Origin of the sequence: Neobacillus soli NBRC 102451 (genome assembly GCF_001591665.1) — a bacterium.
Lineage (GTDB): Bacteria > Bacillota > Bacilli > Bacillales > Cytobacillaceae > Neobacillus > Neobacillus soli.
Map to the genome: position 1 here is coordinate 1 of NZ_BCVI01000017.1, position 57,671 is coordinate 57,671.

At 39.4% G+C, this 57,671-nt stretch carries 58 protein-coding genes, 2 pseudogenes and 1 other annotated feature (1 of these 61 running past the window's edge); of the genes and pseudogenes, 49 read left to right on the forward strand and 11 right to left on the reverse strand.

Features of this window, described 5'->3' with window-relative positions; all coding sequences use genetic code 11:
- Positions 1 to 865: 865 nt before the first annotated feature.
- Positions 866 to 1,807: a Na/Pi symporter gene (locus BSO02S_RS06275; RefSeq protein ID WP_066064104.1), complete on the reverse strand. Its 942-nt coding sequence runs from the start codon at positions 1,805 to 1,807 to the stop codon at positions 866 to 868.
- Positions 1,808 to 2,264: 457 nt separating this feature from the next.
- On the opposite strand from BSO02S_RS06275, the gene rpsU reads away from it, so the two are divergent.
- From rpsU to BSO02S_RS06300, 5 genes are all read left to right on the forward strand, one after another.
- Positions 2,265 to 2,438, forward strand: coding sequence for a 30S ribosomal protein S21 (gene rpsU, locus BSO02S_RS06280; protein ID WP_015595024.1), 174 nt, complete (start codon positions 2,265 to 2,267; stop codon positions 2,436 to 2,438).
- A 15-nt stretch (positions 2,439 to 2,453) separates the two neighbouring features.
- Positions 2,454 to 2,900, forward strand: coding sequence for a GatB/YqeY domain-containing protein (locus BSO02S_RS06285; protein ID WP_066064106.1), 447 nt, complete (start codon positions 2,454 to 2,456; stop codon positions 2,898 to 2,900).
- A gap of 176 nt (positions 2,901 to 3,076) precedes the next feature.
- Positions 3,077 to 3,715, forward strand: a complete 639-nt coding sequence (locus BSO02S_RS06290) for an NfeD family protein (protein WP_066064109.1) — start codon at positions 3,077 to 3,079, stop codon at positions 3,713 to 3,715.
- A 14-nt stretch (positions 3,716 to 3,729) separates the two neighbouring features.
- Positions 3,730 to 4,722 (forward strand): flotillin-like protein FloA, encoded by a 993-nt coding sequence (floA, locus tag BSO02S_RS06295; protein WP_066064112.1) that lies wholly within the window; start codon positions 3,730 to 3,732, stop codon positions 4,720 to 4,722.
- A 35-nt stretch (positions 4,723 to 4,757) separates the two neighbouring features.
- Positions 4,758 to 5,216, forward strand: coding sequence for a YqfB family membrane protein (locus tag BSO02S_RS06300; RefSeq protein WP_066064115.1), 459 nt, complete (start codon positions 4,758 to 4,760; stop codon positions 5,214 to 5,216).
- Between the two features lie 233 nt (positions 5,217 to 5,449).
- Here the strand turns inward: BSO02S_RS06300 and BSO02S_RS27740 are convergent, their stop codons facing one another.
- Positions 5,450 to 8,632 carry a M20/M25/M40 family metallo-hydrolase gene (locus BSO02S_RS27740; RefSeq protein ID WP_235846873.1) on the reverse strand — a complete coding sequence of 1,061 codons (3,183 nt, stop codon included), beginning with the start codon at positions 8,630 to 8,632 and terminating at the stop codon, positions 5,450 to 5,452.
- Between the two features lie 27 nt (positions 8,633 to 8,659).
- Positions 8,660 to 10,267: pseudogene (locus tag BSO02S_RS27880) on the reverse strand (M4 family metallopeptidase); the annotation flags it as partial.
- An 864-nt stretch (positions 10,268 to 11,131) separates the two neighbouring features.
- Here BSO02S_RS27880 and yqfC point away from each other — a divergent pair.
- The 20 genes and pseudogenes from yqfC to BSO02S_RS06395 all read left to right on the forward strand — a co-directional run bounded on the left by yqfC (position 11,132) and on the right by BSO02S_RS06395 (position 30,275).
- On the forward strand, positions 11,132 to 11,434 hold the full coding sequence (yqfC, locus tag BSO02S_RS06310) for a sporulation protein YqfC (protein ID WP_066064118.1): 303 nt from the start codon (positions 11,132 to 11,134) through the stop codon (positions 11,432 to 11,434).
- Positions 11,431 to 12,624 carry a sporulation protein YqfD gene (gene yqfD / locus BSO02S_RS06315; protein ID WP_066064121.1) on the forward strand — a complete coding sequence of 398 codons (1,194 nt, stop codon included), beginning with the start codon at positions 11,431 to 11,433 and terminating at the stop codon, positions 12,622 to 12,624. The genes yqfC and yqfD overlap by 4 nt, the downstream gene beginning before the upstream one ends.
- Entirely contained in the window at positions 12,621 to 13,589 is a 969-nt protein-coding gene (locus BSO02S_RS06320; RefSeq protein WP_066064124.1) for a PhoH family protein, read from the forward strand. Before yqfD ends, BSO02S_RS06320 begins: the two co-directional genes overlap by 4 nt.
- A 218-nt stretch (positions 13,590 to 13,807) precedes the next feature.
- Positions 13,808 to 15,970 (forward strand): HD family phosphohydrolase, encoded by a 2,163-nt coding sequence (locus tag BSO02S_RS06325; RefSeq protein WP_235846874.1) that lies wholly within the window; start codon positions 13,808 to 13,810, stop codon positions 15,968 to 15,970.
- Positions 15,967 to 16,437: an rRNA maturation RNase YbeY gene (gene ybeY / locus BSO02S_RS06330; protein WP_066064130.1), complete on the forward strand. Its 471-nt coding sequence runs from the start codon at positions 15,967 to 15,969 to the stop codon at positions 16,435 to 16,437. Before BSO02S_RS06325 ends, ybeY begins: the two co-directional genes overlap by 4 nt.
- The gene (locus BSO02S_RS06335) at positions 16,421 to 16,801 is read left to right on the forward strand and encodes a diacylglycerol kinase family protein (protein ID WP_066064135.1); all 381 of its coding nucleotides are present in this window, start codon (positions 16,421 to 16,423) and stop codon (positions 16,799 to 16,801) included. The genes ybeY and BSO02S_RS06335 overlap by 17 nt, the downstream gene beginning before the upstream one ends.
- Before the next feature lie 226 nt (positions 16,802 to 17,027).
- The gene (locus tag BSO02S_RS06340) at positions 17,028 to 17,429 is read left to right on the forward strand and encodes a cytidine deaminase (protein WP_066064138.1); all 402 of its coding nucleotides are present in this window, start codon (positions 17,028 to 17,030) and stop codon (positions 17,427 to 17,429) included.
- A complete protein-coding gene (gene era, locus BSO02S_RS06345; RefSeq protein ID WP_096190845.1) occupies positions 17,419 to 18,342 on the forward strand; it encodes a GTPase Era in 924 nt (307 codons plus the stop codon). Before BSO02S_RS06340 ends, era begins: the two co-directional genes overlap by 11 nt.
- A 159-nt stretch (positions 18,343 to 18,501) precedes the next feature.
- Complete coding sequence (locus BSO02S_RS26195) at positions 18,502 to 18,645, forward strand: YqzL family protein (protein ID WP_007087594.1); 144 nt, start codon at positions 18,502 to 18,504, stop codon at positions 18,643 to 18,645.
- A 36-nt stretch (positions 18,646 to 18,681) separates the two neighbouring features.
- The gene (gene recO / locus BSO02S_RS06350) at positions 18,682 to 19,434 is read left to right on the forward strand and encodes a DNA repair protein RecO (protein ID WP_066064141.1); all 753 of its coding nucleotides are present in this window, start codon (positions 18,682 to 18,684) and stop codon (positions 19,432 to 19,434) included.
- A gap of 50 nt (positions 19,435 to 19,484) precedes the next feature.
- Positions 19,485 to 19,671 (forward strand) — a binding site (T-box leader).
- Positions 19,672 to 19,734: 63 nt separating this feature from the next.
- Positions 19,735 to 21,117, forward strand: coding sequence for a glycine--tRNA ligase (locus tag BSO02S_RS06355; protein WP_066064288.1), 1,383 nt, complete (start codon positions 19,735 to 19,737; stop codon positions 21,115 to 21,117).
- Positions 21,118 to 21,231: 114 nt separating this feature from the next.
- Positions 21,232 to 21,894: a transcriptional regulator CcpN gene (ccpN, locus tag BSO02S_RS06360; protein WP_157081394.1), complete on the forward strand. Its 663-nt coding sequence runs from the start codon at positions 21,232 to 21,234 to the stop codon at positions 21,892 to 21,894.
- Positions 21,895 to 21,928: 34 nt separating this feature from the next.
- Complete coding sequence (locus BSO02S_RS06365) at positions 21,929 to 22,738, forward strand: pyruvate, water dikinase regulatory protein (protein WP_066064146.1); 810 nt, start codon at positions 21,929 to 21,931, stop codon at positions 22,736 to 22,738.
- A 253-nt stretch (positions 22,739 to 22,991) separates the two neighbouring features.
- Positions 22,992 to 23,111: pseudogene (locus tag BSO02S_RS28615) on the forward strand (hypothetical protein); the annotation flags it as partial.
- 257 nt (positions 23,112 to 23,368) lie between these two features.
- Positions 23,369 to 25,177, forward strand: coding sequence for a DNA primase (dnaG, locus tag BSO02S_RS06370; protein ID WP_066064149.1), 1,809 nt, complete (start codon positions 23,369 to 23,371; stop codon positions 25,175 to 25,177).
- Between the two features lie 43 nt (positions 25,178 to 25,220).
- Positions 25,221 to 26,351, forward strand: coding sequence for an RNA polymerase sigma factor RpoD (gene rpoD / locus BSO02S_RS06375; RefSeq protein ID WP_066064152.1), 1,131 nt, complete (start codon positions 25,221 to 25,223; stop codon positions 26,349 to 26,351).
- Positions 26,352 to 26,650: 299 nt separating this feature from the next.
- Complete coding sequence (locus BSO02S_RS06380; RefSeq protein ID WP_066064155.1) at positions 26,651 to 27,790, forward strand: acyl-CoA dehydrogenase family protein; 1,140 nt, start codon at positions 26,651 to 26,653, stop codon at positions 27,788 to 27,790.
- Between the two features lie 201 nt (positions 27,791 to 27,991).
- Positions 27,992 to 28,375, forward strand: a complete 384-nt coding sequence (gene cccA, locus BSO02S_RS06385) for a cytochrome c550 (protein WP_066064158.1) — start codon at positions 27,992 to 27,994, stop codon at positions 28,373 to 28,375.
- Positions 28,376 to 28,453: 78 nt separating this feature from the next.
- Positions 28,454 to 29,173, forward strand: a complete 720-nt coding sequence (locus BSO02S_RS06390) for a tRNA (adenine(22)-N(1))-methyltransferase (RefSeq protein WP_066064161.1) — start codon at positions 28,454 to 28,456, stop codon at positions 29,171 to 29,173.
- Positions 29,160 to 30,275, forward strand: coding sequence for a Nif3-like dinuclear metal center hexameric protein (locus tag BSO02S_RS06395; RefSeq protein WP_066064164.1), 1,116 nt, complete (start codon positions 29,160 to 29,162; stop codon positions 30,273 to 30,275). Before BSO02S_RS06390 ends, BSO02S_RS06395 begins: the two co-directional genes overlap by 14 nt.
- A gap of 293 nt (positions 30,276 to 30,568) precedes the next feature.
- On the opposite strand, the gene BSO02S_RS06400 is transcribed toward BSO02S_RS06395, so the two are convergent.
- Positions 30,569 to 31,516: a 4-hydroxy-3-methylbut-2-enyl diphosphate reductase gene (locus BSO02S_RS06400; protein ID WP_066064167.1), complete on the reverse strand. Its 948-nt coding sequence runs from the start codon at positions 31,514 to 31,516 to the stop codon at positions 30,569 to 30,571.
- A 136-nt stretch (positions 31,517 to 31,652) separates the two neighbouring features.
- Positions 31,653 to 32,342 carry a VrrA/YqfQ family protein gene (gene vrrA, locus BSO02S_RS06405; RefSeq protein WP_066064170.1) on the reverse strand — a complete coding sequence of 230 codons (690 nt, stop codon included), beginning with the start codon at positions 32,340 to 32,342 and terminating at the stop codon, positions 31,653 to 31,655.
- A 265-nt stretch (positions 32,343 to 32,607) separates the two neighbouring features.
- Between vrrA and BSO02S_RS06410 the strand changes: the two genes are divergently transcribed.
- A complete protein-coding gene (locus tag BSO02S_RS06410; protein ID WP_066064172.1) occupies positions 32,608 to 33,924 on the forward strand; it encodes a DEAD/DEAH box helicase in 1,317 nt (438 codons plus the stop codon).
- Between the two features lie 24 nt (positions 33,925 to 33,948).
- On the forward strand, positions 33,949 to 34,842 hold the full coding sequence (locus BSO02S_RS06415; protein ID WP_066064175.1) for a deoxyribonuclease IV: 894 nt from the start codon (positions 33,949 to 33,951) through the stop codon (positions 34,840 to 34,842).
- A gap of 44 nt (positions 34,843 to 34,886) precedes the next feature.
- On the opposite strand, the gene BSO02S_RS06420 is transcribed toward BSO02S_RS06415, so the two are convergent.
- Positions 34,887 to 35,144, reverse strand: coding sequence for a DUF2624 domain-containing protein (locus BSO02S_RS06420; RefSeq protein WP_066064291.1), 258 nt, complete (start codon positions 35,142 to 35,144; stop codon positions 34,887 to 34,889).
- A gap of 174 nt (positions 35,145 to 35,318) precedes the next feature.
- Between BSO02S_RS06420 and BSO02S_RS06425 the strand changes: the two genes are divergently transcribed.
- Genes BSO02S_RS06425 through zur form a run of 3 tightly spaced genes read left to right on the forward strand, consistent with a single transcriptional unit; the run spans position 35,319 to position 37,346 of the window.
- The gene (locus tag BSO02S_RS06425) at positions 35,319 to 36,092 is read left to right on the forward strand and encodes a metal ABC transporter ATP-binding protein (RefSeq protein ID WP_066064178.1); all 774 of its coding nucleotides are present in this window, start codon (positions 35,319 to 35,321) and stop codon (positions 36,090 to 36,092) included.
- Positions 36,089 to 36,949 (forward strand): metal ABC transporter permease, encoded by an 861-nt coding sequence (locus tag BSO02S_RS06430; RefSeq protein WP_066064181.1) that lies wholly within the window; start codon positions 36,089 to 36,091, stop codon positions 36,947 to 36,949. The genes BSO02S_RS06425 and BSO02S_RS06430 overlap by 4 nt, the downstream gene beginning before the upstream one ends.
- Positions 36,936 to 37,346 (forward strand): zinc uptake transcriptional repressor Zur, encoded by a 411-nt coding sequence (zur, locus tag BSO02S_RS06435; protein WP_066064184.1) that lies wholly within the window; start codon positions 36,936 to 36,938, stop codon positions 37,344 to 37,346. The genes BSO02S_RS06430 and zur overlap by 14 nt, the downstream gene beginning before the upstream one ends.
- Before the next feature lie 31 nt (positions 37,347 to 37,377).
- Here zur and BSO02S_RS06440 read toward each other — a convergent pair whose 3' ends face one another.
- Positions 37,378 to 37,980: a 5' nucleotidase, NT5C type gene (locus BSO02S_RS06440; protein WP_066064187.1), complete on the reverse strand. Its 603-nt coding sequence runs from the start codon at positions 37,978 to 37,980 to the stop codon at positions 37,378 to 37,380.
- A gap of 329 nt (positions 37,981 to 38,309) precedes the next feature.
- On the opposite strand from BSO02S_RS06440, the gene BSO02S_RS27885 reads away from it, so the two are divergent.
- Positions 38,310 to 38,654 carry a hypothetical protein gene (locus BSO02S_RS27885; RefSeq protein WP_425320394.1) on the forward strand — a complete coding sequence of 115 codons (345 nt, stop codon included), beginning with the start codon at positions 38,310 to 38,312 and terminating at the stop codon, positions 38,652 to 38,654.
- 57 nt (positions 38,655 to 38,711) lie between these two features.
- Here the strand turns inward: BSO02S_RS27885 and ispG are convergent, their stop codons facing one another.
- The 4 genes from ispG to BSO02S_RS06465 form a co-directional block, all read right to left on the reverse strand.
- Positions 38,712 to 39,815, reverse strand: a complete 1,104-nt coding sequence (gene ispG / locus BSO02S_RS06450) for a flavodoxin-dependent (E)-4-hydroxy-3-methylbut-2-enyl-diphosphate synthase (protein WP_180320828.1) — start codon at positions 39,813 to 39,815, stop codon at positions 38,712 to 38,714.
- Positions 39,816 to 39,931: 116 nt separating this feature from the next.
- Positions 39,932 to 40,270 (reverse strand): protein YqfZ, encoded by a 339-nt coding sequence (yqfZ, locus tag BSO02S_RS06455; RefSeq protein WP_066064193.1) that lies wholly within the window; start codon positions 40,268 to 40,270, stop codon positions 39,932 to 39,934.
- Between the two features lie 97 nt (positions 40,271 to 40,367).
- The gene (locus BSO02S_RS06460; RefSeq protein ID WP_066064196.1) at positions 40,368 to 41,141 is read right to left on the reverse strand and encodes a DUF1189 domain-containing protein; all 774 of its coding nucleotides are present in this window, start codon (positions 41,139 to 41,141) and stop codon (positions 40,368 to 40,370) included.
- A 124-nt stretch (positions 41,142 to 41,265) separates the two neighbouring features.
- Entirely contained in the window at positions 41,266 to 41,961 is a 696-nt protein-coding gene (locus BSO02S_RS06465) for a Crp/Fnr family transcriptional regulator (RefSeq protein ID WP_066064199.1), read from the reverse strand.
- 344 nt (positions 41,962 to 42,305) lie between these two features.
- Here BSO02S_RS06465 and BSO02S_RS06470 point away from each other — a divergent pair, with 344 nt between their 5' ends.
- The 18 genes from BSO02S_RS06470 to BSO02S_RS06555 form a co-directional block, all read left to right on the forward strand.
- Positions 42,306 to 42,914, forward strand: a complete 609-nt coding sequence (locus BSO02S_RS06470) for a superoxide dismutase (protein WP_066064203.1) — start codon at positions 42,306 to 42,308, stop codon at positions 42,912 to 42,914.
- A gap of 112 nt (positions 42,915 to 43,026) precedes the next feature.
- Positions 43,027 to 44,244 carry an MFS transporter gene (locus BSO02S_RS06475; protein WP_066064206.1) on the forward strand — a complete coding sequence of 406 codons (1,218 nt, stop codon included), beginning with the start codon at positions 43,027 to 43,029 and terminating at the stop codon, positions 44,242 to 44,244.
- 220 nt (positions 44,245 to 44,464) lie between these two features.
- The gene (locus tag BSO02S_RS06480) at positions 44,465 to 46,549 is read left to right on the forward strand and encodes a peptidoglycan D,D-transpeptidase FtsI family protein (RefSeq protein WP_084374925.1); all 2,085 of its coding nucleotides are present in this window, start codon (positions 44,465 to 44,467) and stop codon (positions 46,547 to 46,549) included.
- A 254-nt stretch (positions 46,550 to 46,803) separates the two neighbouring features.
- Positions 46,804 to 47,730, forward strand: a complete 927-nt coding sequence (locus BSO02S_RS06485; RefSeq protein ID WP_066064213.1) for a phosphate ABC transporter substrate-binding protein — start codon at positions 46,804 to 46,806, stop codon at positions 47,728 to 47,730.
- A 140-nt stretch (positions 47,731 to 47,870) separates the two neighbouring features.
- Entirely contained in the window at positions 47,871 to 48,737 is an 867-nt protein-coding gene (gene pstC, locus BSO02S_RS06490; RefSeq protein ID WP_425320395.1) for a phosphate ABC transporter permease subunit PstC, read from the forward strand.
- Positions 48,737 to 49,624 (forward strand): phosphate ABC transporter permease PstA, encoded by an 888-nt coding sequence (gene pstA, locus BSO02S_RS06495; protein ID WP_066064219.1) that lies wholly within the window; start codon positions 48,737 to 48,739, stop codon positions 49,622 to 49,624. Before pstC ends, pstA begins: the two co-directional genes overlap by 1 nt.
- A gap of 32 nt (positions 49,625 to 49,656) precedes the next feature.
- Entirely contained in the window at positions 49,657 to 50,463 is an 807-nt protein-coding gene (pstB, locus tag BSO02S_RS06500; protein WP_066064298.1) for a phosphate ABC transporter ATP-binding protein PstB, read from the forward strand.
- Positions 50,464 to 50,476: 13 nt separating this feature from the next.
- Positions 50,477 to 51,250: a phosphate ABC transporter ATP-binding protein PstB gene (gene pstB, locus BSO02S_RS06505; protein ID WP_066064222.1), complete on the forward strand. Its 774-nt coding sequence runs from the start codon at positions 50,477 to 50,479 to the stop codon at positions 51,248 to 51,250.
- Positions 51,251 to 51,263: 13 nt separating this feature from the next.
- The gene (phoU, locus tag BSO02S_RS06510) at positions 51,264 to 51,923 is read left to right on the forward strand and encodes a phosphate signaling complex protein PhoU (protein ID WP_066064225.1); all 660 of its coding nucleotides are present in this window, start codon (positions 51,264 to 51,266) and stop codon (positions 51,921 to 51,923) included.
- Positions 51,924 to 52,216: 293 nt separating this feature from the next.
- The gene (locus BSO02S_RS06515; RefSeq protein ID WP_066064228.1) at positions 52,217 to 52,723 is read left to right on the forward strand and encodes a DUF4912 domain-containing protein; all 507 of its coding nucleotides are present in this window, start codon (positions 52,217 to 52,219) and stop codon (positions 52,721 to 52,723) included.
- The gene (locus tag BSO02S_RS06520) at positions 52,716 to 54,020 is read left to right on the forward strand and encodes a glycosyltransferase family 4 protein (RefSeq protein ID WP_084374923.1); all 1,305 of its coding nucleotides are present in this window, start codon (positions 52,716 to 52,718) and stop codon (positions 54,018 to 54,020) included. Before BSO02S_RS06515 ends, BSO02S_RS06520 begins: the two co-directional genes overlap by 8 nt.
- A complete protein-coding gene (locus tag BSO02S_RS06525; protein WP_066064231.1) occupies positions 53,989 to 54,615 on the forward strand; it encodes a hypothetical protein in 627 nt (208 codons plus the stop codon). The genes BSO02S_RS06520 and BSO02S_RS06525 overlap by 32 nt, the downstream gene beginning before the upstream one ends.
- A 61-nt stretch (positions 54,616 to 54,676) precedes the next feature.
- The gene (gene rpmG, locus BSO02S_RS06530; protein ID WP_066064234.1) at positions 54,677 to 54,826 is read left to right on the forward strand and encodes a 50S ribosomal protein L33; all 150 of its coding nucleotides are present in this window, start codon (positions 54,677 to 54,679) and stop codon (positions 54,824 to 54,826) included.
- A gap of 57 nt (positions 54,827 to 54,883) precedes the next feature.
- On the forward strand, positions 54,884 to 55,450 hold the full coding sequence (locus BSO02S_RS06535) for a 5-formyltetrahydrofolate cyclo-ligase (protein ID WP_066064237.1): 567 nt from the start codon (positions 54,884 to 54,886) through the stop codon (positions 55,448 to 55,450).
- Entirely contained in the window at positions 55,447 to 56,235 is a 789-nt protein-coding gene (locus BSO02S_RS06540) for a DUF92 domain-containing protein (protein ID WP_066064239.1), read from the forward strand. The genes BSO02S_RS06535 and BSO02S_RS06540 overlap by 4 nt, the downstream gene beginning before the upstream one ends.
- A 57-nt stretch (positions 56,236 to 56,292) precedes the next feature.
- Positions 56,293 to 57,246 (forward strand): L-lactate dehydrogenase, encoded by a 954-nt coding sequence (locus tag BSO02S_RS06545; RefSeq protein ID WP_066064241.1) that lies wholly within the window; start codon positions 56,293 to 56,295, stop codon positions 57,244 to 57,246.
- Between the two features lie 70 nt (positions 57,247 to 57,316).
- Positions 57,317 to 57,511, forward strand: a complete 195-nt coding sequence (gene yqgO, locus BSO02S_RS06550; protein ID WP_066064243.1) for a protein YqgO — start codon at positions 57,317 to 57,319, stop codon at positions 57,509 to 57,511.
- Between the two features lie 144 nt (positions 57,512 to 57,655).
- Positions 57,656 to 57,671 carry the beginning of a rhomboid family protein gene (locus BSO02S_RS06555; protein ID WP_066064246.1) on the forward strand. It continues 1,547 nt past the right edge of the window, so only the first 16 of its 1,563 coding nucleotides appear in the window; its start codon is at positions 57,656 to 57,658; the stop codon falls past the right edge of the window.

A 57,671-nucleotide genomic window follows, 5' to 3' on the forward strand; every position in this document is an offset into this window, starting at 1 on the left:
GAGAGGTACAGAGTGCCCGTGGACAAGAAAAAAGCCTGGCAAGGAAGGGCACTGAGAGAGGTTTAGAGTCCCCTTGAAGGGAAAAAAGAGGTAGTCACGATCTCAAAAAAAATTAATTGTGCCCTTGAGAGGGAAAAAAACGTTCCGAAGTCATAAAACAGTGCCCGACCAATCGAAATCACCAAAAAAGGCAGCATTTTATTAACGGGTTCCGTTTCCTGTCGCAAAATCCGAAAATGCATCCCAATTTGTACTGCCCTTTGTATCTGTTTTTGCATTTAAAAATAAACTGGCTCAGTTCACTATACTGAGCCAGTTTATTTTTGCTCCCGCCATCCATAAAAGAGCGGATCCAGATAAGGAATCAGCATGGTTTGCTAAATAAGCGGAGAAATTCCGCTTAATTAGCAAATAGCACTGAAAATAGCATAAATAGACGGACATATTCCGGCTATTGACTCGAAAAACGTGAAAATGGGTAATTTTTTTTTGCTTATTCGGAAAATCTCCGCTTATATCCCCCAAATCGGGCTCATTCTGCGAACTAACCGGAAAATCTCCGCTTAACAATCACTGGTTACTAAAATTAGGAAAAGACATCATCTTAACATATATATCCAATTATTGTGTGTTTTTTTGTAAGACAAATTGTATACCAAATTGAGGGTAAAATTGTAGAGGTACAACAGCCATTGTACCCCTACAATTTGCGGTGCATTTTCCTATGCAAATTTTTTATCTAATTTCGTCACAAATCCAATAAAAAATGAGTGTCAATTTCATATGCAAATTGGCACTCATTTTATCTTACATTTTTAATGTTTGTGATAAGAAACGGAACCCGGCAGCATTTTATGCTGCCTTTTTAAGATACAGGCCGTTTAGGCCTGCGATCATGTAAATATAAAATCATCTCCCCAAACCTTGTTGCAAATGGTAAAACGAGCAGGGAGGTGGCCACATTAAAAATGACACTAATATGTGCTAATTGCACATCCTTTGTGCTTGCAAGCAGTCCAGCATTTTCCGTGAGCATCGGAATCAGTGGAATAAAGAGCAGTACTCCGAATACATTGAGCCAAACATGGGCAAAGGCTGCTAATCTCGATTCCTTTCCACCACCAATCGAAGCAATAACGGCTGTGATACACGTCCCAATATTTGCTCCGAGAACAATCGCAATTCCCGCATCGAGCTGCAGCAGCCCAGCTGTTAGAAAACCCATGGCAATCCCGGTCATTGCCGTACTTGACTGGATAACAGCCGTAATCACAGCACCAGTTAATAAGCTAAAAAGAATATTATCATTTATCGACAGGATAAAATTATTGATAAAATTCATCGACGTTAAAGGCTGCGCTAATAATTCAAACCCCTTCATGGCCGTGAATACAGAGGCGATTCCAAACAATAGCATCCCAATACTTCTTGCTTTCTTATTTTTAAATAAAATAAGCAAGGCCCCACAAATGGCAAGCGGCACAAGGACTCTATCTAAATTAAAGGTAATTAATTCTGTTTTAAAAGTAGTTCCAATATTTGTGCCAAGGATAATACCGATGGACTGTGGAAAGGTCATAATCCTTGCTGAAATTAATCCAATCGTAATTACCATAACGGCAGAACTGCTTTGTAAAAGGGCTGTAATAAAAGTTCCCGTCAACATACCTTTTAATGGTGTACTAGTTAATTTTATCAGCCATGTTTTCAATTTATCTGCCGACAAATTAAACAATCCAAACCTAATTATGGTCATTCCGAAAATAAATAATAAAATACAGAGAACAAATAATATTATGTAAAGCATGTCTTAGGCCCCCTCTCGCTTCATTGTATGGTCATCGAGGGAGAGACATGCTATTTTAGGGAAAATTAAGGCAGGCTGTAAAAAATTTACGTCTTCAAGATTAAAAAAACAAAGCTGTATTCGTAAAGAATGTTGTTATTAACCCTCATTATATCTCCAAAAAACATTGGAATAGTGTAAAAATACACCTTATTTATATGTGGAACAGATATATCAGCGGATTTTGGATGTTTATTAGCGAATCTACAATTTTATTAGCGAATTCGACCCTTTTATCAGCGAATCTTCAATTTTATCAGCGAATCAATAAAAGCTACAATCTTTTAGAAAATAGCCAAAAACAAAAAGCCTGTTTTATGACTGAGATTTTCAGTTGACCTTGTATCAAGGTTATATTATAATTGCAAGGTACATGGATTGAATGTAAGTGTGTTGTGTTCGGAGGGAGGGAAAGAGAATGTCTAAAACTGTTGTTCGTAAAAACGAATCGCTTGAAGATGCTCTTCGTCGCTTCAAACGTACGGTATCTAAATCTGGTACTATACAAGAAGCTAGAAAGCGCGAATTCTATGAAAAGCCTAGTGTAAAACGCAAGAAGAAGTCTGAGGCTGCTAGAAAACGTAAGTTCTAAGAGAGGGTGTATGTAATGAGTCTTCTCGAGCGTTTAAATAATGATATGAAACAAGCGATGAAAAATAAGGAAAAAGACAAACTCTCTGTAATTCGGATGGTGAAAGCTTCTTTGCAAAATGAAGCAATTAAGCTAGGAACGAAAGAGATTTCTGAAGATGTAGAGTTAACAATCCTTTCTCGCGAAGTAAAACAACGCAAAGATTCCCTCCATGAATTTGGTAAAGCTGGTCGTGAAGACCTTGTTGATAAATTGCGTACAGAGTTGGCTATCGTGGAACAGTATATGCCGCAACAACTTTCTGAAGATGAGTTGGCGGAAATTGTGAAAGAAACGATTGCTGAAGTCGGGGCAAAATCAAAGGCGGAAATGGGAAAAGTGATGGCTGCGATTATGCCTAAAGTTAAGGGTAAAGCAGATGGGTCACTTGTAAATAAATTTGTACAACAACACCTTTCATAGTATTCTGACACAAAGACTGCAGGCTCTGGCTTGTGGTCTTTTTACGTAAAAGGGAGTTTAGTGCAACAGCTAGTAAATAATGCGTGGCATGCAAAGGATAATTTGCATAAAAATGAAACCTTTTGGGAATAGGAACGTATAGAGTATAGTCAGATGAAAAGGAAGGGGGAATTCGGATGGTTGCATTTCTTACTGACCCGCTTGTAATAACCGTTCTGTTAACGATTGCAGGAGTTGGAATCGTGTTGGAACTTTTTTCACCAAAGATTGGTGTCGCTGGATTTATAGGGATATTTGCGCTTATTTTATTCTTTTATGGGCATTTTCTAGCAGGGCTTGCAGGGTATGGCACAATATTGTTATTTTTAGCAGGAATTGTTCTTATTTTTTTGGAGTTCTTTTTGCCTGGGGCTATTTCAGGAACACTTGGTGTGGCTGCATTAATTTTAAGCCTGTTCTTAGCAGGTGAAAATGCCATGCAAATTGGGGTTTCTATTTTAATTGCCATATTCTTTTCTACCGTAGTTTTCTTTATTATGATTAAGATGTTTGATAAAAAGCTAGTTCTTTTTAGTAAAATGGTACTGGTTGATTCTGCCAGAACCGAGGATGGGTATGTTTCCAATATTAATCGTCTAGAACTGGTGGGAATGGAAGGGACTGCTTTAACGATGTTACGGCCGTCTGGAACAGTAATTCTTAACAATGAACGAGTCGATGTGGTGAGTGAAGGTGGCTTTATCGAGCAAAATGCTACCGTTAAAGTCATTAAAGTCGAAGGTGTCCGCATTGTTGTTAGACCGTTGGAAAAATAGAAGGGGGTTAAAAAATGGATATTAACAATGGAACAATTTTTATCATTGCCGTTGTATTTGTTGCCGTAATACTTTTAGGGATTTTATTATCGTTTGTACCAGTCATGCTTTGGATTTCAGCGCTCGCTGCAGGAGTCCGAATTAGTATTTTCACATTGGTTGGGATGAGGCTTAGGAGGGTAACGCCGAGCAGAGTGGTTAACCCGCTTATTAAAGCCTCGAAAGCAGGTTTAGATGTAAGCATCAATCAGCTTGAAAGTCATTACCTTGCCGGCGGGAATGTCGACAGAGTGGTAAATGCACTGATTGCCGCTCATCGGGCCAATATTGAATTATCATTTGAACGTTGTGCTGCCATTGACCTTGCTGGCCGTGATGTTCTAGAAGCGGTACAAATGAGTGTTAATCCAAAAGTAATCGAAACACCTTTTATTGCTGGTGTCGCTATGAACGGTATCGAAGTAAAAGTAAAAGCAAGAATTACTGTTCGCGCGAATATTGGGCGTCTTGTCGGTGGAGCGGGAGAAGAAACTGTGGTAGCCCGTGTTGGTGAGGGTGTTGTTTCAACGATTGGTTCATCGATTAATCACAGCAAGGTATTAGAAAATCCCGAGTTAATTTCGCAAACTGTCTTAGCAAAAGGACTTGATGCGGGTACGGCCTTTGAAATCTTATCGATTGACATTGCGGATGTAGATATCGGCAAAAATATCGGGGCAGAATTACAAACAGAACAAGCTGAAGCCGACAAGAAAATTGCCCAAGCGAAAGCTGAAGAGCGTCGGGCGATGGCAGTGGCTTCGGAACAAGAAATGATGGCAAAGGTACAAGAAATGAGAGCGAAGGTTGTTGAATCGGAGGCAGAAGTTCCGCTTGCAATGGCTGAGGCACTTAAATCAGGAAATATCGGTGTGATGGACTATATGAATTTTAAAAACATTTCTGCGGATACAGAAATGAGAGGTTCAATTGGGAAAATAACTGGTGAGAAGAAAGACGACAAATAAACCACCATTCGAAGCGTTAAGAAGGGGGTGGACTTTTGAATACGACGATACTAATCATGATTATCATCGGAGTAATCACATCCGTTTTTGGTAAAGCAAAAGGAAATAAACAAGATCCTAAAAGTAAACCATTTTCAGTCAATGGTCTCGATGAGTTTCGAGCACTTTTCCAAAACCAAACAACAGATCAGGCAATAGAAGAGATTAAAACAATGCAAAAGGATTTTCAGTCAGGCGGTCTGAAAAATATTGAAGAAAAACATCTCCAAATGAAACAAGGCAATCAGGATAATCAGTCAGAATTGATTGGCCCAACAAATCCTAGGCAACAAGACAAGGTAAGAGTGAAAGAGAATTTAGAAGTTAAAGATGCAAAGGATGAGCCCGTTTTTTCTGACGAACCAGATCGAAAGGCTGTAATTAACGGAATCATCTGGTCGGAGATTCTTGGTGAGCCACGTTCAAAGAAACCCTATAATCCAAGAAGATTCTAGGCTGGGCCTAGATAAATCAACGGAGTTAAATCGAAAAAGATGTGCTAGAACCCCCTGTGCTACATTTCATAAATATGAGATGTAATACAAGGGGTTCTTTTTTAACGGAATCAAACACAGTACCTGTCACCACCCGAATTTTTTATCCAATAATCTTTGCTGATTTTTGTAGCCTTTTTCCAAATCTAATAAACCCCCACCAAAGATAAACTTCGGCAGGGGTCTTCTAATTTTTATTTTACCTTCTCAATATTTGTCAATAGCCCTGTAAGAATTAGTGTAAATTGTTCTAAATGTGCTGCTACTCTTCCTGGGAACTCCTTTTCAAGAAATGCTAAATTATCATTTTTCGTATGCCAAATCCCCCCATGCTTCACAGTTTGCGTGTATCCATCCAAATCACCAATTTCCCAGTTTGTTGCTTCTAAGTAACCAATTGGAATGCCTGCTTTTTGGAATGCTGCATGATCGCTCCAATCACCAGTCGTTCCTTTAGGGTAACTTTTATTTAGACCAGGATTTGTTTCCAATGGAATGTGTTTTTTATCGGCAATATCAAAAGCAAGATCACGAATCCAGCCTTTTGCCCCCGGACTACCGTATGCATAAACTTTATCCCCCGCCAGCAAACTGTCGAGATTAATCATAGCAACAGTATTAGCGATCTCTTCCTTGGACATTTGGGATACATAGTAATTGGATCCCCGAGTGCCTGTCTCCTCTGCTCCAAAGAAAATAAATTTAATATCATATTGAAGATTTTTCTTTTGGAGCGCTTTGGCCGTTTCTAAGATAACTCCAATACTTGAGGCATTGTCATCTGCCCCTCTTCCCACATTGACGGAATCATAATGAGCACCGACAATGATTTGTTTATGGGTTGTATTATTTGTATTACCTTTCCTAACGCCTATGATATTTGCTGTATTTGTTGTAACGCCCCTAGTAGTATAGGAAAATTTTTGTTTTATAGGTTGGAATCCTAGTTTTTCCATTTCGTCAAAGAGGTAAGTGCCTGCTTTTTCTTCGTTTGCAGTACCAGTCACCCTTGTTCCGATTTTTTCAGATAGGTATTCCGTGTGTTTGTATGCCTCTGCCCCTACAACAGGTTGTTTAGGATTGAGAGTTCTACACTGGCCGGTTATGGTTCCACCCAAATCGTTGCCGGCACCGAAATCGGTAACCGTTGAGCTATTGCCGATACAATAAAGGCTACCGTCAACATAGTTGCCAGCCATTATAGGTCCATACTCGCCGTACTGTTTATTAGCTGAAATCTGATTGTTGTTAGATAAGTCAAGATCATCATTGAACTTGTTCCCTGCCAAGGTCACATTACTGACCGTTCCAGAGATATAGGATGGACCATTCACCGTAGTTCCAAACATCTGGACCGCGTTCGCGGCTTCAGTATGCATGCTACCATTAATAGTACTGTTAAATACTACTAGTGATGCACCTTGGTGAACCGTAACTTCACCGTCGACTGTTGCATTCTTAAGGCAAATTACACCCTCTGTGACATCAATTCCGTTTTGGTTACCTGTAAGTGTTGTGGTACAAGTAGGCAGATTTCCAGGTAGAACAGTCGCTTTGAAACTGTCGGAATTGCCGATGTTTCCTGTAGCATCAATTGCTCGGTGCTCAACAAGATGCGTACCAAAGCCAGGAACGAATGCACCACCAGGGTCTTTCGCAGTGTACGATTGCTCGAAAGTCGCCTTCGATGGTCCTCCTTTACCTAGGTTACCGTATGTCAGTGCTTTCACATCAGAGCCCGAATGGGAGAACTTAAACGGCGTTCCGACAGGCTTCTCAGGGAAACCAAAGTAGTTGAACCAGCCGTCTTTGTTCAGACGAAGCTCTCCTACGACAAACCCTGGCTGATCATCCTCTGGTTTAAGCAATACATCGAACTCATTAAAGTAGACGTTATGTTCAACATCGTCAGCCAACGTTGTTAGTGGCTCCGAAAGCGTCCTCGGTGCTGTTGGAAGACCATTATCAACCGTCCAGGTAATCGTGTCTGAACCGCTGCCAGCAGGATCAGTTAAGGTCGCTATCAGCTTCGAGGAACCACTAGGCAGATTGAGTTTACCTAGATCCAGAAGTCGGCTGTTATTTGTCTCTGTTAACTTTTCACCGTTAAGGGTCCAAGTCACGTTTAGAACCCGATCATTCGGATACGGTGTCTCGACAAAGACCACCTCGTTGTGAGCTACGGCGCGGTTCGTTGGTGTGGACGTGTTAAATATCACGTTTACGCTTGTCTTAGGAAGAGCCTTACCTACAGTCCACTGACGCGTTTGAGTCATTCTTGGGCCATCTAGGAAACTCGGGTCGCGTACGAACTCAGTCTTGTCTTTCACTGTCACCTTCACAGTGTCCCCTGTCTTAACATTTAGATCACTAAGCTTTAGGAAGCGACTGTTATGCGAATTCGCTACCTCTTTGCCGTTCACTTCCCAGGCCACTTCCAAAGCGTGGAACCTTGGATGCATCGTCTCAACCCATACTACATCATGAGATCCGACCTCACCCACAGGAGTGGAAGTCATTGGCATCTCATTGGCGTTGCGCATACCGGTGATCCGCTGGGTCATCTGCTCACGGCCGACTTGGTCGAAGTAGAATCCGAGCCATCTCATCATGGAGTGCTCACTTGGACGCCAAACATTCGATCCGCGTGTACTTCCACTCTCATAGCCATCAGGATCTGCTGCGCGGATGATACCGCCTGATTCACTTTCCTCACCTAGCCAGCGCCACCATTTAGCCTTTTTATCAATCATCTCCGCGGATGTCATCCGCGTATGATGGACCGAACTTGGCTCACTATTCGGATGTGGTGTGCCAGGTACTTCACGGCTTGAATACGGGTATTCATCTTGCAAGTTTCCTAAGGAATGCCCAAGTTCGTGTGTGGAGACTAACGGTCCTTGTGGGCTTCCACCAGAAGTTGTAGCCTGAACGCCGCCGATCCCACCATAAGTAAAGGTATTGGCAAGTGCAAGTGTTTGGATGTTCTGTGCATTGGAAGCGATGCCAAGAGCCGGTGCCACGTATTGAGAAAGTAGGTTATTACGTGATGTATTTCCGGCAGTAGAATATGTGATACCGCGTGCTAGCTTTTCAGCTGGACATTTGGTCGCGTACTCCAAGCCTAGCACCGTGTCACGGCGGACGTTTCCATCATCAGGGTCACAGCTGATTCCTGAATCTTTAGATGGAGTTTCGACCATGTACACATTGAAATAGTAACGATAGCTGCGAAACGGTTCGACACTCCACTGGACGTTCTGATTCCTTTCCACATCTTGGCGGAATTTGTCCATCTCTTGAGGTGTATATCCATCACCAAAGATAATTAGATTTAACCGATCCTTTGGCGAACCAGTTACTTGAAGCGGAACAATGTTAACATTTCCTACCTTTAATTCATTGTAAACACCTACAGCATCATAAGCATCTTCGACAGCTTTCACTTGTGCTGACGTACTTCCGTATAAATCAATCGCAGCTAGAGTGGCAGCTTGTCTCATCATCTTAAAGTCTGAACTGCTAGTTAAATATTTTGAGAGGGCACGGTAATAGATTTGTTCTGTTGCTTCACGTCCCACTCCTTTTACTGTTATTCCGTAATGCTTGCCACCCTCTGAAATTAGATATGCAGCTTTATTATTAATACTACTGTTGATATGAACGCCGCCACTATCTAATGTTCCGGTATATCTTTTCGTCCAGTGATCAGGTGAATAACCAGTAACCGTCCTTACATCAACGATTTCGGCTGGATTACTCATGGAACGCAAGGCTTTTCGTCCATCTTTAACGATCTTTTCGCCAATTAACCATTCTTGATCGCCTCTGTCAACCATAGCCGCAAATATATCGGATATCGATTCATTTAAAGCACCGGATTCATCGCGATAGACTAAATTTGCTGTGTGTTGTGTTACTCCATGTGTCATCTCATGCGCAGCAACATCCAATCCGCCGGCAAAGTTGTGATATAAAACACCATCACCATCACCATACGACATGGTTCTGCCATTCCATGATGCATTATTCCAATTCGTATTCACATGGACAGCTGAAATCAATTGTTGTCCATTATTGTCTACTGAATTACGGTCAAATGTCTTTTTAAAATAATCATAAACCTTCTGTGCATTTGCATGGGCATCTACAGATGCTCCATCTTTAAACATTAGACCCGCACTAGTAACCATTTTATTGCTATTCTTCGCATCATTTGTGACGACACCTTTTCCTCGAGTCGCATCATACATTCCATACAAACTATCGGCAAATTGGGCTTCAAACATTTGCTTGTTACCAAATACTCCATTACCAAACGCGATCACCTCATCAGAGGCATTATAATGATCAACAACCTTTCCGCTTTCTGCATCAATGAAATAGTGCCAATATCCAACTTTTGGCTCTACAGTTGAAACTTTTACAAGATATGTGTTATAGAACGAACCATCATGCTCGTAGATAAACTGTTCCACATCAGTGTCACCATCGTACTGGTTTACCTTGCCTATTTTCTTTTCAATTGCTTTTTTAGCAGTGGCAATTGCAACATTTTCGGAGACTTTTGCAACTGTATTGATATTCTCGTTGTCTAGGCTAGGCACAACTTCACCAAAGAAAGAGGTAACATCGTTATTTTTATCAAGCGAAATGGTTGAGTCAGATCCGAAAATCGGAATTCCTTTATATTGCTCCATAAGCCTAAAATGATGAGTGCCGGTTTTATTATCTGCTTGTTCTTGGATGACTTTAAAGTTATTCTTTATGTCACCTTTTAGTTTAAACTTATGGCTCTTTTTCTCAAGATAAGCAAAGGCAATATCTCGCTTGCTTAACCCTTTTTTCAATGGTGGAGACCACTTTTCAACATTAAATGACGGAGAAATATACTCGCCATTATTCTGAGTCTTATTTTCCCCCTGTGTAACAGCTGAAGCACCTGTGCTCAGTGTCCCGAGAACAACTGATAGTGCTAAAGCAGAAGAAATAATCTTCTTTTTTACCTTCAATTATCCCATCCTCCTTTTAAATTATGATTCTATTATTTAATAATCGGTTATTCTAAAGACGTATGCATATGTACCCATCCCTTCTAATTAGTAGGGTACTAATGCCGCTGATGCTAGAATAAATCATACACTTACTTTTTTCCCTGCCTTAACCCGTCCCCTTTAATGCTTCTAAACCCACTTCCTGCCATTCAATCCTTCTTAAAGAAAATCCCCCCACTTTCCGATTCCATCATTAACTCATCTAGCCACCAAATAGTTAATGCCGGATAATATAGTAAAATTAAAACTGTTCTTAATGAGGAAGCATTAAGACTCAATTAAGAACAGTTACACTTAGTATATGTCTATACTTAATATTTGTAAAACTCTGAATTTAATTTCCCGATTATTAAAATCTTCATTTTGAATATAAATTTGTATGAGTTGTCTCACACACTTTTTAAATTTCATCAAAAAAATTAACCTTCAACAAGAAAAAATGAATTGCTGAAATAACAGAAAAAAGGGCATATGCTAAAAACTTTAATCAGAAATTTCGGTTTAGGATGATAATGGTCGAGAATACCCAAATGGGAAAATAAAATCTTAAATCAGATTTTTTTATCTACCCTCTTCTTAAGAAAAGCCCCTTAGTTTTAAATCCTTAATAAGTAATGTCACCATACAAAGGTTAATACAAGGATTGTCATAAAGGCTTTCATTCCATAATAGAATTGAATATATAAGTGCTTACTATGGACTTCCTATATACAAATTACATACATATGGTTGTAACTGAAGTGAAGTTGTGGATAATTGAATTTCCATAAATTCGCCAATAGTTACGAATAAAAATATGAGATGAAAGGGGGTTCTTTTTTTATGGCAAAAAAATGGGGCCAACGAGTCCGAAACTGGATGGCCGAAAAAATGGATCTGCCTCAAGATGTCATGATGGATTTACCCCGCATTACGATGATTGGGCAAATCCATGTGTACGTTGAGAACCATCGAGGATTGCTGGCATTTACCGACAAAGAACTCCGCTTGCTTTTAAAGCAAGGGCAGTTATTGATAAAAGGTCAATCGTTTGTAATTAAAACGATTTTACCTGAAGAAATTTTGCTCGAAGGAAAAATTGATCAGGTCATTTATATAAATGATAATCCGGGAGGAACAAAATGAAAAATCAGTGGACCGAATTTTTATATGGCAGGGTAACAGTGAAGGTGTCAGGTAAGGGGATTGAACGCTTTTTAAATGTCTTGACAAGGAATGGCCTTCATATTTGGCATGTTAAACGGCATGGAACCGAGACGATTACCTTTAAAATGAGACTTCGGGATGCCAAGAACATTAGACATTATGCAAGGAAAAGTGAATGCTCAATCTCCTTTTTACGAAGGAGCGGGATGCCTTTCTTAATTAAACGATTGTTTAAAAATAGCGGTTTTTTGCTAGGGGCTGGAATGTTCCTCCTTATTCTGTTGTTCTTATCCAACGTTATTTGGGGAATTGAAATAAATGGGGCAAAGCCTGAGACAGAGTATCAAATTCGCAAAGAATTGGACAAGATGGGTGTCAAAGTTGGCAAAGTTCAATTTTTAGTCGACAATGTCGAAGGGATTCAAAGGCGGCTTACTAATAATATCGGTGAGCTTACCTGGGTTGGTGTGGAATTAAAGGGGACAACCTTTCATCTTCAAGTCGTTGAAAAGAATGAGCCGAAAAAACCAGAGCTATTATCACCCCAAAATCTCATTGCCAAAAAGAAGGCTATCATAGTAAATATGTTTGTTGAAACTGGTCAAGCTGTTGTGGAAAAAAACGATCATGTCGAGGCAGGACAATTACTCGTTGCAGGTGAATTTGGGCCGGAAGGAAAGACGGAACTAGTTGCTGCTAAGGGAAAGGTTTGGGGTGAAACATGGTATAAAAGCCATGTCGTGCTGCCCATAGTTACCAACTTTAAAGTATATAATGGCAAGGAAAAGCAAAAATACTCTATTTTACTGGGGAAACTAGAAGTTCCAGTTTGGGGCTTTGGGAAACCTGAATTTAAGAAATATGAAACGGAGAAGGATGTTCGCAAAATCCATTTTTTAAAATGGGATTTGCCGATTTCTTATATTAATAAAACGGTTCGTGAACGGGAAGAGTTTACGCGCACCTATACTAATAAAGAGGCAGAACAAATGGCACTTGAGTTGGCTGAAAAAGAAATAAAAAGCCATTTAAATGAAGATGCTATCATTAAAGATGAAAAGATTTTACAGAAAGTAATTAAGAATGGTAAGGTTATACTAGATATTCATTTTAAGATAATTGAAAATATTGCGGTCGGACAACCGATTTCCAAGGAGACTCAAGAATGACAGAAAAGTTAACTACCATTAATGTAAAACTTGAAAATCCAGCAGAGGCACTTAGCTTACTCGGAAACGCTGATTCCCATTTAAAAATCATTGAACAGGAACTTAATGTTTCAATCATCACCCGGGGAGAAGCGGTAAATTTATCAGGGGATGAAGAGAAGGTTCTCTTGGCTGGACAAATTCTTGATAAATTAATATTTGTAATCCGTAAGGGAATTACTATTGGCCAAAGAGATGTGTTCTATGCTATCCAAATGGCAAATGCGGGAACACTTGATTATTTTGTGAATTTATACGATGAAGAAATCGGCAAAAATGTCAAGGGTAAAACGATTCGAATAAAAACGCTCGGGCAAAGACAATATGTCACGGCAATAAAAAAGACGGACCTTGTTTTTGGGATTGGTCCAGCCGGAACTGGGAAAACCTATCTTGCGGTTGTAATGGCTGTTAACGCACTAAAAAATGGGCAGGTTAATAAAATAATTTTAACACGGCCCGCGGTTGAGGCTGGGGAAAGTCTTGGGTTCCTGCCTGGTGATTTAAAAGAGAAGGTAGATCCGTATTTACGGCCTCTCTATGATGCTCTCCATGATGTGCTGGGAGCGGAACATACACAAAGGTTAATAGAACGCGGTACGATTGAAATTGCCCCGCTTGCCTATATGAGAGGGCGTACATTGGATGATGCTTTTGTTATTCTGGATGAGGCACAAAACACGACCGATAAGCAGATGAAAATGTTTTTGACTAGACTTGGCTTTGGTTCGAAAATGGTTATTACAGGCGATCAAACACAAATTGATTTGCCGAAGGGTGCCAAATCGGGCTTAATTGTTGCCGAAGGAATCCTAAAAAATGTAAATGGCATATCCTTTATTTTCTTTGAACAAGGTGATGTGGTTCGTCATCCGCTTGTTGGGAAAATTATTGAAGCTTATGAGAAGAAAGCGATTAACCCATAAATCAAGGGGTAAGCCTGTTTCCAGGTTTACCTCTTTTTCTGCTTAATTTTAAAACACCCAATAGAATCTTCTTCTAAAGAAGGTGAAACTTCTCAGAAAAACTGTTATCATTTTACATAAAGCAAGCTTTTAGCAATATTATGCCAATTAATTCGTAAACGTTTGATAAGCAATGCAACATATTCATGGGCCGTGGTGGAGGGATTTAGTTGGATAAAATGCAGCAACACTTCTTACGGATACGAAAGCTCCTCGATATTACTTTCTTTCGGGTGCTGTTTTTTCTTGTGTTAGGTGCCGTATTATATGCAGCAATGTTTAGTAATGTAAAGCCTGAAAAGCTGGATTTAAGTTTGTTTTCGGTTGCGGAAAAAACAATTCGCTCTCCCGGAACAGTGGAGGATAAAAAAAGCACAGAAAATAAGCGTCAGGATGCTCTCGACCAGGTGCAGGATGTGTATGCCTTAAAAAAGGAATACACGCAAAATCGGGTCGATTTAATGACCTCTATTTTTCAAGCATCTGCTGAAGTAAATGCTGAAATAAATGAAGAAGTAAAGAAGCAGGAAGCACAGGATCCTGAGGAAAAACCAGCTAAACAAGAACCAACTGTTTCGGAAAGGACGATAAGATTAAAGGCAAAATTACCGACCAGTGTCACAAAGGATCTACCTGACCAAGTTTTTTCTCCATTAGTCCAAGCTAGTAATGATGAATTATCTATTGCGAAGGATTTGACCGTTACAGCAATTAACAATGTAATGACGAAAAGAATTTCCGCTGATGAAGTAGAAAATGCCAAAAAAAGAGTGGAAGAAGAATTAAAATATACTACATTAAATGATAATTTAAGAATTGCCGTTATCGAACTTGGCAGATATGCAGTGATACAGAATGAATTTTATGACCCGATTGCAACAGAGGAACTAAGGCAGCAAGCGGCGGAAAGTGTGGAGCCGGTAAAAATTCTTCAAGGACAGGTACTTGTGGAAGAAGGAGAATTAATTAACCAGGATATTTTTCGACAGTTACAGTTAGTGGGTCTACTGGATAATGAGAAATCCTTTAAACCATTTATTGGATTAGTTGTTTTGATTACCATTATCCTTTCATCCATTTATTATTATTTTTATCAAATGAAATCCACTCCAGAAAAAAGACAGACATACTTATTACTATTTGGGATCATTTTTATTCTTTCAGTATTTATTATGAAAATCATCAGTATGCTGCAAATCGTTAATTATGCTTGGATTGGCTATTTATTTCCTGCCGCGATGGGGGGCATGCTAATTAAGATCCTTATCGACGAAAAGCTGGCCATTCTTATGTCGATTATTATGGCGGTTTGTGGCAGTGTTTTGTTCAATGAAGGGGTAGCTGGTACACTGAACTTTTCAGAGGGGATCTATGTCCTATTCAGCGCCTTGGCGGGTATTTTATTTTTGAGCAGCCAGAATCGACGTTTGAAAATTTTGCAAGCGGGCTCATTTGCGGCCGCAGTTAATCTATTAACGATTTTGTCGTTAATGTTCCTGGCTAATGGACAATTTTCAGGGCTTGAGTACGGATATTTTCTGATCACTGCCCTTGTTTCGGGGGTTGGTTCGGCGGTATTAACCATTGGGTTACTGCCATTCTTTGAGGCTAGTTTTGGTATTCTGTCAACGATGAGGTTGATTGAACTATCTAATCCAAATCATCCTCTTCTCCGAAAAATATTAATGGAGGCACCTGGTACCTATCATCATAGTGTAATGGTTGCCAATTTATCGGAGTCTGCTTGTGAGGCAATTGGGGCTAATGGCCTTTTGGCAAGGGTTGGCAGCTATTACCATGATATTGGAAAAACTAAAAGACCAAACTTTTTTATCGAAAATCAAATGCATCATGATAATCCGCATGATCGTCTGCCGCCAGATAAGAGTGCAAACATCATTATTGCCCATGTAAGCGATGGTTCAGCTATTTTAAGGAAATACCACATGCCAAAGGAAATAATTGATATTGCCGAACAGCATCATGGGACAACTTTGCTGAAATTCTTTTATCATAAGGCGGTCCAAAGCAATCCGGAAATAGTGGAGGAGGATTATCGTTATCCTGGTCCAAAGGCACAGACAAAGGAATCTGCGGTGGTCGGCATTGCCGATAGTGTTGAGGCAGCCGTCCGCTCTTTATCACAGCCCACACCCGAATTAATTGAATCGCTTGTCAAGAAAATTATTGCTGACCGCCTTCAGGATGGTCAGTTAAATGAATGTGATATTACCATTAAAGAAATTGAAATCGTCTCCCATACGTTATGTGAAACCTTAAAAGGGATTTTTCATGCGAGAATAGAGTATCCAGAATTGACAAAGAAGGTGAAGCAAGCATGACATTACTAATTGATTGCATCGACGAAACGAATGAACTAGCTGAAGAACAAATGCTTGAAATCGAAAGGTTAATCAATTTTGCTGCAAAAAAACTTGAAATTGAAGAGCATAGTGAGGTTTCTGTAACCTTTGTAACCAATGAAAGAATTCAGGAAATTAATAAGGAGTACCGCGATAAAGATTATCCGACTGATGTTATATCGTTTGCAATGGAAGAACTGGGAGAAGGGGAAATGGAATTGATTGGGGCTGAGATGCCCCGTGTCTTAGGGGATATCATTATCTCTGTTTCAAAGGCAAAGGAGCAGGCAGAGGAATATGGCCATTCTTTTCTTCGAGAACTTGGCTTCCTGGCTGTACATGGTTTTTTGCATTTGTTAGGTTATGATCATATGACAGAGGAAGAGGAAAAGGAAATGTTCACGCTGCAAAAGGAAACTTTAAACGAGTATGGACTCACAAGATAAACGAAAAACCCTGCCATTGTTGAAAACATTTTCATTTGCGTTCACAGGGATAGTGACTGCCCTTAGAACTGAGAGAAATATGCGCTTCCATTTTTTTAGTTCGATTATTGTGGTTATCGCATCTTTATATTTCTCCATAACAAAAACCGAGTGGTTATTTATCCTTTTGGCAATAGGCGGTATGTTTGCCTTAGAATTAACCAATTCCGCTATCGAGCGTGTCGTTGACCTCGTTACAGGAGAGTATCACCCCCTTGCGAAACAAGCAAAGGATTTGGCGGCGGGAGCTGTCTTAGTTTATGCAGTGCTCTCGGTTATAATTGGAATAATCATCTTTTTACCTTATGTACAAAAGCTATTATAATCCTGTCTTAATAAGAGATTTTTTTGTACGATTTGTAATGGGATTCTGAATTCGGTAAAATGACTTAATAGTGCATTAAGACCCCGCTAGGGGAATTTCTCCATTATGAGAAAATTCAAAGTTTTGTAAATTTTTTTATTTCTTTTTCGCTGCAACTAATGATTTTCAATGGAATTTGAGGTAAAATAAAGAAACAGCAGATTATTGCTGGAAGGGAAGAAAAATAGTGAACATCGAACAATTAATTGAAGAAGCAAAGAAAGCAAGAGAAAAAGCCTATATTCCATATTCCAAATTTGGAGTAGGAGCAGCATTGTTAACAAAAGACGGAAAAGTATATCATGGCTGTAATATAGAGAATGCCGCTTACAGTATGTGCAACTGTGGAGAACGTTCGGCCCTTTTTAGTGCCTATTCACAAGGTGATCGGGATTTTGCCTTGCTTGCCGTTGTAGCCGATACAGACCGCCCGTGTTCTCCGTGTGGTGCCTGTCGACAAGTGATTTCTGAACTTTGCCCGCGAGATATGAAAGTGGTTTTAACAAATCTTAAAGGGGATATTCTAGAAATTACAGTTGAAGATTTATTGCCTGGTGCCTTCTCACCGGAGGATTTGCATGTTGAATAACGGGAATGAAAGCAAAGGCTACAAATCAGGTTTTATTTCGATTATAGGCAGGCCGAATGTAGGGAAATCAACCTTTCTTAATCGGGTAATTGGCCAAAAAATTGCGATAATGAGTGACAAACCGCAAACGACGCGCAACAAAATTCAAGGCGTGTTATCACTTAACGACGCCCAAATGATTTTTATAGATACACCAGGTATCCATAAACCAAAACACAAATTAGGCGACTTTATGATGAAGGTTGCACAAAATACGCTAAAAGAAGTTGATTTGATTTTATTTATGGTCAATGCTGAAGAAGGATTTGGGCGTGGAGAAGAATTTATTCTTGAAAAATTCCAAACAGTAAATACGCCAATTTTTCTTGTCATTAATAAAATTGATCAAGTGCATCCTGATGAATTGCTGCCGATTATTGACTCGTATCGAGAAAAATACTCGTTTCAAGAAATCGTGCCAATTTCTGCACTTGAAGGTAATAATGTAGAGCGTCTGTTGGAACAGATTAAGTCCTTCTTACCTGAGGGGCCGCAATACTATCCTGCCGACCAGGTTACCGATCATCCTGAACGGTTTATTATTACTGAGTTGATAAGAGAAAAGGCGCTACATTTAACAAGGGAAGAAATTCCACACTCGTTAGCGGTCGTTTTAGATAAAATGGAACGACGTGAGGGTAAAGATATCATTAATGTTATGGCAACTGTGATTGTTGAGCGTGATTCACAAAAAGGAATTGTTATTGGAAAACAAGGCAGCATGCTAAAGGAAATAGGAAAGCGTGCCCGTGTTGATATTGAGAATCTCCTTGGGTCAAAGGTATATCTAGAGTTATGGGTGAAAGTCCAAAAAGATTGGCGTAATAAGATGTCCCAGCTGCGCGATTATGGCTTCAATGAAGATGAATATTAATTAATTACCCTAACTAAAATATTTTTCAATCAATCAAATTATGCATGGACAACATTAACAAATATTTCGTCTTATGATTTTTGCGCTGGCAGGCTATGATAAATGTAAGGTGTGGGACCGAATTAAGGCTAGTCTATATAATGAAAGGTGGGGTTTTCGATGATGGATTTTACGTGGAAAGTATTCCTCCAGACAGGTAATATTGACACATATCTTCTCTTTAAAGAGCTTGAGAAGGAAAACCAAGAAATACCCGGAAATCTGAATGAAGAACTAGCACAACTTGATTTTCCCGTTTCATAAGCAAGTCTTTCGCGCTATTTAAGAAGGTGGCTTTTAATGCTTCAAAAGTGTGAAGGCATCGTTATTAGAACAACAGATTATGGTGAAACTAATAAAATTGTAACCATATATACAAGGGAATGGGGGAAAATAGGAGTTATGGCGAGAGGTGCTAAAAAGCCTAACAGCCGCCTTTCCTCCGTCACCCAGCTATTTACACATGGATATTTCCTTGTGAATCGAGGAACAGGTTTAGGAAGTATGCAGCAGGGAGAAATTATTTCTTCTATGCGCCAGATAGGTGAAGACATATTTTTAACAGCCTACGCCAGTTATATTATTGAATTAACTGATAAATGTACAGACGAAAAGAAACCGGACCCTTATCATTTTGAATTACTTTATCAAACATTGCATTACATGAATGAAGGGTATGAACCAGATATCCTTATGAATATTTATGAGATGAAAATGTTAAATGTCTTGGGATTACACCCAATCCTAAATCAATGCTCCGTTTGTGGCAGTACAGACGGACATTTTTCTTTTTCGATTCGTGAAGGCGGGTTTATTTGTCATCGTTGTCTCGAAAAAGATCCATACCATTTTAAATTATTACCGGCAACAGTAAAATTATTACGGCTATTTTATTATTTTGATCTTTCAAGGTTAGGAAATATTTCTGTTAAAGAAGAAACCAAGGCCGAGCTCAAGAATGTTATTACGGCATACTATGAGGAGTATTCAGGTCTTTATCTCAAATCAAAGAAATTTCTTCATTCCATGGACCAATTTCGTAATCTTTTATAAAAGCCTTGTTGACAATGTTTGGAGTTTTGGTTAAAATTTTGGTTAATATAATAATTGCTATGATGGAAAAGAGTACTTAGTCATCTCTATAAAAGCGAACCTAGGATGGTGTAAGCTAGGGTATAGGGCACTAATGAAGGCGTTCCTGAGCAATCGAGTGTTAATTTTAACACAGTTTAAAGAGGCTGCATGTTAGCAGCAATTAGGGTGGAACCGCGGGTAACTCTCGTCCCTATGCTTAAAAGCATAGGAACGGGAGTTTTTTGTTTTGTAATAATAAATTTAAAGGAGCTAAAAACAATGGATGTTACGATGGAGAAAGTTGTTTCACATGCCAAACATAGAGGATTTGTTTTTCCAGGTTCAGAAATTTATGGGGGCCTTGCAAACACGTGGGATTACGGTCCATTAGGCGTTGAATTTAAAAACAATATCAAACAGGCTTGGTGGAAGAAATTTGTTCAAGAGTCCCCTTACAATGTTGGACTAGACGCCAGTATTCTGATGAACCCGCGCACATGGGAGGCATCTGGGCATATCGGCAACTTCAATGACCCCATGATTGATTGCAAAAAGTGTAAAGCGAGACACCGGGCTGATAAATTAATTGAAAATGCTCTAGATGAAAAAGGAATAGAAATGATTGTAGATGGTCTCCCGTTTGAAAAAATGGAAGAGCTGGTTAAAGAGCATAATATTGCCTGCCCTGATTGCGGTAGCCATGAGTTTACCGGTATACGCCAGTTTAATTTAATGTTTAAAACCTTCCAAGGGGTAACAGAATCAAGTACGAATGAAATTTTTCTACGTCCAGAAACGGCACAGGGAATTTTTGTTAACTTTAAAAATGTTCAGCGGACAATGAGGAAGAAAATGCCATTTGGTATTGCTCAAATTGGAAAAAGCTTTCGTAATGAAATTACACCTGGTAATTTTACATTCCGGACAAGAGAGTTCGAACAAATGGAATTGGAGTTTTTCTGTAAACCGGGTGAGGAGCTTAAATGGTTTGATTATTGGAAGAACTATGCTGAAACTTGGTTACATTCATTGGGTCTTACGAAAGAAAATTTACGCCTGCGCGACCATTCTGCAGATGAACTTTCTCACTACAGTAATGCGACAACTGATTTTGAATATAAATTCCCGTTTGGCTGGGGCGAATTATGGGGTGTTGCCTCACGAACAGATTATGATTTGAAGCAGCATATGGAATATTCAGGTGAAGATTTCCATTACCTTGATCCTGAAACGAATGAAAAGTATGTCCCATACTGTATTGAACCTTCACTTGGTGCTGACAGGGTAACACTCGCATTCTTGATTGATGCCTTTGCAGAGGAACAGCTGGAAGATGGTACGTCAAGAACGGTAATGCATTTCCATCCCGCCCTTGCTCCATTTAAGGCAGCAATCCTCCCATTGTCGAAAAAGCTGTCTGAAGAGGCAAAAGAAGTTTTTGCTGCATTAGCAAAGCATTTTTCAGTAGATTACGATGAGGCTGGTTCAATCGGGAAGCGTTATCGCCGCCATGATGAAATTGGTACACCGTTTTGTATTACCTATGACTTTGACTCAAAAGAAGACAATATGGTGACGGTACGGGACCGGGATACGATGGAACAAAAACGAATTCCAATTGTGGATCTTATCAGCTTTTTACAAGAAAAGATGGTATTTTAAAGAAAAGGTGCGGGTTTTCCGCACCTTTTCTCTGTAATGGAACGTATACATTTCAAATAAATTGTAATTAGGATATAATAATTTATTAAAGTATGATTTGTCTGAATTAAGCAAATGGAAAAGTTTATTAATAGGTATAATAAGGTGGTGAGGACAATCGAACTAACTAAACGTCAGGAACGTATTTTAGAAATTGTAAAGGAAAATGGGCCGATTACGGGAGAACATATTGCAGATGAATTAAATTTAACCAGAGCAACATTACGACCTGATCTTGCCATATTGACGATGTCTGGTTTTTTGGATGCACGACCGCGTGTCGGGTATTTTTATACCGGTAAATCGAGTGCACAGCTTTTAACTGAAAATCTCCAGAAAATCTATGTAAAAGACTATCAATCAATCCCTGTTGTGGTAAATGAAAATATTTCAGTTTATGACGCCATTTGCACCATGTTCCTTGAAGATGTGGGGACTTTATTTGTAGTGGATCAGAATACTATTCTAGTTGGAGTATTATCTAGGAAGGATTTACTTCGGGCAAGTATCGGCAAACAGGAGCTTTCCACTATTCCCGTTAATATCATTATGACGAGAATGCCAAATATTACGATGTGTGAACGGGAAGATCTACTAATCGATATCGCCAAAAAATTGATTGAAAAACAAATTGATGCCTTACCAGTGGTGAGAAAATCAGAAAAGGGTTATGAGGTAATCGGTAGAATAACAAAAACAAACATTACAAAGGCCTTTGTTGCCCTTGGTGATGAGTAAACAAAAAAATTTTTAAAGGAGCTGTTAAGGGAGAATGAGTTTGCCAATTATTTATGTTGTATCTGATTCCGTCGGGGAAACGGCTGAATTAGTTACTAAAGCGGCGGTTAGCCAGTTTAATGGCTCTGGAATGATATTAAAAACATTCCCATACGTAGAGGACAAGGAACATATCGATGAAGTACTATCGTTAGTTGCTTTGGATAAAGGGATGGTGGCATTTACACTTGTCAAACCTGAGATGCGTACATATATCAGGGAAAGAGCTGAAGAGGAAGGAATTTTTGCGGTCGATTTAATTGGCCCGCTTATGGATCAGATTCAGATATACAGCGGGAAGACTCCTTTATGTGAACCAGGCCTGGTTAGAAAGCTTGATGAGGATTATTTTAAAAAAGTGGAAGCAATTGAATTTGCTGTTAAATATGATGATGGGCGCGATCCGAGGGGGATATTAAAAGCAGATATTGTCTTAATTGGAGTTTCAAGGACTTCGAAGACACCTTTATCACAGTATTTAGCCCATAAACGCTTAAAAGTGGCCAATGTCCCGCTGGTCCCGGAAGTAGATCCGCCGGAGGAACTTTACAAAGTGCCAATTGAAAAATGTTTTGGTTTGAAAATAAGTCCAGAAAAGTTAAACAATATTAGACGGGAACGATTAATTTCTTTAGGATTAAATGATCAAGCCAGTTATGCGAATATCGAGCGAATTAAAGAAGAGCTATCCTTTTTTGAAAAAATCGTAGAAAGAATTAATTGTCCTGTTATAGATGTGACTAATAAAGCGGTGGAAGAAACGGCCAATGTCATCCTAAATTATATTCAAAAAGGGAGACCTTAACACATAATCATTCGATTATGTGTTTTTCAATGAAAAAGAAAAAGAATATTATTGAAAAAAGTTATGGCAAAATGATAATCAATGTACTATAATAAAAAATTGTGATAAAAATGTATCTTTTTAGGTTTAGACTTGCGTGCGAAGGAATAAACTATTTATTGTTAGATGTCAAGGGAAGCCCCCTAAAAAAATTCGACATAAATCCTTTTACAAAAGTTAATTGGTAAAGAAGGAATTTGCGGAGTGATGTAGAATTAATACTTATGTAAAAGGCATTCCGACTATTTTTGTCGATGCAGGCGCTTGTCCGATTAAAGAGGAGAATGTCGAAATTGCATCCGAATCTTCTGCTTGTGTCCTATTTGTTGCCTCTTGAAATCCATGTTAATGAAGAATGTCCTACATAAACGACCTGGAAATATGTTGACTCTGGGAAGGGAATCTGCCGACTTGTTCATAATGAAGCATGCAGTGAAAGGAAGAGGAGAGTTCATGGAAAAGGACCAAAACCTTTTCAAAACAGGAGAACTAGCAAGATTTATGAAGGAATTAACAAAAAATTTGTCGAAATTTGCAGGAATTTAACAAATGCCTGCCGAATACCTGTATGTATAAATGGAGTTGTTTTCAGTGGCGGACCGTATTGCCGAAGAAAAGATTGATCAAGTTCGTCAGGCTGTTGATGTTGTCGAAGTAATCAGCGATTATGTTCAACTGAAAAAACAGGGGCGGAATTACTTCGGATTATGTCCATTCCATGGAGAAAGTACCCCATCATTTTCAGTCTCGCCTGATAAACAAATTTTCCATTGCTTTGGCTGCGGGGCTGGAGGAAATGTTTTTTCTTTTTTAATGGAACTTGAAGGAATCTCATTCCAAGAAGCAGCCATTAAACTAGCTGCAAAGGTAAATATCGATCTTGAAATTAATTTTTCCGCTTCCGGTGGTGAAAAAAGAATTTCAAACGAGCTTCAAGCGTTTCTGAACGCTCACGAGCTGTTACGTAAATTTTACCATCACCTGCTGGTAAATACAAAAGAAGGTCAACACGCATTAGAGTATCTACTCGGCAGGGGTTTTACCCGAGAATCGATTGATAAGTTTCAAATTGGCTATTCTTTAAATTCATGGGATTATGTTTATAAATTCCTTACTAAAAGGGATTTTTCATCAGAATGGATGGAAAAGGCCGGGTTAATTATCAAACGCGAAAGGGATGGGACTTACTTCGATCGGTTTAGGGATCGGATTATGTTTCCAATTTTTGATCGAAATGGTAATACGATTGCTTTTTCAGGGAGATCCCTCGGGGCCGATGAGCCCAAATATCTAAACAGTCCCGAAACAGCAATCTTTAATAAAAGTAAAATTTTATACAATTATCATTTGGCAAAGCCAAGTTTAAAAAAAATGCAGCATGCTGTTTTATTTGAAGGGTTTGCCGATGTCATTGCAGCGGATCGGTCGGGAGTGGAAAATGGCATTGCCACAATGGGGACATCGTTGACAGATGAACATATAGCCCTTTTGCGGCAAAGCGTCCAAACCGTAACGATTTGTTATGATTCTGATAAGCCGGGAATAGAAGCAGCTTTCCGTGCGGGAAACCATCTAAACAATGGGGGCTTTCAAATTAAGGTCGCGATGATGTCAGATGGACTGGACCCTGATGAATACATTAAAAAGTTTGGCCCGGAAAAATTCCGTACTGAGGTTATCGGTGCAAGCTTAACTTGGATGGCTTTTAAATTTCTTTACCTTCGAAGAGGAAAAAATCTTCAACTTGAAGGAGATCGGCTTTCATATATCGAAGAAATAATCAAGGAAATCAGCAAATTGAATAAGGCGGTTGAAAGGGATCATTATTTGCGGCAGCTCGCTGCAGAATTTTCGCTTTCATTAGACGCTTTAAAAGAACAGCAAAAGCAGATTTTCTTTACTGAAAAAAGGTTGTCGGCTGGGAAAAGCGAATCTGTTAAAAAGCCTTTATTAATCGTCAAGCAAGAGAGGGAACTAAAGCCAGCCCATTATACAGCGGAAAGGCGATTAATCGCTCATATGCTGAAAAATCGTGAGGTTGCCTATAAGGTTCAGGATTTACTTGCGGGAAACACGTTTAATTTCGATGAACATCAGGCAATAATAACATATCTGCTAGGATTTTATGAGGATCACCTCGAACCCGATTCCAGCGCATTTTTAACCTATATTCAAGATAATAATCTTAGAAGAATGGTTGCGAACATTGAAATGATGTCGATAAATGATGAGCTTAGCAATCAAGAATTAAGTGATTATATCAAACAGGTGTTGAATTATCAAAAGTTGTTAAAGATAAAAGAAAAAGAAGTGGAACAAAAAGAAGCTGAGCGCCAAAGTGATTTTAGTAAAGCTGCTGCAATTGGAGTTGAAATTATTCAATTGCGTAAATCGCTATAAATTCCATTTTAGTGTCTTTGATTCTGGAAGGAGGGGGACATTTATGGCTGCTGAAAAATCAGCCCGTTCAAAAGAGGTTGAAAATGAATTGACCGTTGAACAAGTAAAAGACCAGTTAACGGCACTGGGTAAAAAAACCGGTGTCCTTGCCTACGATGATATTGCTGAAAAGTTGGCTAGTTTCGAGTTGGATTCACACCAAATGGATGAATTTTACGAGTTCCTTGGTGACCAAGGCGTAGAATTAGTTGGTGAAAGTGATGAGGAAGACCCAAATCCGAAACAACTAGCTAAAGGTGATGATGACGAATTTGATCTCAATGATCTTAGTGTTCCGCCGGGAGTTAAGATAAATGATCCAGTTCGGATGTACTTAAAAGAAATTGGCCGAGTGGACTTGCTTTCCGGTGAAGAGGAAATTAAACTGGCCAACCGTATTGAAGGAGGCGACGAAGAAGCAAAACGACGCCTTGCAGAAGCAAATCTTCGGCTTGTTGTAAGTATTGCTAAGCGCTATGTTGGTCGTGGTATGCTATTCCTTGACCTTATTCAGGAAGGCAATATGGGTTTAATTAAAGCCGTCGAGAAATTTGATTATCGAAAAGGCTTTAAATTCAGCACTTATGCAACATGGTGGATTCGTCAAGCAATCACACGTGCAATTGCGGACCAGGCAAGAACAATCCGTATTCCCGTGCATATGGTTGAAACCATTAATAAGCTTATCCGTGTTCAGCGTCAATTACTTCAGGATCTTGGCCGCGAGCCAACACCAGAAGAAATTGGTGAAGATATGGATCTAACACCTGATAAGGTAAGGGAAATATTGAAAATTGCCCAAGAGCCTGTTTCACTTGAAACACCTATCGGTGAAGAAGATGATTCGCATCTTGGTGATTTTATTGAAGATCAGGATGCAACATCACCTTCAGAGCATGCAGCCTATGAATTATTAAAGGAGCAGCTTGAAGACGTCCTGGATACGTTGACAGACCGGGAAGAAAATGTCCTTCGTCTTCGTTTTGGACTTGATGACGGCCGTACCCGTACCCTTGAAGAAGTAGGCAAGGTCTTTGGTGTTACCCGCGAGCGAATTCGCCAAATTGAAGCCAAGGCATTGCGTAAATTACGCCATCCCAGCCGGAGCAAACGGTTAAAAGATTTCTTAGAATAGATAGAAAAGCGGAAGCCCCTAGGTGCTGAAGCTAGACAAGTATAATTTAGAAATAGTTTACTTCATCATTGAAGTAGGCTATTTTTTTTTTTTTAAAAAGTGTACCATATCGAATTGGGAAATGTAAATGTAAGCACTTTCTGTATTTGTCATTTATTTTACTGAATTGTCTTTCATTTTGCAAATAGACTTCAGAAATAATTTCTTATAAATTATTTAAATGTTGAGATATTTCAATCAATCCTTTTATAATAGAAAAGAAAGCGTATACAAGGAGCTTGAATAGAGGGGGATTGAAAATGAATTTTGATTTAACTTCTGAACAAGAAATGATAAAAAGAACGATTCGCCAGTTTGCTGAAGAGGAAATCGCACCTGGTGCATTAGAAAGGGATCGGACAAAACAATTTCCTGTGGCGATTTTTAAACAATTAGCGGAAATGGGGATTATGGGCCTTCCTTTTCCGGAAGAATACGGCGGGGGCGGGGCTGATACCATTAGCTTTGCGATTGTTACCGAGGAATTAAGCAAGGCCTGCGGCTCAACGGGAATTACATATTCTGCCCATATTTCCTTAGGCGGTGCTCCGCTCTATTTGTTTGGAACAGAGGAGCAAAAACAAAAATATTTAACTCCCATCTGTACAGGGGATTCGTTTGGGGCATTTGGCTTGACCGAGCCAAACGCTGGCTCCGATGCAGGTGGTACTAGGACATCAGCAAAAGAAGAAAATGGTGAGTTTTTAATTAATGGAAATAAGTGTTTTATTACTAACGCAAGTTATGCAAAACATTTGGCTTTAACAGCCGTTACCGCTGAAAGAGACGGGAAGAAGGAAATCAGTGCGATTATTGTCCCGACAAATGCAGTTGGTTTTACTGTCATCGATAATTATGAAAAAATGGGCTTAAACTCATCGAATACAACGGAGCTTGTGTTAGAAGATGTCAGAGTCCCTGTCGAAAACCTTTTAGGGAAGCGCGGAGAGGGCTTTAGACAGTTTTTAATTACACTCGACGGCGGACGTATCGGAATTGGCGCAATGGCGGTAGGGATTGCTCAGGGAGCCTATGAAAAGGCTCTTGCCTATGCGAAGGAACGGAAGCAGTTTGGAAAATCTATTTCTTCATTTCAAGCCATCCAGTTTAAGCTTGCAGATATGGCAATGAAAATTGAATTAGCACGTACTATGGTTTATAAGGCTGCATGGTTAAAAGACCAAGGCAGGCCATTTTCCAAGGAAGCTGCGATGTGTAAGCTGTATGCCTCAGAAATTTGTATGGAAGTGACTGACCAAGCAGTACAAATTCATGGAGGGTACGGTTATATGAAGGAATATCACGTGGAAAGAATGATGCGTGATGCAAAGCTCCTTGAAATTGGTGAGGGTACTTCGGAAATTCAGCGAATGGTTATTTCGCGATTAATTGGTTGTTAATAAAAATAAAATAGGGGAAAATAACAAGAGGCTTTTTAAAATAAATTAATTTTATTTAGCCTCTTTCTTGCTTTCTTCAAAGATTATAGTGATAAAATAAGTTTAGGGCTTTTCCTTCTGTTAATTTTCAAGTAAAATAGTAGTTGTTTGCAGACTATTTTTATTAATTTTCAGATGTTTGTACATAAGGGAGGTTATTTCATGAAACGAAATCCGGTTATTCCTTACATTCTCATCATGGTTTTTGGTATTGGGCTAATATTTTTATTGTCCTTCAAAGGCCTGAGTGATGGAAAAGAGGTAGCTAAGGATAATGGTAAAGGGGCTGGTGCTGGTGGCACGAAAACAGAAGAAACCGCTTCAGCCAAGCCAGAAGACATCTATAAAAATGCCGGTTGCATTGGCTGCCACGGCGACCAGTACCAAGGGGGAGTAGGTCCTGCATTAAAAGGTATTGGTGATAAGTTATCAAAAGACGATATCAAAGGATTTCTTACGAATGGCAGTCCAAAAGGAATGCCGCCTGGATTGGTAAAACCAGAACAAATGGATGCCATGGTGGAATGGGTATCAAAAATTAAATAAGTAAAATAAGAAAGGTCCTTTGCATCTGTAAAGGACTTTTTTATACTATAAGAATTACATAAAGAAGTGGTGGTATTTTTGAATACAGATAAATTATCAGACCGATTAGCCGCAGTGGCTAAATATGTTCCCAAGGATGCGAGGCTTGCAGATATTGGATCTGACCATGCTTATTTACCTTGTTTCCTTGCAAAAAACTCAGGCATTACCTTTGCTATTGCCGGTGAAGTGGCCCATGGTCCATACCAATCTGCGAAAAGTAATGTTGCGGCCGAAGGATTAGCTGAGATTATTTCCGTACGAATGGGTGACGGACTAGAGGTTATTGAACCGGAAGAAGTCGATTGTATTACCATTGCCGGTATGGGCGGAGCGTTAATAAAAAGTATTTTAGAAAATGGCAAAGACAAACTGAATTCAGTCAAACGTCTTGTCTTGCAGCCGAATATTAGTGCTATATCGATTCGAGAATGGTTTATAGACAATAACTGGGAGCTTGTGGCAGAAGAGATAATCGAGGAAGACGGAAAGATTTACGAGGTTTTAATTGGGGAGAAGGGCAATCCCCATAGGCCCTATGGAGCTGCCTTGGATAAAGGGCTATTAATGGGACCCTTCCTTGTGCAAAAGCATGATGAAATTTTTACGAAAAAATGGTCGGCCGAAAAGAAAAATTGGCAGCGCATTTACGAGGCTCTTGAGGATGCAACCGAAACAGCAGAAACAATTGAAAAACAGCAAGAGTTAATCAATAAGATAAGACTGGTGGAGGAGGTTTTGAAGAATGAAGAATCCTAATGGTCATGAAGTCATTCAACTTTTTGAACAGTTTTCGCCGAAGGGTTTGGCGATGGAAGGGGATAAAATAGGCTTACAAATTGGTCGTTTAAATAAAAAGGTTGAACGGATTATGATTGCCCTTGATGTGTTAGAAAATGTGATTGACGAGGCAATCGAAAAAAACGTCCAGCTTATTATCGCCCATCATCCGATTATTTATCGGCCGCTTAAAAATCTGCTTACTGATACGGTTCAGGGGAAAATGATTGAAAAGTTGGTAAAGCATGATATTGCTGTTTATGCCGCGCATACAAACCTTGATGTGGCGAAGGGTGGTGTGAATGACCTTTTGGCGGCAGCCTTGGGCTTAGAGGACACAGAAGTGCTCGTCCCTACATTTGATACAAAGTTGAAGAAACTAGTCGTTTTCGTCCCTTCCAGCCACGCTGAGGAGATTAGGCAAGTCCTTGGACAGGCAGGGGCCGGTTTTATCGGCAATTACAGCCATTGTTCGTTTTCTGGGAATGGGACGGGTCGGTTTTTACCGGGAGAAAATACTAATCCATTTGTAGGAGTGTCAGGGGAGTTAGAGGAAGTGGATGAGGTTAGACTTGAGACCATTGTTCCTGAGCCGCTTCTGAAGAAGACAATCACAGCGATGATTAAAGCGCATCCGTACGAGGAGGTAGCGTATGATGTGTACCCTCTTGAAAATAAAGGGGAAGTCCTCGGTCTTGGCAGAATTGGAAAGGTCGGTGAAATGACGCTTGGAGAATTTGCGAAAAAAGTAAAAACGGCACTTGGGGTCTCAAATGTCCGCGTCGTTGGAGATTTAAGCGCTAAAGTAAAAAAGGTTGCGGTTTTAGGCGGGGACGGCAATAAATATTTCATGAATGCCAAATTTAAAGGTGCCGATGTGTATGTCACAGGAGATATTTATTACCACACCGCACATGATGCGATGATGCAAGGTCTGAACATGATTGACCCCGGCCATAACGTCGAAAAAGTGATGAAAAAAGGGCTGACGGCGGCGTTACATAAGATGTGCCAAGAAGCAGGCTTTAACGTTGAGATTTTCCCTTCGGAAGTAAATACGGATCCTTTTCAATTCATATAAGAAAAGGACCAGCGGCATAAAACCGATGAAGGGCTCATGAGGACAAAATGACGAGGAAACCAAGAAAATTGTCCTCAAGAGGGGCTCATGAGGACAGAAATGGCGGGAAAACCAAGGAAATTGTCCTCATGAAGGGCTCATGAGGACAGAAATGGCGAGAAAACCAAGAAAATTGTCCTCATGAAGGGCTCATGAGGACGAAAATGGTGAGAAAGCCAAGAAAATTGTCCTCATGAAGGGCTCATGAGGACAGAAATGGTGAGAAAGCCAAGAAAATTGTCCTCATGAGCTGATTATGCTTCCGCTTTTTTCACCTTAGGTAAAATTCTATTTAATTGGACCTTTTTAGTAAGTTCCCATGTGGCTTCATTATTCGGGTCAAATTGTTCAAGAAATGTGATTACTTCTTTTGTAATCGGTGTTGGTGTGGAGGCGCCTGATGTTACCGCGACATTTTTTGCATCCTTAATCCAATCAATTTGTAATTCGGTTATATCAGCAATTCGGTAAGCTTTGGTTCCGGCAATTTCCTCCGATACCTGTGCGAGACGATTCGAATTATTACTTTTTGGATCGCCGACGACTATTGTCACGTCTGCTTCCGGTGCTTGTTCAGCAACTGCTTCCTGGCGAATTTGGGTCGCATGGCAAATTTCATTATAAACCTCAGCATGAGGAAATTTTTCCTGCACCTTTTTCATAGTGTCAGCAACATCCCATTGGCTCATTGTTGTTTGATTTGTGACCAGCAGCTTTTCACAATCAAGCGTCAATGCTTCCACGTCACTTGGCGTTTCCACAAGGTAGACCATTCCTGGCGCAACACCAACAGCTCCCTCTGGTTCCGGATGGCCTTTTTTACCGATATAAATAACTTGATATCCTTGCTTTGTTTTATCTTCGATGAGGTCGTGTGTTCTCGTCACATCAGGACATGTCGCATCAATGGTAACAAGGCCTTTCTGTTTGGCAAGCGCTCTGACTTCTGGTGATATTCCATGAGCGGTAAAAATGACCGTTCCTGTTTTGACTTTATCGAGAATATCTTTCCGGTCTTTTCCCTCTAGGGTAAAAATCCCTTCTTCTTCAAAAGCATCTGTCACATGTTTATTATGGACCAGCATCCCTAAAATGTAGATGGGGCGGGGTAAAGATTTATCTAAAGCGGCATTTCTAGCAATAACCATTGCATCGACAACACCATAGCAGTAACCACGTGGTGAAATTTTTATTATTTGCATATAATAAGTCCCCCTAAAAAGACATTGATTAGTATTCTATATATTTATTATATAAAACTAATAGATATAATACAAAGATACATTTTTCCTCCGCTGTTTTGTGGGAAAAAAAAGAATGCCTCTTGGCATTCTTGGTTTATATATACATTTTTGGTACAGAGTTCCCCTTTTGGGTACTTGGCGGCTGATTTTTCTTTACCGTACTGGATTGCTGCCTTTTAGTTCGGCTGGTTATTTTTTTTGAATTTCTGCTTTCAGATGATTCATTATTTGAAGATTCCTCATCCGCTACTTGGTTTATCTTTTTATTCTTTTCGTCCAAGGAAGATGATTCTTCCTTGGTTTTTGGGGAGTTTTTGAAACCTTTATAAATCTTCCACATAGCCGGCAAATTTTTGACCATTGGGCCGTACTGTTGAATCATTGGACCCATTGACTGTGCTGTCTTCAGCACCTGCTGAGTATTGTTAAGGATGCCTGAAAGTCCTCCAGGGTTACTTAAGGATTGAAGTAAGCCGCCTCCGCCTCCGCCTCCTGAAGCTGCTCTGCCTGCCCCTTGCAAAAGTCCGCCTGGTCCACCTGCTTGCGTTCCTTTTCCAAGCAGTTTCGAGAGTAGTCCACCACCACCCCCTCTGTTCATCTGTTGGGCACCTCTCATCATTTGACCCATCATCGGTGCTCTTCCACCAAAGGGGCTGCCCCCTGGACCCATCATTGGACCTCTTCCGCCAAATGGGTTACCCCCTGGACCCATCATTGGACCTCTTCCTCCGAACAGTCCTGGTCCCATCCCGCCTTGCATGGGCAATCCTGGTCTTGGCTGCATACGAACACCTCCTTTCGAATAATCTTCATGCTTTAAAATATGCAACTTCCTACTTTTGGTTTAGGTATTAGACACAGGACAAAAACAAAATTTAATTGTTTAAAAGTCACGAATAGGTAAAAAATGATATTAAAAGAAAGTTAACTGGAGTTTTGAAGGAAAATTTACTATAATTGCATGATGGAATGAAAAGTTGGAAGCTCTTGCTAAAGTAAGAATACTACTCCATAGTCATTAGATTATTTCAAATATAAGGAGCAATTACATGAAAGAAAATCGTTTTGATCGTTTTAAGTTTCAACCATTTATTAATGAGGCCATTAAAGAATTTGGGTTTAATGAACCAACGGAAATTCAGGAGCGAATGATTCCGGTCGTTGTAAAAGGAGAAAGTGCCATTGGCCAGTCACAAACAGGGACGGGGAAAACACTTGCCTATGTTCTGCCAATCCTAGAAAAAATCGACCCGAAACGCAAGGAAGTGCAAACTGTGATAACAGCGCCTACAAGGGAGCTGGCCTCACAAATTTATCATCAAATTTTAAAAATAACAGAGCATTGCAGCCCGGAGCAATCAATAATGACCAGGTGCTATATTGGGGGAACGGACAAGCAGCGGACAATTGAAAAATTGAAGGTACAGCCGCACATTGTGGTAGGTACACCTGGTAGAATTAAGGACCTTATGAGTGATAAAGCCCTTTTTGTTCATACAGCGGGAATTCTCGTTGTTGATGAGGCAGATATGATGTTAGATATGGGCTTTATTGAGGATTTAGACAGAGTCGCAGCTAAAATGCCGGAAAAACTGCAAATGCTTGTTTTTTCCGCAACGATTCCAGAAAAACTAAAGCCCTTTCTTAAAAAGTACATGGAAAATCCAAAGACTATCCAGATTGAACCAAAAAGAAAAGCAGCAGAAAATTTAGAGCATTATCTTTTATCATCAAGACACCGCAGTAAAAAGCAGCTTGTTCACGATGCCCTTCTGGCCTACAATCCGTATTTAGCAATTGTGTTTACGAATACGAAGAAAATGGCAGAAGAGGTAGCTTACTTTTTAAATGAAAAGGGTTTAAAGGTTGGCCGCGTTCACGGGGATTTAAATCCAAGGGAACGGAAACAAATGATGAAGCAAATTCAGGACTTAGAATACCAATATATTGTTGCAACTGACCTTGCTTCAAGAGGAATTGATATTGAAGGAGTCAGCCATATCATTAATTTTGAACTCCCTTCTGACCTGGATTTTTATATTCATAGGGTTGGGAGAACGGCACGGGCTGGACATTCGGGGATTGCCCTGACCATTTATGAAGCATCAGATGAGGATGCGCTAAACCGAATCGAAAAAATGGGCATTCAATTTAAATATGTGGATCTTAAAAATAACGAATTTGTTGACGTTGATGATCGGAATAAGCGAAAGACGCGGGTAAGGCAAGAGGATAAAGCTGATGTGAAAGCAAAATCCTTGGTTAAAAAGCCGACAAAAGTAAAGCCGGGTTACAAAAAGAAAATGCAATGGGAAATGGATAAGATAAAAAGACGGGAACGAAGAATTGAACAAAGAAAGAAATAAGCTGAGAGGGGAGAGAGTTAAAGCATGCTTAGAATTGGATCCCATGTTTCAATGAGTGGAAAAGACATGTTGCTTGCCGCTAGTCAAGAAGCTGTATCTTATGGGGCAAACACATTTATGGTCTATACCGGAGCCCCGCAAAATACCAGGAGAAAAAAAATAGAAGATCTGAACATTGAAGCAGGGCGCAGGCATATGGAGGAGAATGGGATATCTGATATTATCGTCCATGCACCATATATTATCAATATCGGAAATACAACGAATCCCGATACGTTTGATTTAGGGGTTAGGTTCCTACGAACAGAAATTGAAAGAACCGAAGCAATTGGTGCCAAGCAGATTGTCTTGCATCCAGGGGCACACGTAAGTGCAGGAACAGAGGCCGGGATAAAGAAAATCATCGAAGGTTTAAATGAAGTGCTGACCGGCAAGGAACAGCTTCAAATTGCCTTGGAAACAATGGCTGGCAAAGGCTCAGAGTGTGGGAAATCCTTTGAGGAATTGGCGATGATTATCGACGGTGTCAACTATAGTGATAAGCTGTCCGTTTGTTTTGATACATGCCATACGCATGATGCAGGCTATAACATTGTCGAGGATTTTGATGGGGTATTAAATGAGTTTGATAAAATTGTCGGTTTAGACAAACTGAAGGTACTTCATATCAATGATAGTAAAAATGCCATAGGGATGAGGAAGGACAGGCACGAGAATATCGGGTTTGGCCATATCGGATTTAAGGCAATCAATTATATTGTCCATCATCCACAGCTAACAGATATACCTAAAATCTTAGAAACTCCCTATGTAGGCGAGGATAAGAATAATAAAAAGGCACCGTATAAATACGAGATTAACATGCTCCGCAACCAAACATTTAATGAGGACCTGCTCGACGTCATCATGAAATCATAATTTCACAAACAAAAAGCTGTGCATCTAGGTGCACAGCTTTTTGTTTAGCTCTTTGTAAACTGCATGAACAATTTATTTACCTCACGTGCTGTTTCGGGTCCAGCTAATTTGGCGATTTCCTTTACCAAACGAGCCCTTACTACATCATCAAAAATATTAACATTTTTCCCTCTTAAGTATTCTGCAATTTTTCTTGCCTGTTGCCGATTAACGGAAATATTAAATTGCTCTGCATATTTCAACAGTTCATCTGCGCTAATCGTGTTAATTTTATGATTAATGATGTTTTCAAATATTTTCACCTTCATCACTCCTCCATCCCAATGTATGAAGAAGTACTAGGTGTGGTGACTACGGATTTTTGCTAAGCAAATCGATAAGACCCGGATTAGAAGACTTTACATTCAGAAGGAGCTATTGTATACTACTAAAGTTAAATCGGAATGATTCTTATAATTAAAGGTGATGCGCTGACTATGCAATCAATTATTGAAATAAAAAAGCTTTTTTATCGCTATGAAAAGGATGCAGTCCTTGAGGATATTAACTTAACCATCCCAGATGGTTCTTTTTTGGCGATTGTCGGTCCAAATGGATCTGGAAAATCAACCCTCCTAAAGTTAATTTTAGGCTTACTAAAGCCGCAAAAGGGGGACATCTTTTTATTTGGCCAGGAAATAAACAAATTTAGGGATTGGCAGAAAGTTGGCTATGTTTCTCAAAAGGCTAATTCCTTCAACACTGGTTTTCCTGCTACTGTATTTGAGGTAGTCGCGAGCGGCTTGACGAAAAAGCTGGGGATGTTTACATTTTTTAAAAAGGAACATGCCCAAAAAGTTTTCGAAGCACTCGAAGCCGTTGACATGAAAATGTTTAGTAACAGAAATATTGGTGAGCTCTCCGGAGGGCAGCAGCAACGTGTGTTTATTGCTCGGGCTCTTGTCAGTGAACCAAATCTCCTCATTCTCGACGAACCGACTGTTGGCGTTGATGCCGAGAATGTGAATTCCTTTTATCGTATGCTCGGTGATTTAAATAAAAGCCGCGGAATTACCCTGCTATTAGTTACCCACGATATTGGGACGATATCGGATAAAGTCTCACATGTTGCTTGCTTAAATAAACATTTACATTTTCATGGTGAAACAGAGGAATTTGAACAGCTGCGAATGGAAGGCATGTCTGAAGTTTATGGTCATGATGTTCATATGCTTGCTCATCATCATGAACACGGAGGCGTTGTTAAATGATCGCGGGAATTTTTCATTATGAATTTTTACAAAATGCCTTCTTAACAGGGATTATGATCGGGATTCTTGCCCCGTTATTAGGGGTTTTTATTGTTGTCAGAAGATTATCGTTAATCGCTGATGCTCTAAGTCACGTTACATTGGCGGGTATTGCGGCCAGCCTGCTCATTGAAAGAAAGTTTACGATGATGGCAGGTTTAAATCCGCTTTACTTAGGCATGGTATTTTCAGTCGGAGGATCATTGTTCATAGAAAAACTTAGAGGGGTATATAAACATTATCAGGAACTAGCCATTCCGATTATTATGTCGGGTGGAATTGGGCTGGGGGTCATCTTTATTTCGCTGGCAAACGGCTTTAATACTGATTTATTTAGTTATTTGTTTGGCAGTGTATCTGCAGTCAGCCGAACGGATTTATTGGTTATTTTTATTATTAGTATCTTGGTGATCCTAGTGATTATTTTATTATATAAAGAGCTTTTTTTATTGTCTTTTGATGAAGAACATGCGAAGGCATCAGGGATTGCGGCAAAAAGTATTCATTTTATATTTATTGTGATGGTTGCCCTTGTGATTGCAGCTTCGATGAGAATTGTCGGGATTCTGTTAGTTTCGTCGCTTATGACGTTACCGGTAGCAGCAAGTATGCGGATTGCGAGAGGATTTAAGCAAACCATTTTTTTATCTGTCCTTTTTGGTGAGGTTTCCGTGCTCGGAGGTCTTTTTACAGCCTATTATTTAGACTTAGCACCGGGAGGAACAATCGTTATGATTGCCGTGCTGATATTAGTCATATCGATTTTTTACAAAAAATTAATACTTAAAAAGGAGGTCCAGCAGGGTGAACGTGCCTGAAGCGATTCAATACTTAAAAGAAAATGGATTTAAACAGACCGGAAAAAGAGAAGATATGCTCCAACTGTTTGCTGACAATGATAAATATTTAACGGCAAAGGATGTACTTGACCTGTTAAAGGATGACTATCCGGGTTTAAGCTTTGATACGATTTATCGAAATCTGTCCTTATTTGTTAATATGCGCATTCTTGAGATGACCGAATTATCAGGGGAGAAGCATTTTCGCTTCACCTGTTCGGGAAATCACCATCATCATCATTTTATTTGTTTGGCCTGCGGAAAAACTAAAGAAATTGAAACATGTCCCATGAATGAATTAAATGAAAATTTAAAGGGATATGATATTTCTGGGCATAAATTCGAAATTTACGGACGCTGTCCTGAATGCCATTAAAAAACAGCTTGCATTCAAGCTGTTTTTTAAATTATTTAAAGGTACTAATCACTTCACGTGTTTTTTCTTGCTGTTTTAACCACTTTTCAACCCAACTATTGGCTTCTCTCCAGTTGTTGACTCGAATGACACCGTTCGGAATGGGTTCTTGATTATAAGGGGTATCAAATAAAATGACTGGAATCTGGCATTCCTCATGAATATTCACAGCATTATCATGTTTATCCTCGAAAAAGATTTCCACCCCATACTTTTTAACAGTCTCCACTTTATCATGTGAGCCAATTAATTCAATGTGATGAAAGGTTATGCCGTTAGCTGCGAACCATTTTTCTGTAACATCAAGTAAATGATTGCCACGAGCACTAATAAAAAACAATTCATGTTTATTTTTCCACTTATTAAGGATGTTGACCACGCCTTTGGCTGGCGCTGATCCTTCATATATAATTGGTTCGTTTTCAAAAAACCAGTTGGCAAACACTTCTTCTGAAACATTTACGAATGGTGTCAATTCATATTGGTTGACATCCTCATAGCGAATATTCATGTTAAATGCTTTATTAATAAAGGGAATTATCGATTTTGGGCACGTTACGGTACCATCAATATCGATTCCAAATCTTTTTCTCATTTTTTACACACCTTCATCTTACGATTGTATTTATATTTTACCAAAGATAAGCGGTTAATGAGGTAACTATTTAAAAGTAAATTTTTCGGGATTTGAAATAATAACCTATTTTAGACAAACATTAACATAGTAAAAAGCTATGATGCGCTAACAATAATAAATGCTCCTATTACTGAAAGTGAGGGATTAGGATGGCAGATGAAAGAGATACAAAAGTGCAGGAAGCTCTTCGAAGTTCGATTATTGGTGAAGATATCCCGAATTCTCCTTCAGAATTCAGGGAGGAAACAGCGTCAGAAATCGCTACACCTATTAAGGCACGATACACTTTGAAAAAAGAAGAGTATGTTCCAGAAATTGGTGCGTCTGTTCCGATAAAAGCTTTAGAATATAGGGAAGAAACCGCTGCAGAAATCGCCGCACCTGTTCCAGTCTTTCGAAAAAGGGAACAGGATGATGTGAAGGAAAGAGCTGCAGGTGGAGTCGGGATGGGCACTCTGGCAATAGCACTGTCGATTCTCTCATTGTTTGTATTTCCAATTCTTTTTGGTGCCGCGGGAATAGTCTTAGGCTTCGTAGCAAGAAGAAGGGGAGCCGCAGGCCTTGGTGCTTGGGCAATAGGTATTGGTGTAGTTTCGATTGTGATTGGCATCTTTATTCTCCCGTTCTTTTAAGAAGACCCTTATTAGGAGCAAAAAGAAACCCGGTAAAAATACCGGGTTTCTTGATGTTTATTTAGCTGCAGCCTTTTCTTCTTCTGCCTTTTTCTGAAAATATTCCTCGGCAATCAAATCAATTTCTTTCTTTAACTCTTCAACCAATTGTGCTTCAGGAACCTTACGGACAATTTCTCCCTTCCTGAATAACAAACCTTCACCTCGAGCACCGGCGATACCGATATCAGCTTCACGGGCCTCTCCAGGTCCGTTAACAGCACAGCCTAATACGGCAACTTTAATCGGGGCTTTAATTTTTTCAATGTATTCCTCGACTTCATTAGCGATGCTGATGAGGTCAATTTCGATCCGTCCGCAGGTCGGGCAAGAAATCAACGTTGCCGCATTCGAAGAAAGACCGAATACCTTTAATAGCTCTCTTGCTACCTTTACTTCCTGAACAGGATCTGCACTTAAGGAAACACGGAGCGTGTTGCCAATTCCTTTGTTTAGGATAACGCCCAGTCCGGCCGCACTTTTTATGGAGCCGGCAAAAAGCGTACCGGATTCGGTAATCCCAAGATGGAGGGGATAATCGAATGCTCTTGATGCTTTATCATAGGCTTCAATGGCAAGATTTACATCGGACGCCTTCATGGAAACAATAATATCGTGGAAATCCAAATCTTCGAGAATTTTTATATGATGAAGGGCACTCTCGACCATTCCATCTGCTGTTGGGTATCCATACTTTTCTAAAATTTTCTTTTCAAGCGAGCCTGCATTTACGCCAATTCGGATCGGAATCCCTTTTGCTTTGGCGGCTTTTACAACAGCCTCTACCTTTTCCCGTTTTCCAATGTTTCCTGGATTGATTCTGATTTTATCTGCTCCGCCTTCAATCGCTTTAAGAGCCAATTTATAATCAAAATGAATATCGACTACCAGCGGGATATTGATTCTCTTCTTAATTTCAGGGATGGCATTAGCAGCACGTTCGTCGGGACATGCAACCCGAACAATTTGGCATCCTGCATCTTCAAGGCGTTTTATTTCGGCAACAGTCGCTTCGACATCATGCGTTTTAGTAGTTGTCATGCTCTGAATAAATAATTCATTGCTTCCGCCAATAGTTAAGTTACCAACTTTAATTGGTCGGGTTTTTGTGCGATGTATGATTTCACTCATCGTGTAATTCGCTCCTTCAAAATGGGATTCGAATAAGGGAAAAAAATAATTCGACTCTATTTTATCAGTCTTCCACTATCTTTGACAAGAATAAGCATTTTTCCTGTTTATTTTGAGTAATCAGGAAAATGATAGGTGGACCCGATTTGAATCTTTTCTGGAGTTTGGCCAGGATTTAATTTTCGAAAGTCCTCGATTAATTCGGTAATTGATACCGGAAGCGTTTTTTTTATTTGATGCTCTACAATCGAGATGACCGTTTCCCCGGGATTAACCTTTGCCTTGAAGGAAGGGATGTCCGCGTCCGCCGCAGCGGGCTTTGTGATTGTTTCAACCTTAGCGTTTACTTGCTGTGTACGTGTGGAAGGAAGGGTGCCGACGGTTAAATCAAAGTAGACCACATAAATGATTAGAATAATAAACAGGAAAGCAAATAATTTTTTCATCGGACAAGCCCCCAAAAAGGAAAAGTTTGTACATTGGTATGCTTGTCCAAATGTAAATAGAACTTACCTAAAAAAATACGCCCGGTTTGGGCGTATTTTAGCTGGCCTTTTTAGGTTTTGGAATTTCATTAATGGCTAAGTATAATACAATAATTACGACTAGCCAATTGATTAGAAAAGTGTTAGGTACTGTCGTTTTGATGGCCGCCATAATCGTGAAAAATAGTGTTGGCAATGTTTCGCTGTATGCGGCCATTCTCCACAACTGCCGGTAAGTTAGCTTTCTTCCTAAAAGGTTTTTTAAAACGAGACCAATCAAAGCTAGTATGGTAACTTCGATAAAGCTAGACGCACTCGCAAACAAATACATGATCACTGAAACAATCGGAATGATAACACCCTTCGAACCACTAATCGTGTTAATAAAATCGAGAAGCTTCTCCTTTGTGATATGGAGCCCTTCCAACATTGAATAGGGGTAGGAAGTAAACTGTCCAGCTGATGCTATGACAAATTCATCCTTTAACAGTGCAAACGCATTTCCCGTATCGGCGACATCTTCTTCAGACATGGCTCCTGTTGGATCGAGAATAATTGAAAAATCATCCTTATTTACTGTTAATGGGACCTTTGTATCTGCAGATAACTGCCCATTTTTGATTGAAAATGAAGGTAATTCATCTTTCATGATCCCTTGAGCTGTATCTATTCCAGCAGTAAGTCCGATGCTTAGGTTGATAATCGACGGAAGAATCGAAATAAATGTTAACAAAAATACAAATAAAATTGTTTTTCCTATTCCCTGAAAACGAAATAAGGCAATATCCTTCGGAGAATAGATACTTTTATAAAGTTGCTTAAAAATATTCATACTGGCCCACCTCTACACAGATTCACCTCCTATTGTAGCTTTTGTAAACATGATATACAAGAATACAAAAAAATAGAGGTCGTCAAATAAAAATGTAAAAGCCGCCAAAAGGCAGCTTTTATGATTAATTAAGACCGCAAATTTCGTAGGAACAATTTTGGCAGTCGACTTCTTCTTTTAAATAGCTGATTTTCTTCACTGTAAACTTTAGGTTATCATAGGCAATGATATCTTTTTCGCGAAGTTCTTTCAAAGAACGTTGAATGACTTCCCGTGTTCCAAACGTTAAATTGGCTAATTCCTGATGTGTTAAGGGAAGGTCAATAAGAATTCCTTCTTCTGTCATCACCCCGTAAGAATTGCATAAACGAATGAGAATGGAGTATAAACCGCCTTTTTTCCCATTCATAATTAAATCCTGGCATTTCATTTGTGCCTTTAGATAACTGGTACTTAACCACATAACGAGGGCGTTCATTGCTTCAGGGTCCGTTAAAACAAAATCTTCAAATTGTTCTCTTTTAATCAGGATGAATTCACAGTCTGTTAGTGTTTTAGCATAAAATTGATAATGAGGATTTACATTGAATAGTTGGTATTCAACAATTAATTCACGATCATTTAAGATTTTTAAGATAAAATCTTTGCCGCGTAAATGGACTCTTCCAAGGGCAATACTTCCATTAAGTAATAAGTATACATAATCGACAGAATCCTTTTCTTGAAAAAGAACGGATCCTGCTTTCATTTTTTGGATGGGTTCATTTTTTTTGAAAAATTGAACCAATAAATTATATATCGAAAAGCGGCTTTTAGGCATGTTTGTCACTCCTTTTTTCCCTTTCAGCTTGATTAAAATCAATTATTTACATCATGTCAATAGAATATTTACAGGTATTGGAAGTGGTGGGAGCCGATTATGACTTTTATCGTTGACATCATGCCTTTTGGGTGAAACATGACAATTTTTCGAATTGTTGCTTTTGAATAAAAATCTTTTATCAGGGCATTGTATTTATGTTGGAACTTAAGCATTTAATTTGAAACGAAGAACCAACTTTGGTATCTTAAGTACAAAGCTTTAGAAATATTCATAATAGTCATTTTGACGTTTATGGTTACCTAAAGCCCAAAAAATATCATATTTACATAGGAGGAATAATCATGGCATTCGAATTACCACAATTACCTTACGCAGAAGATGCACTTGAACCACATATTGACAAAGAAACAATGAACATTCACCACACTAGACACCACAACACATATGTAACAAACTTAAACAATGCTCTAGCTGGAAATGAAGAACTGTTATCAAAATCAGTTGAAGAAGTCATTGCCAATTTAGATGCAGTTCCAGAAGCTGCTCGTACAGCAGTACGTAACAATGGCGGCGGTCACGCTAACCATTCATTATTCTGGCAAATTCTTTCTCCAAATGGCGGCGGTGCCCCTGCAGGTGAATTAGCTGATGCCATCAACAGTAAATTTGGCAGCTTTGAAGGCTTCAAAGACGAGTTTGCTAAAGCAGCGACTACTCGTTTTGGTTCCGGCTGGGCATGGTTATCTGTGAACAACGGTCAATTAGAAGTTTCAAGCACTCCTAACCAAGACTCTCCAGTAATGGAAGGGAAAACACCTATTCTTGGACTTGATGTTTGGGAACATGCTTATTACTTAAAATTCCAAAACAAACGTCCAGATTATATCAATTCTTTCTGGAATGTAGTTAACTGGGATGAAGTTTCAAAACGTTATAACGAAGCAAAATAATAATAGTGACGGGAAAAAGGCAGCTGCATGCTGTCTTTTTTTTGTTGGAAAAAAGTGAATAAGAGCATCTAGCTTGTTAAAGACTACCCTTAAGATAAAGGGGAGTTTTTTTATGGCAAAAAAGTTTAGAATTTTGGGTGATGTTGAACTAACAAAAGATTTGACATTATTGCTGATTATTGGCGGGCTATATTCGTTGAGCGTGGCTTTATCGAACACATTTGTGAACATTTACCTTTGGAAACAAACAAAAAGTTATTCGGATTTAGCTCTTTATAACCTGGCAATTGTTGTTCTACAACCATTAACGTTCATTTTAGCGGGCCGCTGGGCTAAAAAAATTGACAGGGTGATTGTACTAAGGATTGGTGTTATCTTTTTGGCTGTTTTTTACCTGGCTGTTTTAGTAGCGGGAACAAATGCACACACTTATTTACTCATTTTAGGCGGCCTTCTTGGAATAGGTTACGGTTTTTATTGGTTGGCCTATAATGTTTTAACCTTTGAAATCACAGAGCCAGAGACAAGAGATTTTTTTAATGGGTTTTTAGGGATATTGTCCTCTGCAGGAGGGATGATTGGACCGATTGCGGCTGGAATCATTATCACTAGATTTGAAAAATTTACGGGATATACGATTGTCTTTGGGATATCATTAGCTTTGTTCGCTCTTTCTGTTATCATGAGTTTATCTTTAAAACGTAGACCGGCTGCAGGAAAATATTGCTTTAATCGAATTTTAGGTGAAAGAAAACTAAATGAAAATTGGCGTCTCATAACCAATGCCCATTTTTTCCAGGGCTTACGAGAAGGGACGTTTTTATTTGTCATCTCGGTCTTTGTTTACATTGCAACCAATAGTGAAATGGCTTTAGGGACATTTGGCCTTATTAATTCGGGAATATCATTTATTGCTTATTATCTAGCATCGCGGTTTATTAAAAAAAGTTATCGAAAAAAGGCCATCCTTATTGGCGGGATTATTCTTTATGCGGCCGTCCTGCTAATTGTCTGGGATGTGAATTTTGTCAAGCTGTTAATTTATGCCGGGATGATTGCGATTGCTTATCCACTACTGCTCGTTCCATACATGTCAACTACATACGATGTAATTGGAATCGGCTGGAAAGCTGCAGAAATGAGAATCGAATATATTGTTGTCCGTGAAATATTCCTGAACGTTGGAAGGATTGTTTCGATATTGGCCTTTTTAGGGGCGGTAACCTTGTTTAATGAAGAAAAAAGTATTCCCATTTTATTATTATTATTGGGTGCAGGTCACTCACTAATTTATTTATTCATTAGGAAGGTACAGTTACCTGCCGCGTAATGCGATGAGTTTTTATCCTCATCGCCTTTTTTTGTGTTAAAACAAGGAAAGGGCGCTTCCACTTTTCTTTTTAAAAATGGTAAGTGTTATTCATAGAAATATGGAGCCATTTCTTATAAAATAGAGAAAGTTATGCTATGCCTCGAAAAAAAGGAAGTGGATATAAACGTTGAATAATAAAAAGAAAAAAAAGAAGACACATGTCCCGTTTCGCTTGAACATGTTATTCTTTGTTGTGTTTGTGCTCTTTTCTATCCTCATCCTCCGTCTTGGTGAATTACAAATTGTTTTTGGTGATGATTTTAAACGTGAAATTGCGAGGACTGAGGATGTTACTGTTAATAACCCAGTACCACGGGGGAAAATGTTTGACCGATATGGAAGAATTATCGTTGATAATACTCCATTAAACGCAATCACCTACACGAAATACCAGAATACAAGTCAAATTGAAATGCTTACCACTGCAGAGAAATTAGCAAATATCATTACGATGGATACTTCAAAAGTTCGTGAACGTGACAAAGAGGATTATTGGATTTTAAAATACCCTGACAGAGCAAAGAAATTAATTACCAAGAAGGAATGGGCCTTATACGACCAAAAAAAATGGGAGTATAAAAAGATATATTCCTTGCAGCATGAGCGTATTCCAAAATCCGAAATTGAGGATATGAAAAATGACCAATTCAAACTTAAAACCATTGCTATTTTAAAACAGTTTAACAGCGGTTACGCTTTAACACCGCAAATTGTAAAAAATAAGGATGTAACGAAAAAAGAATTTGCGATTGTCAGCGAAAATTTAGAGAATCTCCCGGGTATTGACACAACAACAGACTGGATCCGACAGTATGTTTTTGGTGATACGTTGAAATCAATATTAGGGGATGTATCTTCCTCGGAGGCGGGGATACCTAAAGAACAATTAGAGAAATTTCTCGCACGTGACTATAGCCGAAATGACCGGGTAGGAAAAAGTTATCTTGAATTGAAATACGAAGATGTCCTTCATGGTCAAAAGGCAAAAGTAAAAAATGTTACCGATAAATCAGGAAAAATTCTTTCCACTGAATTGGTATCGGAAGGAAAGCGCGGAAAAGATCTCGTCTTAACAATTGATATGGATCTTCAGAAACAGGTAGAAAAGATTATTGAAGAGGAAATGTGGAGTGCTAAAAGAGAAGCGAATACGTCTCTCTTGGATCGTGCCTTTGTAGTTGCCATGGATCCCCAGTCTGGTGAGATTTTATCATTGGCCGGTAAGCAAATTGGTAAGGATAAAAACGGAAAAACGATCATGATGGACTTTGCGGGAGGAAATATTACCAGCTCCTATAACGTGGGATCGGCTGTTAAAGGTGCAACCATTTTAACAGGCTATCAAACCGGAGCGATTAGGCCCGGGGATAGTCAATTGGATGAACCATTAGTGATAAAAGATACACCAGTTAAAAAATCTTGGAAGACATTTGGAAGAATTAATGACCTGACAGCATTACAGGTTTCATCAAACGTTTATATGTGGAAAACGATCATTGCTATGGGGAACGGCCGTTATGTTGCTAACAATCCCCTGATATTAGAAACAGAGAAAACCTTTAATACGATGAGGCAATCCTTCGGGCAGTTTGGACTTGGGACGAGAACGGGGATTGACCTTCCTAATGAAATGAGCGGCTTTCCGGGAAATGAGATACACAACCCTGGTAAACTTCTTGACCTTGGGATTGGCCAATATGATACGTATACACCTATCCAGCTAGCACAGTACGTTTCAACGATTGCTAATGGCGGTAACCGTGTCCAGCCGCATATTGTCAAGGAAATTCGCGAGCCAATCATGGAAAATAATCAATTGGGACCTATTGTTAAAGAGATTCAACCAAAAGTACTCAATCGTTTGGATATGAAGGACGACTGGATCAAGCGGGTTCGAGACGGTTTTAGAATGGTGATGGAGACTAGGAATGGTACTGCTTATGGTTTATTTGGAGATGCACCCTATCACCCCGCGGGAAAAACGGGGACTGCAGAGGCATTTTATGATGGCGGCGATAAAACAAAACGCGGTACACCTGTCATGAACTTAAGCCTTGTCGGGTTTGCCCCATATGATAATCCAGAAGTGGCTATTGCTGTCGTCGTACCCTGGGCATATCAAGGTTCTGGTCCAAGTATAAATAATAAAATCGGTCGAAGAGTAATGGATGCCTACTTTGACTTAAAGAAGAAACATCCTGGTACTGATGGAACTGCAGAACAATCCGTAGATAATACAAATACAGATCAAAACAATCAATAGAAAATATATCCTTACATCTGTCTCCATTTAGAGGCAGGTGTTTTTTTTTTTATATAAAAGGATAATCTTGAGCATGATAACATCATGAAGCTTCTTTAGGCTTTTAAATGATAAAAAAGGATCTGATAAATTTACAAAAGAACAACGCATCTTTACAAAACCTTTACATTGTATTAAAACTCCGTTTACAGACCTGTTATATGCTTATACATGTAAGGCAGAACAAACAACATTACTTAGGGGGAAATAAGAAAATGAAAAGTTTGAAGAAAATGGGCTTATTCATGATTTTTGCAGCATTAATGGTATTCGCGGCTGCGTGCGGCGGTGCTTCTACAGATAAGACAAAAGGAACAGATAAAACAACAACACCTAAAACTGAAGAAAAGAAAGAACTTTCCGGCTCACTGAGCGTTTCTGGCTCCTCTGCGATGCAGCCATTAGTCGCAGCTGCAGCTGAAGAATTTATGAATGCAAATCCCAAGGTTGATGTTCAAGTAAATGCTGGCGGATCTGGTACAGGCTTATCACAGGTTGCTGAAGGTTCTGTTCAAATTGGTAACTCAGACGTTTTTGCTGAAGAAAAAGAAGGAATTCCTGCTGACCAGCTTGTTGACCATAAAGTTGCGGTTGTTGGTATGACAGCTGCTGTTAACCCTAAAGTTGGCATTAAAGATATTAAGAAAGCTGATTTAATTAAAGTATTCACTGGAAAAATCACAAACTGGAAAGAACTTGGCGGAAAAGACCAGAAAATCGTGCTTGTAAACCGTCCCGACTCTTCAGGAACACGTGCAGTATTCAATAAGTTTGCTCTTGATGGTGCAACACCTGCTGAAGGAATTACGGAAGATTCATCAAACACTGTTAAAAAGATTATCAATGAAACTGACGGTGCAATTGGTTACCTTGCATTCTCATACTTCACTGATAACACCGTAACACCTCTTGCCATTGATGGCGTTGAACCAACAGCAGATAATGTACAATCTGGTGAATTCCCAGTCTGGGCTTACCAACATTCTTATACTAAAGGTGAGGCTGATGGTTTAGCAAAAGCGTTCCTTGACTATTTAATGACTGATGATATTCAGAATACCCTTTTAAACGAGCAAGGATATCTTCCAGTAACAAAAATGAAAGTGGAACGTGACGCTAAAGGGAATCAAACAAATAAATAATAACAAGGTACAGGTAATAAGGAACGGGGTAAATGCGATTGTGCATTTACCCTATTATCACGTAGTTTAGGAGTGATTGGTGCATTATGGAAAAGTTGACTCCTGCAAAAGACAGGTTGTTGAAATCTAAAAATAATTGGATGGATGGTGAATTACGAGGAAAGGTGCTTGTCCTGCTGTGTGCAGTTATCATGATCTCAGCAACCATATCAATAACGATATTCCTGGGAACGAAGGGTTTGCAATCATTCATTAAAAACGGGGTAAGTCTCTTAGAGTTCTTAACAAGTACGCACTGGAATCCAACAAATCAAGCAAAGCCTGAATATGGAGCACTCCCGTTTATTTTTGGTTCATTTGCGGTTACATTTCTTGCCGCACTTATAGCAGCTCCATTAGGAATTGGCGGAGCGATTTTTATGACAGAGATTGCACCGTCCTGGGGGAGAAAAATATTACAGCCGATCATTGAGCTTTTAGTTGGAATTCCTTCTGTTGTTTATGGATTCATTGGGCTTACCGTCCTTGTTCCGTTTATCAGAGAACATGTCGGAGGATTAGGATTTAGCCTGCTCTCTGGTATGATTGTTCTTTCTATTATGATATTGCCTACCATTGCAACCATTGCAACCGACGCAATAAGTTCACTGCCAAATAGCTTAAGAGAAGGTTCATATGCTCTTGGCGCAACAAGGTGGCAAACCATTAGAAAGGTACTAATTCCTGCTGCACTGCCATCCCTACTGACCGCAATTGTTTTAGGTATGGCGCGAGCATTTGGTGAAGCGCTAGCTGTTCAAATGGTCATCGGAAACGTAAGAAATTTACCATCAAGTATTTTGGACGCTTCCGCAACATTAACGACAATTATTACTTTAAATATGGGTCATACCACTTATGGAAGTGTGGAAAATAACACACTTTGGTCGATGGGCTTAATTTTATTAGTAATGTCGTTTGCGTTTATTCTCCTCATCCGCTATCTATCCTCAAGGAGGAAAATGTAATGAAAAGCAAAACGGCTGATCGACTGGCAACTGGGGTATTTATTGCAATTGCTATAATAATCATATCCATTCTTGTTGGGTTATTCTCATATATTTTGGTTAATGGTCTTAAACATATTTCATGGGAGTTTCTAACCACTCCTTCTAGCAATATCCGTGCAGGAGGCGGGATTCGCGACCAACTCTTCAATTCGTTCTATATTTTACTGATTACGATGATCATTGCCGTTCCCCTTGGGATTGGCGGGGGAATATACATGGCAGAGTATGCGAAGCCAGGAAAAGTAACGGACATTATTCGTTCTTGTATTGAAGTTTTAGCATCACTTCCATCAATTGTAATAGGCATGTTCGGTTTATTGATGTTTGTTAATATAACAGGATGGGGCTATACGATTTTAGGTGGAGCCTTAGCACTAACAGTCTTTAATTTACCTGTAATCGTGCGTGTCAGCGAGGATTCGATTCGTTCTGTCCCTCGTGATCTGAAAGAGGCAAGTCTTGCCTTAGGAATTACTCATTGGCATACAATAAAAACCGTTCTATTACCTAGCGCTTTTCCGTCCATCTTAACAGGTATTATTCTTGCAGCTGGCAGGGTATTTGGAGAAGCTGCAGCACTATTATTTACTGCAGGTCTATCCACGCCAAGACTAGATTACGGAAACTGGAATCCATTTTCCGCTCAATCACCATTGAATATATTTCGTCCCGCGGAGACGCTGGCGGTTCACATATGGTCCGTTAACACGCAAGGATTAATTCCAGACGTGGAAGAGGTTTCAAATGGGTCTGCAGCCGTGTTAGTCATATCGGTTTTATTATTCAACCTACTAGCTAGATGGATTGGGAGACTTATTCATAAAAAAATCACGGCAACTAAATAATAGGCAGGTGAGAACTGTTGGTATCAGCATTAATGGATAAACAAACTGGGAAGCAAGCAGGAGAATCAGAAAGCAAACGGAATAAAGAATCGATTTTAGAAGTTAACAATTTAGAGATTTTCTATGGTGAGAAACGTGCCGTAAACGGAATTTCAATGGATATTGGAAAAAACTCCATTACAGCATTAATTGGACCTTCAGGCTGTGGGAAATCAACATTTTTACGAAGCATTAATAGAATGAATGACCTTATCCCTGGTGCGAGGGCAGAGGGTGAAATCATTTATGAAGATCTCAATATTTTGTCGGAGCAGATAAATGTTGTGGCATTACGTAAGGAAATTGGCATGGTCTTTCAAAAACCCAACCCATTTCCAAAATCAATATATGAAAATATTACACACGCATTAAAGTTTGCGGGAATGAAAAAGAAAAGCAAACTTGATGAAATTGTCGAGGAGAGCCTGAAAAAAGCGGCCTTATGGGAAGAAGTAAAGGACAGACTCCATAAATCTGCACTCTCATTATCAGGTGGGCAGCAGCAAAGGCTCTGTATTGCAAGGACCATTGCGATGAAACCTACAGTCATGTTGCTTGATGAACCTTCGTCAGCACTCGACCCTATTTCTAATGCTAAGGTGGAAGAGCTGATTATCGACTTGAAAAAGGACTATTCCATCATTATTGTGACGCACAACATGCAGCAGGCATCACGGATTTCGGATAAAACTGCCTTCTTTCTCAGTGGTGATTTAATTGAGTATGAAGCGACAGAAAAGATCTTTACAAATCCTTCGGTAAAGAAGACAGAAGAATATATCTCCGGAAGATTCGGATAAGGGGGGGACTGGTATGACAATATCGACGTTGACGAGACAAGTATTTGACATTAATCATTTGAATTTATGGTACGGTGATCATCACGCTTTAAAAGACATCAACTTTCCAATCAACAAAAAAGAGGTAACAGCCATTATCGGTCCATCAGGATGTGGAAAGTCGACATTTATCAAAACCCTAAATTTGATGATCAATATGGTTCCAAATGTAAAAATGACGGGTGAAATTAATTTTAATGAACAAAATATTTTAGATGAGAAAATGGACCTAGTCGAACTTCGCAGGCATGTCGGAATGGTTTTTCAGAAGGGAAATCCTTTTCCGCAATCCATCTATGATAATGTCGCCTACGGTCCGAGAGTTCATGGAATGAAGCGAAAAACACACCTTGATGAAGTGGTCATCAAAGCATTAATGGATGTGGCATTATGGGAGGAAGTAAAGGACCGTTTGAATGCTCCTGCTTTAGGGCTATCTGGGGGGCAGCAGCAACGGCTTTGCATCGCAAGAGCGCTGGCGACAAAACCAGAAGTGTTGTTAATGGACGAACCCACTTCAGCGCTCGACCCAATTTCTACATTGAAAATTGAAGAAATGATCTTAGAATTAAAAGAAAAATATACGATTGTGATTGTTACCCATAATATGCAGCAGGCATCACGCGTATCAGATAAGACGGCCTTCTTTTTAATGGGTGAATTAATCGAGCTAGATTCAACTTCTAACATTTTCTCAATGCCAAAAGACTCACGGACTGAAGGATATATTACAGGAAGATTCGGATGATGGGGTGAAGTAAATGAGTACAAGATCAAATTTTGATAATAATTTAAAAGAGTTAAAAGATCTGCTGTTAACAATGGCCGAGAAGTCGGAACACGCAATCAAAGAAGCGATGATTGCGCTATTAAATCAGGATATAAAAAAGGCGAAGCAAGTTATTGAAGGTGATAATGAAATTGATGACTTAGAGTATGAAATTAATAATAAAGCATTATTATTAATTGCCAGGGAATCACCTGTAGCCACCGACCTTAGGAAAATAAATGTTGCATTAAAAGTTTCATCAGAGGTTGAGCGGTTTGCAGATATAGCAGTAAATATTGCCAAATCGGCAGTTCATATCGGCAGTGAACGGCATATTAAAGAAATAATTGATATCCCGAAAATGATGGAAATGGCCTTAGAAATGGTTTCCGATTCTATTAAGGCCTATTATTCCGAGGATATTACTTTGGCAAAAAAGTCCGCAGAAAAAGATGATGAAGTGGACAAAATGTTTGGCAGCTTGATACAAGAGCTTTTGAGCTATATCCCACAAAATCCAAACTCAACAAATCAAATTATTCAATTAGCATTTGTATGCAGGTATATCGAAAGAATTGCCGATCACTCAACAAATATTGCCGAGAATGTCATTTACCTTGTGACAGGAAATCGTGTTAATTTGAATGCCTAAAGGAAAATAGTGTTAATTTAAGATGAGGTCAATGTAGACTTCATCTTTTTTTGTCGGAAAAAATAAGGTGAAACGAATTGGAGTGTGTCGAACGGGGCAATATAAGCCCTTTATTTTCACGGATAAATAAAAGTTTTACTTCTTAATGTTGCTTGTACGCTGGACTAGCGGGATACGACAATTTGCGTTTATTGTGTGCATCGCCTTGTGGTGGTACGATTAAATTATTATTTAGTAAGAATAATTTGGAATATCGGGCATATATTGATTGTTTGCAGAAATGGAGGAACGAAATGATTGCGGAAATAATCAAACAAGAAGGAGTAAAGGGGGAGCTGATTGGAAGGCTTGTCACTCCTCGGAAATTGCTTCTCTGCTGGGAAGTTTCTGAATTACCTAAAAAAGTCCTTGAACTGTTTTTTAGTGTTAATTTTGAACAACTTGTTCCTATTGTACGAATTTATGATATTACTGATCTTAGTTTTAACGGAAAAAACGCTCACTATTATCATGAAATGGCGGTTCCGTATCAGAATGGGCAGTGGTTTATTAATGGGTTGGCGTCAGATCGAAGCTATGCGGCAGAATTAGGGGTTTATTTTTCTAATTCCGACTTTTTTCCTCTTCTTCGTTCTAATTGCATTCAAACCCCTGCACATGAGATACCAAATGGGGAGGTATTAAATGCTCACCTGTTATCATTTCAGCAAGATGAACCACAAAAGCCTAAGTGGATGGATCATGTAAGTACGTACAGCTATTACGAAGAAACAAAATGCGTGGAGAAGAAAGATGAATAAAATAATTTCCCACCAGGATAACTTGAATCTAAAACCTTCGAATCAATGGAAATTAAAGATACTGATGCTTTCTTGGGAATACCCGCCTAATATTGTGGGCGGACTCTCGAGGCATGTATATGGATTATCCGTTCAATTGGCGGAACTGGGCCATGATGTTCATGTGTTAACGGCTGGAAATCGCGATCTCCCTTCATTTGAAAGAATGGACGGTGTTACTGTACATCGTCTCAAACCAGTAAATGAACAGGATGAGAATTTTCTATCTTGGATAGGCGGGCTTAACTTAGCCATGGCTTTCAAAGCTGAAAAGCTATTCGAAGAGATAAAATTCGACATCATCCATGCCCATGATTGGCTGGTCGGTGCGGCGTCAATCACATTAAGGGAATTGCTAGACATCCCATTATTAACGACGATCCATGCGACAGAGCATGGAAGGAATAACGGCATTCATTCAGAAATGCAGCAATTTATCGATAAGAAGGAGAAGCAGTTAATTTCTGAATCCGATCAACTGATTGTTTGCAGTGAATACATGAAGGATGAACTCATTTCCATCTTTAAGGTTAGAGATGAAAAAATAGTCATCATCTCAAATGGCTTTGAACACTTGACAACGGAACTAAGTGCAAGGGAGATATTTCCGGAATTAACGCAAAAAAAATACATTTTTTCCATTGGAAGAATCGTCAAAGAAAAAGGATTCGATACCATACTTGAGGCGGCGGCAATTGCTAAGGAAAAGGAACTAGCTTGTTTTTTTGTTATCGCGGGAAAAGGACCGATGCTGGAGAAATATCGAAGCCAGATTATAAAGCAGAAACTAGAGAGCCATGTATTATTTGTAGGATATATTAGCGATGAACAAAGGAATGCCCTCATTGAAGGAAGTGAAATGGCGGTTATTCCCAGCTTGTATGAACCATTTGGAATTGTTGCCCTTGAAACAATGATTCTTGGAAAACCAACGATTGTTTCCAATACAGGCGGTATGAAAGGGATTGTAAAGCATTTACAAACGGGCTTGCTAATGGTTCCAGGGAATCCCGAAAGTCTGCTGGAACAAATCGAATTTCTGATTGAAAATCCACAAAAGGCAGATGAGATTGGAAAAAAGGGAAGGCAAATTGTAAAAAGCTTGTATGGATGGAATCGAATTGCCTCAGAAACAAGCAGGGTCATGGAGGATACATTGTTAAACCATCGGATGAATCGAACTGTGCAAAAGGAACACCAAAAAATTTGTGAAAAAGGTGTGTGTGATGATAAATCTAACCGAATCGCAAAAAAGTAACCAGTATCTAATGGATCAGCTTCCGACGGAAACACTTCAATTTATTGCAGGTATGTGGATAAATGGGAAGTACCTTTGGCTCCACGATTGTACCGAAAAGGTCATTTACGAGGAAGAAATAATTATTAAAGTGAAAGAGGAGCAGCCCCACTCAAAAATTCGTTTATCAACCGTTTATGTAAGCAATCACAGCAAGCAAACGAAAGAGATAAAAGTTTTGGCGATGCATCATTATTCCCCTGTTTGCCAAGACAACCTAACATTTGTATCACCTCTAGACCATCACATTTTTCACCACGGAAATAAAAGGATGTTTCTAGTCAATGCTAAGCACGAAGGGGCAGGTATGAAGGAATATACGGCGGTGCCAAAGTGGAATGTATATACGGATCGAATTTGGAGTTCGCTTCAAAAAGGAAGCTTAACCTACCAGCCAATGGCAAAAGGGCCTGCGGCTAGTGTTTTTGCAATGAAGATGTCAACTGCTCCACATGGGACAAGTAAAATGAGCACTTGGACCATTACTGGTGCTGACAAAAATGAATTGATTTCAATAGAACAAGCACTTTTTAAAAACACTAGCATTTCCTTTTGAAAAATGATATTATAGAAAAGTCGTATGAATGAATAGCTTAATTGTTTGGAGGGAAATAAACATGCGTGTGAATATTACATTAGCTTGCACTGAGTGTGGGGATCGTAACTATATTTCAACAAAAAATAAACGTAATAATCCAGATCGTCTTGAGCTTAAGAAGTATTGCCCAAGAGAAAAACGTTCAACAGCACATCGCGAAACAAAATAAGCAGCTGGGCTTCCTGCTGCTTTTTTTGTTGCCTAAAAGTAAGGAGGTTTCCGAAATATGGATGATAAAAATGCCATTCGTAAACAAATAAAAGACAGACTTTCAAAGGTTTCCATCCCCCTCTACGAAGATTATTCTTACAAAATTGCGGGCAGACTTTTTGAAGATGAGGCTTGGAAACAAGCGCAAGTCATTGGAATTACGGTTTCGAAGCGTCCCGAAGTCGATACATATCAAATAATCCGCAAAGCATGGGAATTGGGAAAACAAGTGGTTGTTCCAAAATGTTACCCGAAAGATAGGAGGCTATCCTTTCGAACGTTAAGTGGATTTTCTCAGTTAGAATCCGTCTATTACGGATTATTTGAGCCAATTGAATCATTGACCACGGAAATCGAAGCCAATCTGATTGACCTCATTATTGTTCCAGGCTTAGCGTATACACGGGAAGGGTATCGATTGGGATTTGGCGGCGGCTATTATGATCGGTATATAACAAATTTCCTCGGTAAAACATTATCACTTGCCTTTAACGAACAACTTATCCCTCAATTTTCTGTTGAGGAACATGATATACCCGTCTCCAAAATTATTACCTACGATGAGATTATTAACATAAAATGAGCGAAGCTTTATTGATTTTCATTGCCATTCTATTGACTGGTTTAGCAGGATATTTCCTCAAATCATTAACTGCATCGGGTGCTTTTGCTGCCATTTTGGTTGGACTTGCCGTGAATTTAGGATTTGGTGTAAAAGGTCTATTCCTGCTTGGGGCTTTTTTTGCCTCTTCAAGCATATGGTCTAAATATAAAAGTAGTGTTAAGAACAAAATAGAGGAGAAGCTGGCAAAGGGAGCCACAAGGGATTGGCGCCAAGTCGCAGCCAATGGGGGAGCAGCCGGACTTTTTAGTATCCTCTATTATTTCTACAATGATAGTACGTGGATCCTTGCCTTTGCCATCTGCCTGGCAAGTGCTAATTCTGATACGTGGGCATCGGAGATTGGCAGTTTAAGCCGAAAAGATCCGATTTTCATTGGTTCATTTAAGCGAATCGAAAAAGGAACATCGGGTGCGATTAGTTTATTAGGAAGCATGGCAGCTCTAGCGGGAGCATTGCTCATTTCACTTAGTAGTTTTTGGTTGTTTCATTTGGGATTCTTTGATAGCACTCTTATTTTCCTGTTTGGCTATCTTGGTAATGTCATTGACACGTTACTTGGTGCTTTTTACCAACAGGTATATGTTTGTGAGCAGTGTGGGATTAAGACGGAAAAAAAGAATCATTGTCAAATGCGGACGATCCAAATAAAAGGGTCTGCTTTTATCGATAATGATATGGTTAACTTACTATCGGGCTTCCTTGCTGCAATAATAGCAATTGTGTTCATTCATTTGGTTATGTAATTTTGCCATCGATTTTTACTTGTAACAAAATTTATATCTTCACTTGGAGGAATGAATATGTTAAAGCGAGTGAATAGAGTTGCTCTGATTGGAACCGGCTTTGTAGGGTCAAGCTATGCGTTTGCCCTTTTAAATCAAGGGATAACGGAAGAGCTTGTCTTAATAGATTTAAATAAGGAAAAGGCGGAAGGGGACGCAATGGATTTGAATCATGGACTTCCATTTGCCCCATCACGCACAAAAATTTGGTATGGCAGCTATCAGGATTGTGGTGACGCTGATCTTGTGGTTATTACCGCAGGTGCCAACCAAAAGCCTGGTGAAACGCGACTTGATCTGGTTGAAAAAAACTCGCGGATTTTTAAAGGAATAGTCGATGAAATTATGTCGAGTGGCTTTGATGGCATTTTCCTTGTTGCAACAAATCCAGTCGATATTTTAACATACGCCGTTTGGAAATTCTCTGGTTTGCCTAAAGAGCGGGTGATTGGTTCCGGTACAATTCTCGATACGGCCCGTTTCCGATTTTTGCTTGGGGATTATTTTGATGTCGATACCCGAAACGTTCACGCCTATATTATTGGAGAACATGGTGATACAGAGCTGCCGGTCTGGAGCCATGCAGATATAGCCGGTACATCTATTTCGGAATGGACAAAACATAAAGATGGATTTAATCAAGAGGACCTTGACCAACTATTTTTAAATGTTCGTGATGCTGCTTACCATATCATCGAAAGAAAAGGTGCCACCTACTATGGGATTGCCATGGGATTAGTACGGTTGACCAAGGCAATATTGGGAAATGAAAACTCTGTGCTTACGGTTTCGGCCTATCTTGATGGAGAATATGGTCAAAAGGATTTATACATTGGTGTCCCTGCAGTGGTGAACCGTAAAGGGATTAGGGAAATTGTCAAGCTTGAACTAAACGAGGATGAACAAGCAAAATTCACAAATTCTGCAAATGTATTAAAGAATACGATGGAGCCTGTGTTTAAGAATATTTAACTTTGAAAATGGATTCGATTTGGATAAAAAATGGCTGATTATCACAGAATAGTAGCAGGAGGGATGAAAAATGTCTCGAATGTTAACATCCATTTTGATGATTGGCTCAATAGGTTATTTTGCATTCCGGTATAGATACCGACTAATCAATGTCCTGCTTGGTTCGAGTTGGATGCGGCGGCTTGCAGTAGGTTCATTTATGAGCTTTCCTGGTGTAAAACAAAAAATGATGAAATCGGTATTTGGAGGACCATCTGATTGGTGAAAACCACAGATGGTTCTTTATTTTGTAACTATTAATAGTCTGTTTAATTATTGCAGTTAATGATTTTCGTTTATAATAAAAGGTATGAGGTAATTTGCCTAATTTAGGTTACTGCACATTTTTACATAAGAAAGTAGGGGAGAAATGAATAATAGAGAAG

Coding starts and splice junctions, on each gene's coding strand:
- BSO02S_RS06275 (WP_066064104.1), bottom strand. CDS start 1,807: ATGCTTTACATAATATTATTTGTTCTCTGTATTTTATTATTTATTTTC.
- rpsU (WP_015595024.1), top strand. CDS start 2,265: ATGTCTAAAACTGTTGTTCGTAAAAACGAATCGCTTGAAGATGCTCTT.
- BSO02S_RS06285 (WP_066064106.1), top strand. CDS start 2,454: ATGAGTCTTCTCGAGCGTTTAAATAATGATATGAAACAAGCGATGAAA.
- BSO02S_RS06290 (WP_066064109.1), top strand. CDS start 3,077: ATGGTTGCATTTCTTACTGACCCGCTTGTAATAACCGTTCTGTTAACG.
- floA (WP_066064112.1), top strand. CDS start 3,730: ATGGATATTAACAATGGAACAATTTTTATCATTGCCGTTGTATTTGTT.
- yqfC (WP_066064118.1), top strand. CDS start 11,132: ATGGCAAAAAAATGGGGCCAACGAGTCCGAAACTGGATGGCCGAAAAA.
- yqfD (WP_066064121.1), top strand. CDS start 11,431: ATGAAAAATCAGTGGACCGAATTTTTATATGGCAGGGTAACAGTGAAG.
- BSO02S_RS06320 (WP_066064124.1), top strand. CDS start 12,621: ATGACAGAAAAGTTAACTACCATTAATGTAAAACTTGAAAATCCAGCA.
- BSO02S_RS06325 (WP_235846874.1), top strand. CDS start 13,808: ATGCAGCAACACTTCTTACGGATACGAAAGCTCCTCGATATTACTTTC.
- ybeY (WP_066064130.1), top strand. CDS start 15,967: ATGACATTACTAATTGATTGCATCGACGAAACGAATGAACTAGCTGAA.
- BSO02S_RS06335 (WP_066064135.1), top strand. CDS start 16,421: ATGGACTCACAAGATAAACGAAAAACCCTGCCATTGTTGAAAACATTT.
- era (WP_096190845.1), top strand. CDS start 17,419: ATGTTGAATAACGGGAATGAAAGCAAAGGCTACAAATCAGGTTTTATT.
- BSO02S_RS26195 (WP_007087594.1), top strand. CDS start 18,502: ATGATGGATTTTACGTGGAAAGTATTCCTCCAGACAGGTAATATTGAC.
- recO (WP_066064141.1), top strand. CDS start 18,682: ATGCTTCAAAAGTGTGAAGGCATCGTTATTAGAACAACAGATTATGGT.
- BSO02S_RS06355 (WP_066064288.1), top strand. CDS start 19,735: ATGGATGTTACGATGGAGAAAGTTGTTTCACATGCCAAACATAGAGGA.
- ccpN (WP_157081394.1), top strand. CDS start 21,232: ATGGAAAAGTTTATTAATAGGTATAATAAGGTGGTGAGGACAATCGAA.
- BSO02S_RS06365 (WP_066064146.1), top strand. CDS start 21,929: ATGAGTTTGCCAATTATTTATGTTGTATCTGATTCCGTCGGGGAAACG.
- rpoD (WP_066064152.1), top strand. CDS start 25,221: ATGGCTGCTGAAAAATCAGCCCGTTCAAAAGAGGTTGAAAATGAATTG.
- BSO02S_RS06380 (WP_066064155.1), top strand. CDS start 26,651: ATGAATTTTGATTTAACTTCTGAACAAGAAATGATAAAAAGAACGATT.
- cccA (WP_066064158.1), top strand. CDS start 27,992: ATGAAACGAAATCCGGTTATTCCTTACATTCTCATCATGGTTTTTGGT.
- BSO02S_RS06395 (WP_066064164.1), top strand. CDS start 29,160: ATGAAGAATCCTAATGGTCATGAAGTCATTCAACTTTTTGAACAGTTT.
- BSO02S_RS06400 (WP_066064167.1), bottom strand. CDS start 31,516: ATGCAAATAATAAAAATTTCACCACGTGGTTACTGCTATGGTGTTGTC.
- vrrA (WP_066064170.1), bottom strand. CDS start 32,342: ATGCAGCCAAGACCAGGATTGCCCATGCAAGGCGGGATGGGACCAGGA.
- BSO02S_RS06410 (WP_066064172.1), top strand. CDS start 32,608: ATGAAAGAAAATCGTTTTGATCGTTTTAAGTTTCAACCATTTATTAAT.
- BSO02S_RS06415 (WP_066064175.1), top strand. CDS start 33,949: ATGCTTAGAATTGGATCCCATGTTTCAATGAGTGGAAAAGACATGTTG.
- BSO02S_RS06425 (WP_066064178.1), top strand. CDS start 35,319: ATGCAATCAATTATTGAAATAAAAAAGCTTTTTTATCGCTATGAAAAG.
- BSO02S_RS06430 (WP_066064181.1), top strand. CDS start 36,089: ATGATCGCGGGAATTTTTCATTATGAATTTTTACAAAATGCCTTCTTA.
- BSO02S_RS06440 (WP_066064187.1), bottom strand. CDS start 37,980: ATGAGAAAAAGATTTGGAATCGATATTGATGGTACCGTAACGTGCCCA.
- yqfZ (WP_066064193.1), bottom strand. CDS start 40,270: ATGAAAAAATTATTTGCTTTCCTGTTTATTATTCTAATCATTTATGTG.
- BSO02S_RS06460 (WP_066064196.1), bottom strand. CDS start 41,141: ATGAATATTTTTAAGCAACTTTATAAAAGTATCTATTCTCCGAAGGAT.
- BSO02S_RS06465 (WP_066064199.1), bottom strand. CDS start 41,961: ATGCCTAAAAGCCGCTTTTCGATATATAATTTATTGGTTCAATTTTTC.
- BSO02S_RS06470 (WP_066064203.1), top strand. CDS start 42,306: ATGGCATTCGAATTACCACAATTACCTTACGCAGAAGATGCACTTGAA.
- BSO02S_RS06475 (WP_066064206.1), top strand. CDS start 43,027: ATGGCAAAAAAGTTTAGAATTTTGGGTGATGTTGAACTAACAAAAGAT.
- BSO02S_RS06480 (WP_084374925.1), top strand. CDS start 44,465: ATGTTATTCTTTGTTGTGTTTGTGCTCTTTTCTATCCTCATCCTCCGT.
- BSO02S_RS06485 (WP_066064213.1), top strand. CDS start 46,804: ATGAAAAGTTTGAAGAAAATGGGCTTATTCATGATTTTTGCAGCATTA.
- pstC (WP_425320395.1), top strand. CDS start 47,871: ATGGATGGTGAATTACGAGGAAAGGTGCTTGTCCTGCTGTGTGCAGTT.
- pstA (WP_066064219.1), top strand. CDS start 48,737: ATGAAAAGCAAAACGGCTGATCGACTGGCAACTGGGGTATTTATTGCA.
- pstB (WP_066064298.1), top strand. CDS start 49,657: ATGGATAAACAAACTGGGAAGCAAGCAGGAGAATCAGAAAGCAAACGG.
- pstB (WP_066064222.1), top strand. CDS start 50,477: ATGACAATATCGACGTTGACGAGACAAGTATTTGACATTAATCATTTG.
- phoU (WP_066064225.1), top strand. CDS start 51,264: ATGAGTACAAGATCAAATTTTGATAATAATTTAAAAGAGTTAAAAGAT.
- BSO02S_RS06515 (WP_066064228.1), top strand. CDS start 52,217: ATGATTGCGGAAATAATCAAACAAGAAGGAGTAAAGGGGGAGCTGATT.
- BSO02S_RS06520 (WP_084374923.1), top strand. CDS start 52,716: ATGAATAAAATAATTTCCCACCAGGATAACTTGAATCTAAAACCTTCG.
- BSO02S_RS06525 (WP_066064231.1), top strand. CDS start 53,989: ATGATAAATCTAACCGAATCGCAAAAAAGTAACCAGTATCTAATGGAT.
- rpmG (WP_066064234.1), top strand. CDS start 54,677: ATGCGTGTGAATATTACATTAGCTTGCACTGAGTGTGGGGATCGTAAC.
- BSO02S_RS06535 (WP_066064237.1), top strand. CDS start 54,884: ATGGATGATAAAAATGCCATTCGTAAACAAATAAAAGACAGACTTTCA.
- BSO02S_RS06540 (WP_066064239.1), top strand. CDS start 55,447: ATGAGCGAAGCTTTATTGATTTTCATTGCCATTCTATTGACTGGTTTA.
- BSO02S_RS06545 (WP_066064241.1), top strand. CDS start 56,293: ATGTTAAAGCGAGTGAATAGAGTTGCTCTGATTGGAACCGGCTTTGTA.
- yqgO (WP_066064243.1), top strand. CDS start 57,317: ATGTCTCGAATGTTAACATCCATTTTGATGATTGGCTCAATAGGTTAT.